Below are 57671 nucleotides of genomic sequence, written 5' to 3'. Positions count from 1 at the left end.
TAAGCCATACCAAAAACTACAAATTAACCAAGCTATCATCAAAGATAAACAAGCTTGAATTAGCTTGATAAATCTGCGTTTTTTAATTAAACTAATTAATGCCCAAATACTAGGAACTAAAATAAAAATAAAACCTGTAGGTTTAGCCAACAAGATTAAACCTATTCCAACGCCCAATAGGATAGTTAACGCCCATGACAAAAACCCAATATAACTATCTTTCCAAATTGTCAGCACTGTAAAAGTTACTGTAACAATTGCTGTCAAACCATAATCTAATAAATAATCTGTCCTAATAATCCCTAAAATAGGAAATAACACACAAAATATACTGGCAGTTATGCCAGTTTTTCGGTTATTAAATAAAAAATGACCTAACTGATATACTGAAACTATAATCATCGCAGTATACAATAAATTAACCAAACTTGCTTGGTCATATCCACGACCAAACAACATCAAAAATGGGACAGTGCAAATGTATACAAAAGGAGCGCGATAACTTGGAGTTAATTGCCACAGAGATAACCACCAATCTCCTGAAAAGATATTGAAGTTTTGAAAAATTTTATAATGATGTAATGCTGTAGCTAAATGTGCGCTTTGATCGAAGGCTGGAATCGATTCATCTAAGAAAAACCAAGCTCTATCTATAGCTGATGCTATCACCCAAATTACTAATAAAATGAGATAATCTTTTCGATGCTGAGAATGATCCAAATTACTCATATTTATTTACTTAATAACTAAAGTTTAACCAATTATATATCTGTCATGTATCGACGTTCTACTAATACCAAAATATATAGTGAAGAATTTAATAGCCCTGGTTTTGAGGTTTGTAGTTGCGTAAATGTCCGCTCATTTCAGTTCATCCTTTGCGTCACTTGGCTCAAATATTAGAATATAATTTGCATCACGAAGATTCGCCATGACCGCATCATAGTAAATATTAAAATGTCCTATAAAAGTTCTCTGGCGGCTATCATCCGCAGGGATCTGAAATGATTCATAGCTACTTTTCAAAACTTAATCACCAGAACACCTTCAATATTTAATAATTTAAAGATAAAAACCGTTAAATTTTCTTTGTCAAGTTTTTGGTAAAAAAAGACGGTAGGATTCGCTGTCTAACAGAATTCTGAAACCCAGCCACATCAGCACGAAGGGGAAAATCTTACTAGCATAACGGCTGAGTACCAAAGCAATACCAGGTAGACGAGTCAGATGATAAGACATAAATAGCCAGCAACAAAGAATGAAATAGCAAACTGGTACGATTACAGTGAGATTTTGGATTGAGCTAGTGGCAAACAGGGGGATATAGATCCCAAGATTGTTGCCACCGTTAGAAATTGTTACTGAGGAGACGCGATAGGTTTGGGGATCGCGGATTAAGTCCCAAAGCGATCGCTTTCTGGAATCAAATCCTTTAAATTTAGAGTTTCTTTTTAGATTAGCTGACTTATCTTCGTCTGAATCATCCTTATTCAAGTTGAACAAATTGTTCAAGCCAATGAGTATCGGCAGTATTCCCAGTAAACCAGTCCAAGTTGACGGAATTGCTAGACCGAGTAAGAAACCAAGTAAACTTACAATTACTAATGCCGTGAATCCTATAATTTCACCAACCACAACGTGCTGAGGACGAAAAGTCCGATTAACCTCACTGAAGAAAGCAGTCAGATAAATATTGTCGTCAAACGTTGTCGCCACAGCAGTAGCTAGCCCGATCTTAATTGTTGCAATTAACCAATCCATCACCATTCCTCACTCAACACCTATCTGATGAACGACACTAGCGATCGCCCAACCTTTGTAATCAGCCCTACAATATCGAGAAATATTGACGCGAGTTTCGCGAATCGGGTATGACTCGACTTCTTATTTCTTCAACTTAGTTATTTATCTTACAAAAATTACACAGTAAAACTACCCGTAGTGGGAATAATGCGTTACGCTGCACTTTTCTTAAATGCTTTAGGCCATACACGCCCTATAAATAAAAGATTTGCATAAGTCCTAATAATATATAAATAGCCCCAAAAAGTCTAACATTCTGGCTGTATTCTCGTATATAACCCGCCATTCATTGCAAGCATCAACAAAGGAGTCATTATGATTAGCCGTTTGATTGATTTTGTGCGTAGATGCACAGGTCAAAATATCTTACGGTCGCTCAGATCAGCCACTCGGAGATCGGCTACCTACAGGTTTGCAGTTCGATTTTGCCTGGGACTTGTCTCGATTTTGGTTTTGACTCTAATTTTTGACAGTTATGCTGTTGCCACTTCTGAATCTGGCAATCAGCTTTCCACTCTTGTGAATCAGTTTAAACTACCCAAAAGCTCCATAATTCAGTTACTGGAAGCTGTGGGACTGTTTATGGGGGGGATAATTTTCTGTGTAGTTTTGGATCGCTGGTTTTCTAACCGTCCCGATCGCTCTAGCAATACGCCCTTAGCAGAGCAAGCACGGCGGCTCAAGCAACTCAAAATAGGATATCCAGAGGGAATGACAAATCTGGAAGTTCTCCGCGCTCAAGGCTTGCTCGAAACGCGTTTGCAACCTTATGGGCTGAGTGTCACCTGGACAAGTTTTTTATCAGCCTCTTCTCTGATAGAAGCACTCAGCAACGGGACGATTGACTTCTGTGGTGGCGGTGGTACGGCCAGCATCTTTTCTCAAGCGGCGGATCACGTATTTGTGCGGGTGGCTAAGGAAAAATATACCGCTCCCAAAGGTCAAGCGATTCTAGTACCAGAAGATTCGCCGATTCAGACGTTGGCTGACCTCAAGGGTAAAAAGATCGCTTTTGACAAAGGCTCAAGCGCCCATTATGTGCTTGTGCGATCGCTGGCAAAAGTCGGCCTCGATTTTAGTGACATTGAACCAGTTTATTTGACACAACCGGAGGCGCTGCCCCGATTCCGCCGAGGTGAAATCGATGCTTGGGTGATTTGGGTTCCCTATACAGCTACTCTTGCCCGAAGCGCTTACCCAGGGCGATCGATTGCAGATTTAGAGAGCATATTTGGTGACAAAGCCTCTGTGGAAGTTCCGACTTATTACTACGCGATTCCAGAGCTAGTACGCGACTATCCCGACCTACTCAAGGTGATTTTAGAAGAGGTAAACGAAGCTGGAGCTTGGGCTAAGAGACAGGAATTAGAAGCGGTTCAACGAATGGCAGAACACCATGAAATCGATCCATCTATTGTCGGAACTTTACAGCAACGTAGTGCCGAACGCGCCATCATCCCGATTGACGACCAATCGCTCACTGCTCTACAGCATCAGGCAAATATATTTAGAGATTTAAATCTGATTCCTGAGCGGGTAAATGTGAAAGATGGAACCTATAGCTTACAGACTAAGCAAAACTGGACTTATTAATCTAACACTGACGATTTAGTAGAGTTTTGCTGACAAATCGTTACGTTTTAAACGCAGAGGGACACAGAGTTTTTTTTAAGCGAAATTCTCTACTCGCGTGTTCAAGATATTGTCTGGCTATCTGAGCCGAATGCTTGCTCTGTAAGCCGAAATTTAAAGTTCTTGACGTGTCGGACGGATGATGATTTCATTCACATCGACATCACTGGGTTGCTCAATGGCGTATGCGATCGCACGGGCAATGGCATCTGCATCAATGGCGATCTCATAAAGTTGATTAATTCCCGCTGCTGCGTCTTTATCGGTAATCGTGGTAGTTAGTTCAGTGGCAACGGCTCCTGGTGAGATATTAGTCGAACGGATTTCACCATTTGACTCTAACCGCAGCCCTTCAGAAATTGCTCGCACTGCGTACTTAGTGGCACAGTAGACGGCCGCTCCCGGAAACACCTTATGTCCGGCCACTGATGATAAGTTAATGACGTGACCAGACTTTTGCTGACGCATAATTGGCAACACGGCAGCAATCCCATAGAGAACGCCCTTAATGTTGATATCGATCATCCGATCCCACTCGTCTACCTTTACTTGGTCGAGGGCAGAAAGCGGCATCAATCCGGCATTATTGATTAGCACGTCAATCCGGCTGTATGTACTCAAAGTTTCCTTGGCTAAAGCTTCCACTTGGGCGCTATCTGCTACATCCGTTACTTGATAGGTTGCAGTTCCTCCTGATTTAGCGATCGCTGCAACCAATTCTTTCAGCCGATCTTCGCGTCTGGCAGCCAGCATCAGTTTAGCTCCACTAGCAGCAAGTCGCTTCGCAGTTGCCTCACCTAACCCACTGCTGGCTCCGGTGATGATTACCACTTTGTTTTGAATAAGAGACATATTTATTGCTGGGGATTATTGAGTATGACTCGTGAAACATCGGGTGCTGTTTCAGATGAACTCAGCATTATTTAACCATATCAATTAGTTTGTATACGCGATCAACGTTTTTGTATCGGCAACATAACTAATCCGAACCGCTATCATCACGCCGTTTGAGTTCTGTCCTGTTAAAATTTCAGTTTATGAGATGGTTTCAGCTCATAAACTTAATCTTTATCTACATACCAAGAGGTATTGCTTCACCGTTCTTTGCCGCTTTTGCGAGTAAGTCACGGACTTCTTCATCGGTAGTTTGAGGAAAGCTTTCGTACCAAAGACCAACGCTCTGAAAAGGGCTAGGTCTGGAGATGCAAACGATTTCGTCTACCTCAGTTTCTAGCTCTTGGCAAGTTTCAGGTGCAGCCACAGGCACAGCAATCACAATCTGAGCAGGTTGCTGTTTTCGCACAGTTACAACAGCAGCCCACATCGTTGCACCAGTGGCTAAACCATCATCTACTAAGATGACTGTACGTCCTTGTAAATCTCTTAAGGGGCGATTTTGGCGATAAAGCCGTTCCCGCCGCTCTAACTCCCGTTCTTCTTGTAGCGCCACTCTGGCAATTACTTCATCGGATATCTTCACCAGGCTGATAATATATTTATTGACTATCCGCACACCACCAGAAGCGATCGCTCCCATCGCTAGTTCTTCTTGATCGGGTACACCCAATTTACGTACCACTAAAACATCTAAGGGGGCATTTAACGTTTTGGCAACTTCAAAGGCGACGGGTACACCACCCCTTGGTAGCCCTAACACCAGAACATCTGGGTCGTTAGCATAAGCGATTAACTCCTTAGCCAAAACTTGACCCGCAAACCTGCGATCTTTAAATAGCATGGTGTAATATTCCTAATTAGTTTTCAAAAAAATAAATAAATATTTACATACATTTGTTATTGGCTATCAACCCCGAACAATGGAGCAATGGAGCAAATTCCAAACTTGTTGTTATAGTTCAGATGTTCTGAACTGATCTTAGAAAGCTAAATATTCCCTGTCCTCCACTAAGGGAGCGACATCTTCAATCCACAGTTCTATCAAACGGGTGAGTTAGCTTTAATCCAACAAGATTTCTGCATCTTGTGTTGATACTATTTTACTACTCTACACTCAATATCCTTCCCCAGATGGCTTGTTGAGAAAAGACGGTGATACAGTTAACTCTCACTGTAGGGGGTTTACCGCTGTAGGTAACTGGTGTTAGCGTGAAGCAAAGTTATAGTGCGACCACAGGAGAAAAGTGACATGGAAAACCTAATGTTTAAGTAGGGGCGCATTTGAAAACTGCTATAAGTTTTGCCACTTGCTAACATTTACTGTTAGACTTTTGCTGAGTATTTTTTTTACTGGAAACTAAGAAAAAATTACTTACCTCCTAGCAGATGCAAAAATCTATAAAAATCCGGTGATAATTCAATTGTTAATTCTTCGCTTGTCCCCTATTACTGGCATTGTGTTGATATTATCTTTACATTATCTCTCAATTGTGAATATCAGATAATGCACCATCTGCTTGTTCGTTATATAATGCTTAATATTACAGAGACAAGTCATCAAAGTTACCCAATTAACACTTTTGAATAAAAATTAATAGGGTAGAATCACTGAATATGCTTGAAAATAAAAAGAAGGGTGTTTTTAATGATCGGCTTAACCAATTCAGAAAACGGCATAGTTAGCAGCACAGCAGCTACCAAGAGGCTGGCAAGGGCGATGATGGTTTCTGGTGGACAGTTTTCACTCTTATTGGCTTGTTGTAACAGTGTTCAAAAGCAGGAGCAAGTGTTGAATTTGCTAACAGAATTTTCATCAGCAGATATCCACGAAATTTTGCTCTCACCTACTGATGATAAATTATACACAGCTATCACAAGTGAAATTGGTACTACTCAACCAGAAGCTCTGATGATACGAGGCTTAGAATCTGTAGTGGCAATTAACCAACTTATTATTAGTACCAATATCATGCGAGATGAGTTTCGGAAACAGTTTCAGTTTCCTTTAGTCTTGTGGGTCAATGATGAAATTCTGCGTAAGCTAGTCTGGCTAGCACCCGATTTCAAAGACTGGGCAGCTAGTACTATTAGATTTGATGTACCTAATAATCAGTTAATTGAATCTGAACAACAACCCATCAGCGCTTAATATTGCCCGAAATTACTTTCAAAATCTTATATATGCTAGGTTGAGCCGAGCAAAATCGAAGCTCAGGTTCTGTCATATTCTTTTCTAAAATTACTTTTATTTAACCCTCTCTTATCAAAGTGAGCTAAAAGCTTCTGGAAGCTATTTTCAAAATTAGAAGATGGTATATGTGTCGAGTGTGTTAGTTGAAACATATTTGCTTTTTTCTTATCCCTTGTCTCATCAATAATTAGTATTATTGGACGACATTGAAGTATATATAATATTAAATCTAATCTTTGCCTCCTTAATTCTTTTACATCCAGGGTGATTCTGGTAAAAAATGGTGTAATGGTTGATGATTATCTAGCCCTACAATTTTTGCGATTTCCGTTAGAGTTTTACGTTCCCGACTCAATAGCAGGGCTGTTTCATTGTCACAAAGAGCTTTAAAAATCAAGGGTTCTAGCAACTAAAAATTAGACCTCTTGCATAAATCAAAAATAAAGACCTTCACCCCGCATTTGCTAACGCCAACGCTTCCCTCCCCAAAGCATCGGGGAGAGGTTGGGGGTGGGGTGTTAGGGACTTTTGCAAGAGGTCTTATTGATTGTTTTGTTATCAGGGTGCCGATAAAATGAACTATTTTACTGATATTTAAGTGCTTAAATGTTCATCTCATCGTTACTCTGACTTACAATTTCCTCGCTAACGATCTTGACAAATCCTGTTTGAAATAGGATGAATCAGCCCTCTCACTCAATAGGGATTTGAATCAATCCGTCCCCTTTTGACGCTCCTGAGATAGTACCCAGAAGTTGGTCTGTTTCTTAAGTTGAAGGTGTCGCCACTGCGAACTTTCCAAATTTTGTAATTGGAAAAGGTCAAAGGCTTTCGAGGTTCGCATACTTCTGGCAGATGATTGCCAAGTACAAAGTATGCTGCACCTCTACCCATAACTTTCACCAAACCATTTTTATCCACAAGAACCGAGGTACTTTCACTAACCGCTATACCTAAAACACTGCTAGATACACCATCCTTAATTTGACGGGCAATGAAAGTCATAATTCGACCCATTCTTTCCCGTCTGTCAAAGTGTGTATCTACGATAGTTCCCTTCAAATTACTCCAATTGAAAAAATTGTAAGTAAAAGTAATGTCTCGGTAGGGATCTTCGAGTGCGTCTCTAGTTTCAATGCCTTTTTCGGAAGAAGCGCAAGCATCATAGACACAATCACTTTGGATCATTGCACCTGCACTAGTGCCACCAATACCACCTCCCTTCAGGTAAACTGACTTCACGGCAGCCTCAAGTTTGGTATCTTTCCAGTTGCGGATGTATTGACATTGATCCCCGCCAGCAAAGAAAACTACATCAGCATTTCGGATTTTTTCATAAATCTCAGCTTTGTTTGCCTCTTGTCTATCCCTAACCAGAAGAGTTTCCACAAAATTTACGCCCTTCATGGCATAAATTAGCCGATTGTAATCGTGATTACCATTAGTGCGGAGAACTACAACATTAACTTTAGTGCTGGAGTTACTACCTCCCCTAACTTGGTTAATCATCCACTGAATAGCATCATCGACATCGGGGCCTCCCCCACCCAAACTCAGAACTGGGCCCGCTAAGGAGGGACGGACATCAAAGGAGGGAGTGGAGGGGTAAACATCAACAGTATCACCCAGGAAGAAGCGTTTCCAGCTTGCAATAAAACGGGTTATTAGGAAGGTTCCCATCTTCAACAACTTGATTCCTGTACTTTTCAAGCGCCTTGCTATGCTTGGGAATGCCTTTGTCATACTAAACTTCTAGAGCAAACTGCAATTATTGCTAGGCTGTGACGCATTTTAATTGCTTATTTATTCGTGAAATTTGTCCTTTGTCATTAGTCATTTATCAGTTGTTGTGAATAACCAATTGGCTTAAGACAGTTTTAACGAAAAATGTGCAATCTAGATGCGCACTAGCTTAACTGTGGCACTAGATCGGGTGGAATTTCCAGCGTACAGGTCTTGTACTGTTTGTTAACGCAAAATAACACAGAGTAATCATTAATTCTCTGCGTTACTGTGCAAAAATCTCTACATTGCTTGTAGCGTTTAATTCTGGCCAGATGAAATTTAAAATAGATTAGGTATTGGTTGTCACTGTCCAGATGCTTCCGTAGTTGCTGGGAATAGTTACCCAATATTCTGAACAACTGGCAACGCCGATTAAATTGTTTTCACCATTTAGTTGCAGCAGTACCAGTTGTAAACTTATCAAAGGTTGATTAAGGATTTATGCAAGTTCAAATAAAACTTTAGCTCCCCAACTTCTTGAAGAAATCGGGGAGCTATATTACCAGGGTATTTGCGATCGCTCTTGTACAACTTGCTGATATACTTGCTCGGTTTGCTTGGCTAATTTCGGCCAGCTAAATCGTCGCTCTAAATCCTCATAAGCGTTATCCACCAGCCATTGACGATAACCTGGATTTTTCAAAACCTCCAAAATTCCCCAAGCTAAAGAATCGGGATTGTTCACCCAAGTGACAATGCCTGTTTTGGTATGTTGCACTACTTCTGGAAAACCACCTGTATCAGAAACTACTACAGGAACACGAGAAGCAAAGCTTTCTAAAGCCACAATTCCAAAGGGTTCGTAAAGACTCGGAAAAACGGCACAGTCAGCGACAGTTTGAAATTTATCTAAGTATTCATCGGAGAGAAAACCGGTAAAATAACAATGATGCCAAATTCCCAAATCCCAGGCTTGGCGCTTGAGATGATCAGTATTGCCACCACCAACGATTACAAATTTCACGTTACCTCCCATTTCTGAAAGGATTTTGGGTGCGGCATTAAGTAATATAGGTACACCTTTCTCGTAGGTCATACGACCGAGGTAATAAACTATTTTCTCTTCGTCTGCGGCAAATTGGCGGCGAAAATCCAGAGCATGAAAATCTGTATGATGCTGTTTCTTTTCGGCTCGGATACCGTTATAAATGACATCAATTTTGTCCCAAGGACTGTAGAGCGCTCGTTCTACTTCTTGGCGCATATAGTCACTACAAACAATAATTCGCCACGCATTGTAAGCTAGCAAGATTTCTTTACCATTTATATAACCTTGGATATCTGTGTGAATACCGTTGTAGCGTCCGTATTCAGTAGCATGAATTGTGGCAATTAGTGGTATTTTAAAATTATGCTTGAGAGCGATCGCAGCATCTCCGACTAACCAATCATGGGCATGAATTAAATCAAAGGGCCCTTCTTCTAAAATCAACTTACCACCGTGATCTCCCATACTCAAGTTGAGATTCACTACCCAGTGGAAAAAGTCGTTACTATATGCTACTGGCACTCGATGTATCTTTACTCCTTCAACGACCTCATACATCGATGCGTGACCAAACTCCGCTGTAATCAGGTGGATTTCATGTCCTAGCTTTACCAGTTCCGGGTACAACTCCGCCACATGTCGCGCAATTCCTCCAATAATCCTTGGTGGAAACTCCCAACTCAGTACCAATATCTTCATCTACTAGACTCCCCAACACTTTATATTTATAAATATCTAACAAACTACATTTACCTAAAAATACAAGTCTGGCCAATGTAGTGAGTACTTTTACTAAAATTTTTAGATTTTTTAACAGTGATTTTGTTAAAGGTTATCAACTGTAGGCTAATGATAAAAAGCAAGGTATAGTAATAATTCGTAATTAAAACAATTCAGCCTCCCTTTCACAACTCAGGTGTCAAGAAGGGACAACGACGGAAACGGCATGAACTCGATCGCGTCCTTGCTGTTTGGCTACATAAAGTGCTTTGTCTGCTGCATTAATCAAGTCTGACGGCGAAATTCCGGAATTCGGCACAATGCTAACAACGCCTAGACTAACGGTAACACGATCGCACACGCGAGACTGAGCATGGGGAATGGCTAAGTCGCGCACTGCTTGTCGAATAGTTTGCGCTACATAGATTGCTCCTTGAATCTCTGTATTAGGCAGAATGATAGCAAATTCTTCTCCACCGTAACGAGCGACTAAATCGGCTGGACGCTTAACAATATTTTTGAGGGCACTTGCTAATTGCCGCAAACAATCATCCCCTCCTAAATGACCATAAGTATCATTGTAGAGTTTAAAAAAATCGACATCGAACAAAATTAAAGACAGTGAAAGTTGCTCGCGTTTGAGTCGCTGCCACTCAGTTTCAAGATACTCATCAAATCGGCGGCGATTGGCTATTTGAGTCAAGCCATCTAGAGTAGCTAATCTTTGTAATTCTTCATTAGCAACTTGCACTTGCTGGTAAAGTACTGATTGATGAATAGCGATCGCTACCTGACTTGCCAATTGCTGCAATAAATTCACTTCAAACGCTTGCCAATAACGAGGTGCAGCACACTGGTGAGCAATGAGTAAACCCCACAGATGCTCCCCATTTAAAATCGGCACTATTATAGCCGCTTTCACTTGATAGAGTTGTAATAACTCAAAAACATCGGCTGAAAAATCAGATTCCTGAATATTATGGAAGACTTTAGGTAATCCCTGATAATAGTCGCTAAAATCTTGTTTGAGGGAAAATGGGTGCATTGTCAGTTCTAATCTCTGAGGATAGTCATCACCCACCGATTCCGCCGCAAAATTCCCACTTCCGTCAGATTTTAACTGATAGATAGCTACGGAATCTGAACCTAAACACTGTCGAATACTATTTACTGTTGTATTCAGAACCTCCTCGAAATTTAGTGATTGTCGAATCTGTTGAGTTACTTCAGTAATTAGCCGTTCTCCCTCTGCTTGCTGTCGCAACATCACTTCAGCTTCTTTACGAGTGCTAATGTCTTCTACCGAGCCAAGAATCTGCGTTGGAGTGCCGTTAACATCTCTGGCAAATACGACTTCTCGTGTATGTAGCCAACGCCACTCTCCATTTTTGTGTCGGAATCGGTATTCAGTGGAAAGTACTTCATTGTCGTTCAGGTTGACGAAGCGATTCGCTATGTCATTGCAGAGGTATTGGTCGTCTGGATGAAAGCAATTTATTAGCCACTGCGGATCTGCGTTACAAAATTCCTCTGGAGAGTAGCCTAAAATAGTCACACTTTTCTCATTAAGATAAATGCTTGTTCCTTTTAAGAGGTCAAATAGATATAAAATATGTGGTACGGTATTAGCAACCTTTTGTAAAAAGTCTTGACTAGAGCGCAATGCCTCTTCAGCTTTGCGGCGTTCCTGAAGCGCGACTTTATATGCAGTAATATCTCGTCCCTCTGAGATAAGTAGGGTAATATGCCCGGTTTCATCGAGTATAGGACGCAGTGAGAAATCAATCGCGATCGCTTGACCATCTCGACCTAAAATCTCAACTTCATAACGAATAAATTCACCATTAGCAGCAGCGGCGATCGCAGTTTTTAATTGCTCTTGAGTATTTAGAGAAATTGTCCACCACTTTGCTTCCCACAAAGGCTTGCCAACTACTTCTTCTCGATTAATCCCAGCAAACTCTAGTGCTGTTTGGTTGGCTTCTAATACAATTCCATTCGGCTGAAGCAATCCCATAAACTGAATGGTTTGATTGAAGATCGCCCGGAATTTTTGCTCATTTTCACTTAAAGCTTGTTCCACCAGTTTGCGATCGGTAATATCTCGTCCAACAGATTGAAGTTCTACAATCGCACCTTGGTCATCAAATATCCCTCGAACAATCCACTGCGTCCACCGCACTCCTTGGCAAGCTACAACGCGATTTTCAATTGTGATAACGGGATTTTCTAAGCTAATGGAATTTACCAGACTAAAAACACGTTCTTGGTCTTCCTCAAACACAACAGGTTTGTAGTGCTGACCGATAATTTTGTCTCGCTCCAGTCCAAAAAATCGACGGTAAGCTTCATTGATAAAGGTAAAAGTGCCATCTGGTAAGCCTCTAGCAATCAATTCTGTTTGGTCTTCGAGGATGGTACGATAAAGTTCTTCGCTCTCTTGTGCTTGTTTGCGTAAACAAAGCTCGTCATAAACATCGCTAATATCAAATACTAAACCATGAAGTAGCTGAGTTTGTCCATCGGCACAAAAAACGAGATTGGCTTGGTTTCGTACCCAAATTGTTTTGCCATCGCGCCTAATCATCCGATACTCAATTCTCAAAGGCTCTCCGGTAGCGATTGTAGTATTTACAGCTTGCCAAAGGCGATCGCGATCGTTTGGATGAGTGTAATCTAACCAACTATTAAAGAAACCAAAATTCCAATCTTCGGGAGCAATGCCTAATAATTGTTGCAGTTGTGGACTAATATAAGCAACTTTTGTAGTGTTATTAATCGGTGAGACATAAATAACGCCCGGAATTTGTTCTACCAGAGTGCGATACTTTTGCTCTACCTCAGAAAGTTGTTCTTCTGCCTGCTTGCGACTCATGATGTTTTGAATTTCTACAATAAATTATCATTTTTTCTGTTAGAAATCCCGCATTAGAGACACACTTAAGGATGGTTGAGCCAACAGCGAGTCCGTGTGGCTTTTTGGAAGCTAAACCTGCCAGCAGCATACTGAAACTTGTACACTAAAGGCTGCTGTTTACAGCCTTTGTAATTAAAATTAACGGATGTTGAAAAAGAATTCAGAATCCAGAATTCAGAATTCACAAGTAGTGGGGGACTAAAAGGATCGCATTCAACTAAGAGGCAGGGAGAAGAGGACAAGGAGAATTGGGTACAAGATGCAGAAGTGCAGAGGAGAAAGACTTACTGCAAATTCTCCCCTGCTCTCCTGCCCTCTCGCCTCCAATACGGTTCGGTTAAAGGGGAAAGGGGAAAGGGGAAAGGTTTTGAATACATCCTTTACCCCTTACCCTTTCCCCAGACCACAAGAAAAGTGAAAAATGCTTATCCGAACCGTATTGCTCTCGCCTTTTCCTCAGATGCGGACTTACTACCCCTGCGCTATCCGCTACTCTGACTCCTGAATTCTATTAGTTTTGATCCAAACGCAGTACTGCCATAAAGGCTTCCTGGGGTACATCTACAGTACCTACAGATTTCATCCGCTTTTTACCTTTTGCTTGCTTCTGCAAAAGTTTTTTCTTGCGACTGATGTCACCACCGTAGCATTTGGCTAGCACATCTTTCCGCAAAGCGGGGATGTGTTCGCTGGCAATAACTTTACTACCAATAGATGCCTGAATTGGCACTTTGAATTGATGGCGAGGAATTAGTTCCTTGAGTTTTTCTGCCATTGCCCGCCCGACGTTGTAAGCTTTATCTCGATGCACAATCATCGCTAAGGAATCGACGGGATCGCCGTTAATCATGATATCCAGCTTCACCAAAGGATTTTCACGGTAGCCAATGATGTGATATTCCATACTGGCGTAACCGCGCGATCGCGATTTCATCTGGTCAAAAAAGTCAGTTACAACTTCCGCCAAAGGTAGCTCATAAGTAAGGGTGGTTCGTCCTTGGGCGAGATATTTCATATCTTTGAAGATGCCCCGACGATTTTGTGACAACTCCATCAAGGTGCCAACATAAGTTTCCGGGGTAATCATCTCTACTTGGACGTAGGGTTCTTCAATTCTTTCGCGATCATTAGGAGAAGGTAAACGGCTAGGATTATCGATGTACAGTTCCTCACCTTTGACGGTAATCACCTTATAAACCACCGAGGGCGCTGTAATGATCAAATCTAAGTTATATTCTCGCTCTAGGCGTTCCTGAACAATTTCCATGTGCAGCAAACCCAAGAACCCGCAACGGAAGCCAAACCCCATCGCGCTGGAAGTTTCGGGTTCGTAGTGTAGCGCTGCATCGTTGAGTTCCAGCTTTTCCAAGGCTTCCCGCAAATCTTCAAATTGATCGGCATCAATGGGGAACATCCCACAAAAAACCATTGGGTTCGCTTCTGCGTAACCTGGTAAGGGTGACTCTGCTTTCGCCTTACTGAGGGTAATTGTGTCTCCTACCCGTGCATCAGCGACAGCTTTAATTGCCGCTCCCAAATAGCCTACTTCCCCAGCGTGCAGTTCATCAACTTGCTTTTGAGTGGGAGAAAGAACGCCTAACTCATCAATTTCAAATTCTTTACCCGATGCCATTAAATGGATGCGATCGCCTTTTTTCACGGTGCCATCCATCACCCGGAAATACACAATTACTCCCCGGTAACTATCGTAGTAGCTATCAAAAATTAACGCTCGTAAGCGTTCATTTATCGTATTCGGCGGTGGCGGTATCCGCTCCACAACTGCTTCTAAAATTTCATCAATCCCAATTCCTTCTTTAGCAGAAGCTAGAATTGCCCCACTGCAATCTAGACCGATAATTTCTTCAATTTCGCCAATTACCCGTTCTGGTTCAGCCCCTGGCAAATCAATTTTATTCAAAACCGGAATAATTTCCAGGTTATTCTCTAACGCTAAATATACATTAGCCAAAGTTTGCGCTTCCACACCTTGGGACGCATCTACTACCAATAGCGCTCCTTCGCAAGCAACAAGAGAGCGGGAGACTTCATAAGAGAAATCCACGTGTCCCGGAGTGTCAATTAAGTTCAGCACATACTGCTGACCATCTTTAGCTGTGTAGTTCATTCGGGCAGCTTGCAGCTTAATCGTAATGCCGCGCTCCCGTTCCAAATCCATATTGTCGAGAAACTGTTCTTTCATCTGTCGGTCTTCAACAGTGCCAGTAGCTTGTAGCAAGCGATCGGCAAGGGTTGATTTCCCGTGGTCGATGTGAGCAATAATACAAAAATTGCGAATGCGAACTGCGGGAACGTCAGTCATATACTATCTTTGCCTTAGCAGCAACCAAAGTTAAAAGGGCAATTTACTTAATGTATTTTAATGCTTTCTTAGCCAAGACGCTCTGCTTTTAGTGCTGAGTGCTGAGTGCTGAGTTAGGAGTGAGGAGTGAGGAGTTAAGAGTTATTATTCCCCTGCCTCCTGCCCATCTTCACTACATCTTCAACTTTCGATCTAAATAGGTGGACATTTAAGAATATTATGAAAGTCTATTTGTCGCTGCTAGTATTCAACAGCTAGGAGCGTACAATAAATGTAAATAAGTACATGTAGGGATCGTGTGGGGATCGTGGGCAATTGCAACTAGTAATTGCTCATAATCGCTGGTTTATCGGCAAAACTTCTAGAGCCATTGTCTAGTCAGTTATATGAAAAATGCGATTTAAAACTTAAAGCTGTTACTTTGGTGCTATTTCAGGGAAGTATTTAACTGTGCCCTTGAAAATTTTTCAGCGAATTAGCCCAAATAATGAATATAACTACTTTACAAAGCTTTAGACAAAACCAATTCAAAGCATTCAGAGTATATAAACCTATGAATATGAGAGAGAAAACTACCGAAGCGGAAAATACACAAGCCGATAAGGTAGAAATTGCTGTCCGCCTAGACTCCGAGTTACTAGAGCAAATTCAGCATCTCACCAATGACCCAAGTAAAGTAATTGAAGTAGCGATTCGCCAGTGGTTACGGGGTGAACTCCTTAGAGATGACGAACTAACGCGCACGCCTGTGCGTACTCCTGTTCCTCCTCGCGGTGAATGGAACGATTAACGCCATTGCCATTATTTAACTGTCAATGCAAGTTAAAAAAAGTAAAGTTTGCCAATCTGGTTTTCAGAACACCAAAAAATACCCCATCAAACGCAAAAAAGCTGTAAAAATTTATGTATAAATTTCAGCGGCTTTAGTAAAATTACGGTCGGATACCCTTTGTCTATCCAACTCAATTAATGACTATTACTGCCAATTCCCAATTGTCAAATGTATTTTCCCAAAATCTGGAATCTATTACCAGTAAGACTGATGGCTCATTACCAACTCTAGGAGCCGAGTTAGTTTATACGCAAGATGGGGCAGGGCGCTATCTGACCTTTTGTTGGCAGTACAGCGAACTCCTGGGGTTAAATACTGAAAAAATAGTTGACGAGCTGAACCAGACTCAAACCTTTGCCCCAGTGGATAAGGTTAGTTATTTGGAACGATTGCACCGAATTTTGACAAGTTTGGTGCCAGAAAGGTTTCAATGTTGGTTTAGCTATCAGAAAGAGTTATTTGAGTTGGACTTAGTGATTAGTCCGATTATGCCGAGTTTGGGAACCACTGCCACTAACGTTTTAGTGATGGGACGCTTAGTACAAGCGACACTCAACAAAAAACAAGCGCGCATGGCATCAAAAACGCCCACACAAATAGAGTTGGCTTTGCGATCGCAACAACACCAAAAATTGGTAAATCGCATTACCCGAAATATTCGCCGGACATTAGATTTAGATATTATTTGGCAGCAAACAGTTGACAGTTTGGGGAAAGCACTGCGGCTAGAACGCTGCATTATTTGTCCTTATCAGCCCTCAAGCTCAAAAGTACAGGTGAAGGCTGAGTATCGCCAGCCAGAACTCAAATCAATGCTTGGCTCAGACATAGATATAGCTTCTGAGCCTGCCTTTGCTCAAGCCTTGGCAACCCTAGAACCAGTTACGATGGAAGTACCTGGATACAAAGAGTCTGGGCGGCAAAAAACTTTAGTAGTTGCGACTTGCTATCAAGACCAAGCTAATGGCTTGGTTGCCTTGAATTGGCAAGATGAATGCTATACATTAACAGAATCGGAATTAGAACTGGCAAAAGAAGCAGCAGATCAATTGGGAACTGCGATCGCACATGCTACTTTATATGAAGAATTAGAAATAGCGCGTCAAAAAGCCGAAGAAGCTTCCCGCCTCAAAAGTGAGTTTCTGGCTAATGTATCCCATGAAATTCGTACCCCCCTCAATGGTATGATTGGCTTTTTGAAGCTGATTTTAGAAGGGATGGCAGATGATCCAGAAGAACAAAATCAGTTTTTGACAGAAGCTCACCACTTATCGATACATCTGCTGAATATCATCAACGATATTTTGGACATTGCCAAAATCGAAGCTGGTAAAATGGAGCTAGCTTATGCTCCAGTCAAGCTAGATGAGCTATTTAGTCATGTAGAAGGTTTTATGCGTCCCCAAGCAGAAATGAGAAACCTCAGCTTTCGGATGCAAATGCCTGCTACCTCCGATGAAATCATTGTCCAAAGCAACTACCAACGGTTACTACAAGTGATGCTCAATTTGGTAGGTAATGCGATCAAATTTACCCATGAAGGTGGCGTTACTGTCAGCGCCGATTTAGTACTCAAAAAAGCGAACTTTCAAGAGCAGCAATTTCCTGGCATGGTGAGAGTACGTGTAGCAGACACTGGTATTGGTGTTTCTTTAGATAAACAAGATAAACTGTTTCAATTATTCTCTCAGGTGGATGGCTCCCGGACTCGCCAGTACGGCGGCACAGGTTTGGGACTGGCAATATCCCAAAAGCTAGTGGAGGCTATGGGCGGCGAGGTACATTTTTATAGTTTGGGCGAAGGACTTGGCTCAACAGTCACATTCACTGTGCCACTATATCAACAACCAGTCATGGTTTCGTCTAATGATAGCGACTCAACAAGTAGTGCTGAGTGCTGAGTGCTGAGTGCTGAGTTTAGATACTTGGCAATACTGGGTTTTGAGTTTTAAAGTTTAAAGTTTTTTAGTAATTATTATTTAATAACCATATTAGGTGTGGGACAAAACAATTTCGAGTTATGAGTAAGGAATCTTACTCAGCACTCATTACTCAGCACTCAGCACTCATTACTCAGCACTCTTGAGGGGTATTGGGAAAAAACCTTCCTTGTCCTCACCTCCTTACGTTCTCTTCAGTACTTTAAAGGCTAAAGTAGAGTAGGAGGGCTTGCATGAGAAATTGTTCAGCTAATCTAATATCAAGTTGCTAAAACCAGCAGGGGTTTAGTTAAAAGTCATAAAAAACTGACACCTGACAATCTAGCGGCAATTAGATTTAGGATCGATTTAACAAAGCTGGAAAATAAAACTTTGGATAATGGTTAATGAGTAAGGGTGCATTGGTTACAGTGATCGTTATTATTCAATGCCCCATGCCCCATTCCCCATTCCCCATTCCCATCCCTAACTTAGCAGGTCTAAACTATGGAACTCACAACTGACAACGTTGAAACAGTCTTAGATGAAATGCGCCCTTATCTCATGTCTGATGGCGGCAACGTGGAACTCGTAGAACTCGATGGGCCTGTTGTCAAACTGCGGCTGCAAGGTGCTTGTGGTTCTTGTCCCAGTTCTGCAATGACCCTGAGAATGGGTATTGAGCGCCGCCTTAAGGAAATGATTCCCGAAATTGCAGAAATTGAACAAGTGGTGTAAAAGTTAGGAGTTAGAAGTTAGGAGTTATGAGTTTTCAATTAACTCCTAACTCCTCATTCTTAACTCCTAACTATTTCTATGTCCCATCCTCTCTACATTGCTTTTATCTGGCATCAACATCAGCCGCTGTACAAGTCCCCTGGCAGCGGCGTTTCGCTATCTTCGAGTCAGCAGTACCGTCTTCCCTGGGTACGTTTGCATGGAACTAAAGATTATCTGGATTTAGTATTGCTCTTAGAGCGATATCCTAAGTTACACCAAACAGTAAATTTAGTTCCATCGCTGATATTGCAACTCGAAGATTATATTGCTGGCACTGCTTTTGACCCTTACCTCACAGCCAGCTTGACACCGGATGAGCAACTTACCCAGCAACAGCGGGAATTTATTATCCAACACTTTTTCGATGCTAACCACCATACCCTGATTGATCCTCATCCCCGCTATGCCGAGTTGTACCAGCAAAGACAGGAAAAGGGGCAAGCTTGGTGTTTAGCAAATTGGGAATTGCCAGATTATGGCGATTTGCTAGCTTGGCACAATTTGGCTTGGATCGATCCGCTGTTTTGGGATGACCCGGAAATTGCTGCTTGGTTAAAAAAGGGTCGGAATTTTACTTTAAGCGATCGCCAGCGCATTTATTCCAAACAGCGAGAAATTCTCAGCCGGATTATCCCCCAACATCGGAAAATGCAGGAGGCGGGGCAGCTAGAAGTTACTACCACGCCTTACACCCACCCGATTTTACCCTTATTAGCTGATACTAATTCTGGTCGGGTAGCTGTGCCCAATATGACACTACCAAAGCAACGCTTTCAGTGGGAAGAAGATATTCCCCGCCACTTGCGAAAAGCTTGGGACTTTTATAAAGACCGCTTTGGACAGATACCTCGTGGTTTGTGGCCTTCGGAACAATCAGTTAGTCCGGCGGTACTTCCGCATATTATTAACCAAGGGTTTAAGTGGATATGCTCAGATGAAGCCGTCTTAGGGTGGACGCTGAAACACTTTTTTCATCGGGATGGGGCGGGGAATGTAGAGCAACCAGAATTGTTGTATCGACCCTATCGCCTGCAAACCGCCGAGGGTGACTTGTCAATTGTATTTCGCGACCACAGATTATCAGACTTGATTGGTTTTACTTATGGTGCAATGCCTGCAAAAAAGGCAGCAGCAGATTTAGTGGGACATTTGCAAGCGATCGCTAAAATGCAAAGAGATAGTCATAGCGAACAACCTTGGCTAGTTACCATCGCCTTAGATGGGGAGAATTGCTGGGAATTTTATCCCCAAGATGGCAAACCTTTCTTAGAAGCTTTATATCAAAGCTTAAGCGATGAACCCCACCTCAAACTCGTCACTGTCTCCGAATTTCTAGAAGAATTTCCAGCCACAGCCACCATCCCCGGAGGGCAATTACATAGTGGTTCTTGGGTAGATGGCAGCTTCACAACTTGGATCGGCGATCCCGCCAAAAATCGTGCTTGGGATTACTTGACAGAAGCAAGGAAAATGCTTGCAAGTCATCCCGAAGCAACGGAAGAAAATAACCCCGAAGCATGGGAAGCATTGTATGCCGCAGAGGGTTCCGACTGGTTTTGGTGGTTTGGTGCAGGACACTCCTCAAATCAGGATGCCATTTTTGATCGGTTGTTTCGAGAACATCTGTTTGGCATTTACAAGGCATTAAATGAACCTGTACCGCCCTATCTCAAGCAACCAGTGGAAATCCACGAAGCCCAGGCAAACCATACCCCACAAGGGTTTATTCATCCCGTCATCGATGGTAAGGGTGACGAACAAGATTGGAACAAAGCTGGACGCATAGAAATCGGTGGGGCGCGGGGGACGATGCATAACAGCAGTGTTATCCAGCGACTTTGGTATGGGGTAGATCACTTAAATTTCTATTTGCGGTTGGACTTTAAAGGTGGCGTTGCACCAGGGCGGGGTTTTCCAGCAGAGTTGAATTTGCTGTGGTTCTATCCAGAAAAAACAATGGTTAACAGCCCAATTCCCTTGGCAGATGTACCAGATGCAGCCCCACTTAATTACCATTTCCACCATCTTTTAGAAGTTAACTTGCTGACGCAATCGATTCAGTTTCGGGAAGCGGGAGACAATCATCAATGGCATCCCCGTTTCAGTCGCGCTCAAGTAGCAATAAATAGTTGTTTAGAGTTGGCAGTACCGTGGGCAGACTTGCAAGTTCCGCCAGATTATCCTCTGCGTCTGATTTTGGTGCTTGCAGATGAAGGGCGTTTTTCCAACTATTTGCCAGAAAATGCTTTGATTCCCATTGAGGTGCCTTAACATTTAATATTTTTGGTGTTATACCATTTCACGAAATACCTATTAGGGGCGTACATCTGTATGCCTCTACAGATAATTCATTGATGTTGCAAAGATTTTTGCAAATCATATTTAATTTTTTTAGTTTTAAATATATTTGGCTATATTCAAACTATATATTTAGACTTAGCTTTAAGAACGGAGAGGGGGGGATTCGAACCCCCGTTAAGTTTCCCTAAACAGACTTTCCAGTGCTGTGTACAAAGTGCCTACACCGTATATAGGATAAGAGTTTTAGGGTATCTTGTGTAAGAATATTCCAGAAATTCAACCACTGACTAAACCAATCAAGAAAACTTTGCCTGAAATTTCAACCATTCATGTGGACAATTTATTGAGCGAATTTACATCACAGAGCAGTTGAACATGGGTATGCAGTTCTTAGCATAAAGCTACTGCCATAAACGAGGCATAAGTAAAAATGACACCTTACCGTAAAAAGTAGGGTGTTTTTTTATGGTTGTCTGAATACCGTTAACCACAACACACAATTTACGACACAAGAAAAATGGCAAACTTAACTTTTGACCAATCACTAGCACTTTCTCTTTATCAGTCAGATGAGCAATTCCCGATAGACCTTGATAACGCTTGGCAGTGGCTAGGGTATTCAAGAAAAGACAAGTGCTTAGAAGCGATTAATTCTCGCCTTGACAAGGAGATAGACTTTTCCACCATAAGAGGGAAAAGTACCGGAGGACGACCAAAGCAAGATATCAGGCTAAGTATTGAAGGGTTTAAGCTGCTTGGCATGATGGCAGGCACGGAACAAGGTAAAGCTATCCGCAAATATTTCCTTGAGTGCGAACGTATTGCCAAGACATTAGCTATACAAAAATCTCAATCATTGCTGCCCAGTGAAGCACACAAGGCAAGGCTTGCAGAATTGCACTCAAGGGTAGAGTCAATACGCCAAAAAATCTCTACTACTGAGAAAGTGTTAGCAGAACTCAGGACAGAATTACTGGTTGCGATACGTGACGAGGCGAACGAGGCGAAAGCCTTTACTAGTGCCTATGCTGAGGTGGGTGAGGAGTATATCCGTTGTACAGAGGTACTTTCAAGGGCAAAAGCACTTAACCCATATTTGAATGTTGGGAACACAAAGTGTAGGAAGTAGGGGTATGAAAAACGGGTGTCATCTACGGTAGCATCCAAGATGTTATCCGGGGTGGCATCCGAAAAGTAGGGGTATCAACAAGGAGAATATCAGTGTCTGGTGCTTGAGAGTGCAAGAAAAACAGAGAAATAGTACAAACAAAACCAATAACTCTTATAATCCAGTCACAGCATACGTTGTGGCTTGTCTTTTATTTATAACAGATAAATAGTTGACGTTTTTTATTTGTCTGTTATAAATGATATATATCAAGCACAGCAAGGGATTTAGAGATTCATCACTTCCATAGCGCTGTTACTGTTGGGTATAAACCACTGTCACTTGAAACTACTGTCACCGAGAGAAAGTTATGAACTCACCAGGGTACAAATTTAAAACTATTCAGTCTCAAGCACTCCAATTGAGTATTGAGTCCACAAGGCTTGTCGCTCTCGTTATGGGCTTAACGGATGAAGAGGTAACACCTCAAACAATAATTGAAAACTTTACCGAACTTGATGAGCGCTATAAAGCACTGAAAAATCGGATTGAAGCAGTACAAACAAGCATTGATAACGGACACGACCCAGACCGACATTTATTCGCATACGAGAAGGAAGAAAACAATGCCTAGAGGTGTTCCGAAAACAGGCACAAGAAAGCCAGGTTCAGGTAGAAAGAAGAAGTATGCAGGAGAGGTAATGCAAAAATACGTCCCAATCTCTATTGCTGACAAATTAGATGACATCTACCTACTTTTAATTGACTTAGAGAAAGAGGTTGATATATGGGAAAGAACTTGTGAAGAGAAGATTACATCACCACGCTATGAGCAAGCCCGTAAACTTGTTTCAGTGCTTAGATTCCTTCTAAATAGGTTAGGGATTGATACAGCCAACATTTACGCAGACAAACAAGAAAACACTCAGGATGATGAATCGCGCTTACCAGTTCCATGAAAAACAGTTCGTTATGAATCGATTGATGTATGTAAGTTTGCATCCATTAAAAGAAAGACCTACTGAGGAATCGTAATCCTAGTAAGTCTCGTAAATGATTGTTTTTGTCTAGTCCATTAACTTGAATTTCCCTTTGGTAGTTACCAGCTATCAAGGGGAAAACAAAATAAAAATGTCTAATAATCAATACCATGATAGCATCACCATTCAGAAGCACTAGCAACTTTCTAAACTCTAGTATCACAAGTGGATTACCTGCCGCTTGCGACTACGCGTCGATGTATTGCAACAATACTGCCTATGATGTGGCATCAAGTCAGGAATGTGATGAGAAGCAGACGGTAAATGATTTTACCTATGTTGCACCAACCACTGAAAAAACTGTTTGTAGTAAAAATCTCGCACTGAGAGAGCAAGCATTGCAAGTATTCAGATTAGCGTTTTTACCCTGCCACACTATTGAAGAAGTGGAGAGAAACTTTAAGCCATCTGATATAAGAGATAGGATTTCAGAACATAACGCATTTAATCTTCAATGTGATAGAGACTTAAGCGTTCGTGGTGGAAGTAAAGCATTCTGGGAAGCTGTGATTAAGTGGTGTGCCAATAGATGAACCTCTTCTGTTGACCACACAGATGTGACTTAGTGGCATCGAAAATAACAAGACTCTCTCAATAGCTGCAAACTAACGAGAGAGTCCTATGCACTAAAAACCAGTGCTAATAATATTCATTCTGACAACAACAATAATACTAACAATGAAAAACAATATCGTACAGTTTTACAGACCTATTACTTTCATTTTTTGCTTAGGTTCATTGAACTGCTGGATAAGAGAAATATGTGATGAATACAGCTTACTGTCTTTAACTTGGGATGGACAAAAGCTTGTGTGTTGCAAAATAGATCCTATGTGGGCTGAAGACTATGCACAGTCATTAATAAGTGCAGTATTAAGACAAGTTCCTATGAGTTTACCAGATGAGGAACCCTTGAATATAGAGTACGCTAACGACCCCTGCAAAATGGGTGTTACCTTCGATGCTACCCGCGATAACACCGCCGATAACACCCAAGATGACACCCTTTCTATGGCATACCCAAGACCACATATCCAAGATGACAATGACCACGTGATAGAGCTTGAGTTAAGAGCGAAAGAGTGGGCGCTACGTTATCCACACGTAACAGTGGAACAGTGGAAAGCAATCTTTCTTGGCAACTTACCCGATTGAGGGTCAAGGGTTAATCGGTTTGTCGTGAGTTAGCCACTCGCTAGCAGAAAATGTTTTTCTAATACCTTAAGGTTCTAGAATAATTTTTTCTGCTGGAGGCTGTATGGCTCTACGTTTTTGGGGTTTTTAACTCGCGGCTGAAAAGCAACTCTTAAGTTTATCATTACCCGGCTTTTGATCTAGCGCGAGTAAATCCCTGTCTGTGGATGCCGTGATTGACCATGAACACACTTAAGCATCAAAACATATGCCGTTGACTTGGTGCAAGTACCCTAAAGGTGATTTTGGCGCTAGGTGTTAAAGTTTGCTCACTTACGCAAGGTTTGGATTGTTGTTTTCTTGCTCATAGAGAATAGATATTTGGTTAATGTCAGACGCGTGTATACCCCTTAAAAAAAAGATAACACCATAGGATGTCATCTTGGATAGTATCGCGGGTGTCATCTAAGATGGCATCCGTTTTTTATGGGCATATCCTACTGCTTCAAGATACTTGGTAACGATATTCATAAGTGAATAATAAGTGCAAATTATTGCAATCGTGGCGATCGCTGGGAATTATCTTATCAATTATCAGTTATAAGTAAAAGTTAAAGTATTTTCCAAAACAGATGATAGTTACTTATGATTCACAGTAGTACAAGCAATAGTACTTAGTGCTATGGACTCAACCAATTTACTAAACCAACTAAACCATTTCACTAAACCATTTTTACCTGCATAAAACGGTAAATTAGTAAAGGGTAAAGCCCGAAAGCCTTACCATGATTACTTATCAACGGAGAGGGGGGGATTCGAACCCCCGAATAAGTCACCCCATTACAGACTTTCCAGGTCTGCGCCTTAAACCACTCGGCCACCTCTCCAGGTGTCACAAGTTACGATCATACTATAGAATCCCAGAAAATGCAAAGATAAAGAAAGATATTCTAGATTGAATCTGATAGTCCTAATCCCATAAAGCAAATCCAGATGTCCCGTACATACACAATTAAAGTTCGCGATCGCGCCACTGGCAAAACATACACCCTACAAGTGCCAGAAGACCGCTACATCCTACACACTGGCGAAAAACAAGGGGTGGAACTACCGTTTTCCTGCCGCAACGGGGCTTGCACCGCTTGTGCTGTGAGAGTTTTATCAGGAGAAATTTACCAACCAGAGGCGATCGGCTTGTCGCCAGATTTACGTCGGCAAGGTTATGCCTTGTTGTGTGTGAGTTACCCCCGTTCTGACTTGGAAGTGGAGACGCAAGACGAAGATGAAGTCTACGAACTCCAGTTTGGACGCTATTTTGCTAAGGGGAGAGTTAAAGCAGGTTTACCCTTAGATGAAGAATAAACAATTCAAAATCACCCAATTTCTGATGCCTGTGCGCCTTGGTGAGTGGGTGCGAAAAATAGCAATTTTGGCTTTTTTATTGCTCTTGGTGAGTTGCCAAGGCAAAAACCAGCTGCCGAACAATGAAGCCCAGGTGAAAGTAGCACGGGTAGTTAGTGGGCAAAGTTTGGAAGTTTTGGGCATGGCTGAACAACCAAATTTGATTTCCCAAGTGCGGTTAGTGGGTGTTGATGCACCAGATTTGCGACAGCGCCCTTGGGGGGAAGCAGCAAAAGAACAGTTAGAGAATCTAATTGGTGGTGTAGAACAATCGGTAACGCTGGAGTTTGATTTAGAAGCGAAAGACAAAATTGGGCGAACTCTAGCTTATGTGTGGAAAAATAAGGTGTTATTGAATGAAGAGTTAGTTAAACAAGGGAATGCAATGTTTGTAGGGCGATCGCCTAACCATAAGTATGACCTGCGTTTAGAACGTGCCCAACAATGGGCTAGACTCATGGGGCAAGGAATCTGGAACCCAGAAAAACCCATGCGCCTCACTCCCGCCGAGTTTCGCCGCCAAAATCTTTAATTAGTGCTGAGTGCTGAGTGCTGAGTGCTGAGTGAGGAAGTGAAGTAGAAGAATTAATAACCAATGCCCAATGACAAATGACAAATGACAAATCTACAAATTTTTCTAGATATTGCTACAGAAGCCGCCTTAGCTGCTGGCGCTATTTTGCAAGGTTACTTGGGTAAGTTAGAAGACGCAATTATTGAAAAAGGACGCCCTGGTGATTTAGTTACGGCTGCTGATAAAGCTTCAGAAGAGTTGATTTTAGAAATTTTGCGTTGCCACTTTCCCCAGCACTCCATCCTCGCTGAAGAATCAGGGAAATTAGGTAATCAACAGAATGAGTACCTCTGGGCAATAGATCCTCTCGATGGCACAACCAATTACGCTCATCAATACCCTTTTTTCGCCGTTTCCATCGGGCTGTTAATTAATGGCGTTCCCCAAGTTGGTGTAATTTATGACCCATTTCACAATGAGCTATTCCGGGCTGCTGCTGGCTTAGGGGCAACGCGTAACCGTCAGCCTATCAAGGTTTCAGTAACATCTGAACTAAATAAAAGCCTACTAGTAACAGGATTTGCCTACGATCGCCGCGAAACTTCTGATAATAACTATGCTGAATTTAGTCATCTCACCCATCTTACCCAAGGAGTTAGACGTAGCGGTTCGGCATCGCTAGATTTGGCTTATGTTGCCTGTGGACGTGTCGATGGTTACTGGGAACGGGGACTTTCTCCTTGGGATATTGCTGCTGGGATAATTTTGGTACAAGAAGCCGGGGGCAAAATCACCGCCTACGATGGCACTACTGTCAAAATTGAGTCTGGTAGAATTCTTGCTACAAATAGTTATATTCACGACTCCCTCAGTCACGAACTTTTACGGGTTCCACCACTGTCAGCTTGGGTGTAGCAAATGGGGGCTTTCTCTACGACTTTGGGTACACTAAAAGCAATCTAACTGCTCCTTTGGTGCAAAAACTCTATATGTCTTTCAAAATAGATCGTGGACTATTTAAATATGATTTCATAGATCATCACGCAGTGCTGTGCGTTCCAGTTGATGCCGATGTCAAAGAGATTCGCAAACGCTATCTCCAAGTTGCTCGTCGTTTGCACCCAGACAGTAGTCTTACTGAAACTGCTGCTCAAAAACATCTCGGTAACGAATTGTTATCAAAGCTAGTTAACCCAGCTTACGAAAAACTTGCTAGCGATCGCACTCGCACTGAATATATTCTAATTTTGTCGCAAATTGGCAAGCGTCTGGTACAAGAGTCTACTTCGGTAACTCTAAACACCGACTTGGCTAAACAGTTAGTTGAGGCAGCTAATGTCGATCATTTTTATAAAACTGCGATCGCAAAACTAGCCCAAACTCAATATGATTCTTTAGAACAAGCACTGCAAGTCATTGCCCAAGCCAGTGAGTTGAATTTAGTGTATTTAATGCGGAGCGCAGGTAAAGCATCCGCAGCGCCACCACCTGCTCAACCCAAAGTCCAATCAGGTACGCCTCAGCCAAATGCACTAAAAAATACACCAGCAGCACCACCGCCACCAAAAGAAGACTTGATTGTAGAACAGTATATTCGTCGCGCTCAATCTTTGATTGACAAAAACCAATTTGCCCCAGCCAAAGTAGAGTTGCAAGAGGCCCTGAAGCTAGAACCAAAGAATAGTCGCTGTCATAGCTTAATTGCAATGGTGTATTTGAAGCAAAATCAGCTAAAAATGGCCAAAATCCACTTTGACAACGCTCTCAAATTAGATCCCAGTGACGAAACGGCTCTGCAATGGAAACCTAAAATAGATAAGGCTTTAGGACAACAACCTAGCGATCAGAAGGTGACTTCATCCCCCAATAATGGAGATAAGCAACCAGATAAATCTGGTAGTGGTTTGTTCGGTGGTTTGTTTGGTGGGAAGAAAAAATAATGGTGTATCAACCAGCAGCGGGAGCCAGGGATTTATTGCCCTTGGATGTGGAGAAAAAACGCTGGATTGAAGATCGGTTACAGCAGGTGTTTCATCGTTGGGGATATCACAGGATTATCACCTCGACTTTAGAGCGGATGGATACCCTGATGGCAGGGGAAGCAATCCAGCGTCAGATGGTGATTCAACTACAACAAAATGGCGAAGATGATGAATTGGGGCTACGTCCAGAATTAACAGCATCTATTGCTCGTACTGTTGTGACTCGGATGGCTGGTGTCACTTATCCACAACGGTTGTATTACAACGCCAATGTGTTTCGTCGCACTTGGGAAAGTAGGCATAATCGCCAGCAAGAGTTTTATCAAGCTGGGGTGGAGTTGTTAGGTACTGGCGGATTGTTGGCGAATGCGGAAGTCCTGCTGTTAGTGGCAGATTGTTTGGCAGCATTGGGTTTGCAGGGATGGCATTTAATTTTGGGTGAAGCGGGAATTACCCGATCGCTCCTGAGTGCCTTTCCTGCTAATTTACAGGATCGAGTTCGCAGTGCGATCGCTCATCTTGACCGCATTACCATAGATAATTTACCCCTAAGTGACAAACTGCGCGATCGCGCCCAAATCATCATGGATTTGCGTGGATCAAGTGCAGACGTGTTGCAAAAAGTTAGTAATTTGGATTTAGATGAAGAACAGCGAGAGGCAGTGAATAACCTCAAATCCCTAGTAGAATTACTAGAATCAGAGAAAAAATTTCCGTTAATCCTCGACCTCAGCCTGATCCAAACTATAGACTACTACACTGGTATTGTATTTGAGGTTGTCAACGATACCGAATCCCAAGCCAGAGTTTTAGGGCGCGGTGGTCGCTATGACCAGCTTTTGGGGCTATATCATCCTCAAGGAGAAAACATTCCCGGAATTGGTTTTGGACTAAGTATCGAAGATTTATACCAAGTTCTGTTGTCTACTCAGCAATTACCACAAGAAACTCCAGCAACTAACTGGTTGGTAGTACCAGAGACAGCTAGTGCTAACGCCGCCGCCTTTGTCTACGCACAAAAACTCAGAGATTCTACTGATTTGGTGCGAGTAGAAATTGACTTGGGGGGAAGAGATGCAGAGGCGATTCGCCAATATGCAAGCGATCGCGGCATTGCCCAAATTGCCTGGATCAAAGCTGATAGTTCACCAAAAATAGAACGATTGCGTTAAGTAAGTTGGGCATTGGGCAAAAGGGGCAGAGGGGTAGCTCACAGGTGTAGGTATTTAACAAATGTGGCTGAAATAGGGTTTTTCCGTTGGTTGAGAACTCAAATGTTAATTTCTGATTTCCCACCCAAGAACGAAATTTCGTTATTTGAACCACGTTTAGAACTCTGTTTGAGAGTACCCACTCATGCACAAATAAAAAACCTACACCTGTCAGCAGAGGGGTAGAGGGGAAAGAACTTATAGAAGAACTTTCCCCTGCTCCCCTGCTCCCCTGCTCCCCTGCTCCCCTGCTCCCCTGCTAGGCTAGAAATAGCCGATACAGAAAAGAGGGAATCGAGAACATGCCGCATACAATTGTTACAGAAGTCTGTGAAGGCGTTGCAGACTGCGTAGATGCCTGTCCAGTAGCTTGTATTCATGATGGCCCAGGCAAAAACACCAAGGGAACTGATTGGTACTGGATTGATTTTGCCACTTGCATCGACTGTGGCATCTGTCTCCAAGTTTGCCCTGTAGAAGGGGCAATTCTTCCAGAAGAACGACCAGAGTTGCAAAAAACCCCACAATAGTCCATAGTCAACAGTCAATAGTTATGCTTGACTTGACTGTTGACCAATGACCAATGACAAATACTTTTCTACGAGAGGCTGCGCCAACGCCTTCTCTACGAGACGCTACGCGAACGCTCAGTACAAGTGACCAATGACAAATGACTATTTACTAGATGTTCAAAATGTTCACGCCGGATACATCAAAGATGTAGATATCCTGCAAGGTGTGAACTTTCAGGTTGCACCAGGGGAATTGGTGACAGTGATTGGTCCCAACGGTGCAGGTAAATCTACTTTGGCAAAAGCAATTTTTGGGCTTTTGATCCCCCACACAGGCACAATTACCTTCAAAGGTGAAAATATCGTGGGGCTAAAGTCCAATCAAATTGTCCAACGAGGAATGTGCTACGTACCGCAAATCGCCAATGTTTTCCCCTCTCTCAGTGTTGAAGAGAATTTGGAGATGGGTGCTTTTGTGCTTAACGTTCCCCTGAAACCAATTAAAGATAAAATATTTACTATGTTTCCTAGACTAAGCGATCGCCGTCGTCAACGCGCTGGTACTCTCTCTGGAGGAGAACGCCAGATGCTAGCGATGGGCAAAGCTTTGATGTTGGAACCTGGTTTGCTGATTTTAGATGAGCCATCTGCTGCTTTGTCGCCGATTTTGGTGACACAAGTGTTCGAGCAGATTAAACAAATTAATCAGACAGGTACTGCGATCGTATTAGTAGAACAAAATGCCCGTAAAGCTTTAGAGATGGCTAATCGTGGATATGTATTAGAATCGGGACGTGATGCGATCTCCGGTCCTGGTGAAGAATTGTTGAATGACCCGAAAGTGGGTGAGCTATATCTGGGAGCAGGTAAGAGACATTAACCCTTTTAAATCACTCTTGCCCCATTCAACATAATACCAGCTTAATATCGGAGCTTCACCAGTCTATAGCGATGACTAGGTTGGGCTGCGCCGACGCTATCTATAACTAATACAAAAACCATAACACTACCTGCCACTGCCGCGACCGTCGTTTTCGATGCTCAAAGAATTCTCCCTAATAATCCGTTTCTAATCACATCTACAGCTAGTCGAGAGGCAAAACAGGACATTCATTCAGGAAAAACTGACTAAAACGTAAATTACCCGGATTTACCAAAATCCCCATTCGCAATTCGCAATGACGCTCTCTACGAGACGCTAAAAGCGTAGCTTGCTTCTCTGAAAGAGTACGCAGACTCGCTAACGCTGCGCTAACGCAATTCTGAATTACGTCATGGATGGGTATTTAGATCCCAACCATAAATCAATGTACGTGTATAGAAAAATACATTAGTAGAATTAAAGAATCTGGACGGACTATTTGCCGTCATAGCAGTTTTTATATTGGATTATATGGATGTGGAAGATTCCTACGAGTTAGTTGCCGAATTATTGCTACTAAGTCCTAACAAGCACCAGTACTACCAACAAGAACAAAGGGCGATGAGGCTAATTTTATCTGCATCCTAGTCCTTTTTGTAGCCCCGTAAGCTTGTACAGAGACGTAAAGGACAGAGAAAGAAACTCTCTGGATTCTCCGCGTCTCTGGGATTATTTTTATCTTGGGCGTCCCAATGTAGTGATATATAAAACAGCTTCATCAGCAGGAATACCCAAAACTTCATTTACTTGATCGTCAAAGAATCCACCGATACCACTGACACCTACATTCAGGTGCATTGCCGCTAAATTCAGGCGTTGTCCCAAATGACCGGCATCCATGTGCAAGTAACGGTAAACGCGATCGCCATATTGTGCGATCGCAGCTTTCAAATCGGCTGTATGAAATAACACTGCTGCCGCATCCCGCCCTAATTCTTGTCCTAAACAGAGAAAATGTAACTCTCGCCGAAAGTTTTTAAATCGGATTTGGCGTAATTCTTGGGCTTTGGGTGCGTAATAGTAACAACCCGCCTCCAGTCCTTTGACTCCGCAAACAGCAATGAATGTTTCGATTAAATTTAGATCGAAGTAGTCTGGAGAAATGTCTAAGCTTTGGTCGATGTAATTTTGCGGTTGGTAAGTAAAATCAAGTAAACTTTTCAATTCATCGAAGCTTAAATCATCACCATTGTAAGCGCGGGTAGAGCGTCGCTTATACATAGTGGTTTCCAGTTCTGATAGTTTTTGTCCCCAGTTTATAGGTACGGTGGTGGTGGGAATTTTTAAACAGAAAGGAAAATTGTATTTATCCTCTAAAGATTTTTCTTGTTTAATAGTTGGTAGATTAAGATTACCAGTTACACCTGGTTGGATCTGGGTGTGTCGATGGAAATATGTTAATAATTCGCCATCAGGGATTTGAGGATAACTGGTTTCAGTAGCGGAAGGTAAAGCAGTACATCCCAATGGTAAATTTTGATTAACATCTAACAAGTCTGCCAGAGGTAAGACAGCGATCGCACCTTCTTGTTGCGGATCGACATAAAGCAGATCGTTAACTGATTCATCTACAAAACCGCCGATTAAATGAGGGCGATAATCAGTAACCGCACCAGCTAACTCGATATTGCCCAACAGATGTCCCGTATCCAGAAAAATCCGACGGTAAGCCCGATCTTCATAGCGCCACGCAGAACGGTAGAAAACCGCAGTCACAATAATTGCTAATTGGGTATTTTCTAAAGAAGGATGCCAAAAACAAGCTGCTTGGAGAGTTTGCCAAACATCACTTTCCCAATAATGCATGAGAGAATGAGTTCGACACTGGTAGTTATATAGACCAGGCGGCAATAACAACGTACCACGGGAAACCACATACACCTCGGCAGGGTATAGTCCGCCTGCACTCGGAGCAGCGCGTAAATACACTGCACTACCCATAGAAGGCATTTTCGCCGTCAATCCATAACTGCGAAACAATAGCCGTGATAGTCTTTGCCACCATTGAGCATCTGGATTATTAGCATAAGCCTCTGCTTTTTCTTGGATATAGGGTTTGAGATCAAAAGTAGAGCCAATTTTGTACTCTTTAAAGGGCACTGGCTGTTTAGTCCAGTCTAATCGCTGACTTTTGGAAGCGAGAGTCTCAGGGTTGTATTTAGTCCGTTCGTGATAATGCTGGGCAATTGATTGGTGTAATTCTGGCATAGTACTTTTAATATCCTTGGGGCATCCTTTTCTTGATCTTGGCATTCATTAGCCTCATTATTTCGTGTCAATTGGTACAATCCTCAGAGTCATAAAGTGGTAAACGGTAACAATTGAATTAGTTATTTGTCATTTGTCATTTGTCATTGGTTATTAATTCTTCTCCCTCACTCCCTACTCCCCCGCTCCCCATCTTCTTTCGCAGTACCATATAAACGCAAAACTATCTAAGCCTGGATGTGCAATGATGCCTGTACGTCAAACTTTATCAAAGCCTGATATCCAAGTTTCTTATTTAGAATGGAATCAAGGTCAGGAGCCTTTACTGCTGTTACATGGCTTAGGCGATCATGCTCTGGTATGGTCTAGTTTAGGAGATTACTTGGCGGCGGATTACCACATAGTTGCGCCAGATATGCGCGGACATGGCCAAAGTAGTAAACCAGAGATAGATTATAGCTTTGAGAGTGCGATCGCAGACCTTGAAGCACTCATGGATAATCTTGGATGGACTTTTGCCCATATTGTAAGTCACTCATGGACAGGAAAATTAGCCGCCATCTGGGCAAGACAAAACCCAAAGCGTTTACGGAGTATAATTCTCGTCGATCCGATTTTTATCTGGAAAATGCCCAGTCTTTTCAGGGTAACTTTCCCAATGTTATATCGTTTCTTGCCTTTTCTTAAAAGCATGGGCCCTTTTGTCAGCCACGAAGAAGCGGAACAACAAGCACGGCAATTAAAGCAATATCAAGGATGGAGTTCCTTACAGCAGCAAGTCTTTCAAGCAGGAATAGAACAAAAACCCAATGGAAGTTGGGGCAGCAAATTTACCATAGCCGCCCGCAACGGAATTTTTGAAGCAGTAATGCAAGTGCCGGGTTTTACAATTCCCCTTGACACCCCTGCTCTATTCGTCCAGCCAAAACAAGGACTGAACCGTCAAAATTGGCAAATTCAACCCTACAAAACTTATCTTCAAAACTTACGTATCTGCCAAGTTCCCGGCAATCATTGGCCGTTTTTGACACAACCAGAGGCATTTAACCAAACTGTGGCAGCTTTCTTGGCAGAACATAGATCAAAAATCTCATGATTATTTAGACGGGATTAGTCATACAGCAACAGAAGAATTAATAGGAGCGATGTCTAGGGGAATTGTGCATTAGGAATTGGGCACTTGTACTGAGTTTCGACTGCGCTCAACTGCCGCGAACGCGAACAGCGTCTCGTAGAGAAGCCGTTGGCGCAGCCTCTCGTAGAGAAGTATTGGGCATAAGAGGCAGAGGTGCAGAGGGGAAAACTTACTGCAATTTCTCCCCTGCTCCCCTGCTCCCCTGCTCCCCTGCTCCCCCGCTCCCCTGCTCCCCTGCTCCCCTGCTCCCCTGCTTCTCCACTCCACACTCCCCTGTCATGAGCCTTTGTATCAACCCTGTTTGCCCTAAACCAAATCACCCGAATAATCATCAAAACCGCTTTTGTCAAAGTTGTGGTTCCCATCTAGAATTGCTAGGGCGTTATCGAGTGACGTGCCTATTGAGTGACAAAACAGGTTTTAGTAAAATTTATGAGGCATACGAGCAAGATACCCCCCAAATTCTCAAGATACTCAAAGAGGATTTATCAGGCGACGCCAAAGCAGTAGAACTATTTCAGCAAGAAGTAACAGTGTTGGGACAATTCAAGCATCCCGGAATTCCCAAAGAAGATAGTTACTTCCAGTATCAAACCCGAAATGGTTTAGTGTTGCATTGCATTGCAATGGAAAAAATCGATGGCTACAACTTAGAACAGTGGCTACAGCAGCAAAATAGCCCCATATCCCAAGAACAAGCCATAGACTGGTTAAGACAATTGATAGAAATTTTAGATGTAGTACATAGCAAACAGTACCTACATCGAGATATTAAGCCATCTAACATCATGATTAGATCCCCCCTTGAGCAGGGTTGGGGGAATCTAGTACTGATTGATTTTGGCACCGCCAGTGAAATTAATAAAACCTACCAAGACCAACTAAGCAACGGCGACAAGATGACAGCACTGATGTCATCTGGCTACAGCGCCCCAGAACAAATGAATGGTCAAGCAGTAGCGCAGTCAGATTTCTTTGCTTTGGGACGCACTTTTGTATTTTTGCTGACAGGACACCATCCTTTGGAGATGTATGATGTCCAGCAAAATTTATTGCACTGGCAAAATCATGCTACCCATATTTCACCCTTACTATTGAATTTAATTGATTGGCTAACAGCGTCAGATATAGAAAAACGTCCTGCCAATACTCAAGAAATTTTGCATTCTCTAGAAGAAATCGAAACTCAATTAACAGATACGACTTCGATAAATAGTAATATCTTAGAAGCTTCTAACCTGGAACATTTACCTGTAGATATTAATAATAACTCCTTTCCTCCAAATAAGCAGTCAGAAAAAGTGCCACCGTTGGCATTTTTTGCAGTTCTACTAGTAGTATTAGCATTACTTAGTATAGTGGCTTTAGCAACGCGAAAATCAGATTTATTTGAAACCTCTTATTACAGACAATATTCAGAGAGAAAAGGTAATATTGATTACTTTTCTTATCAAGAAGGTAGGGATAGTCAGGGAAGGATTGCTGAGTTTAATATAGCAGTTTTATCACTAAAATATAAATGGCTTTTAGATAGCAATTTTCAAATTAAATACAATGATGAAATTATTAGTGTTGACCTTTTGAAGTTGAACTTAGAACAAGAAGGTATAGAGAAGATAATGGAATCTCCCAGTGAGATTATCTCTGTCGGTACAGCTTCTTGTAAAGGCGATAGATCAGTTCAAGAACGTGTAGCTTTAGAACGTTCTAAACAAATACAACTTTTGGTTAAAAAATTATTTATTAATACACCAAGTGTCAAAAGTTATCGCTTATTGAATTTGGGCCAATTTCAACGCAGTGATTGTCAGGCAAATCAGGATTTAACGACATATCAGACAAGTGTGATAATTATTGGTGTTAAAAGAGAATCATCAGGTGTCATTCTTGACGAGGCATTACGGAATAGGTTAGAAAAGAAGCCTTTTGCTGATTTTAAATTAGAAGATTATTCTTTGGGATCTGCACAGGAGTTTAAGACTATACCGAGCAATTTATAAAATCTCTAGCAAAGTACAATCAGTACAGAGGCATATCTCTTATGGCTAGGACAGGAGATATCAGCACCAAGTGATCAATCAGCCCTATAAACAAACAACTTTCGCCTGTTTGGGATGAACCCGCTACCTACTGATTTGTCTTTGTTGAGAAATTACTAGTAGCGTCTTCCAGACTAACTAGGACGGTTATTCGCACCGTGAGTTTTTAGGATAATTTGTCAAAATAAAAGATAACTGGAGGTTCAAAATATGAAATTTTCAATCCAATCACTTTACGCCTGGTATCGCAGTGTGCTTCGTAACCCCAAATACCGTTGGTGGGTAATTTTAGGAACGTTGGTTTATTTAGTCAGCCCATTTGATATTCTCCCAGATTTTATACCCGTTGCGGGACAGATTGATGATGTTTTCCTTTTGACTCTGCTAGTTAGTGAAGTGTCTGGGCTAGTAATTGAAGGCTGGAAAGCTCGTAAGGGTGAGGTGGGTGCTGAAGCACCTAATACTACTGAGGGTTCTACCTCTAGTGGAAGCACCATTGATGTTGATGCTGTTTCTGTTAAGTAGCTTTAATAAAACCCCTGCTTTTGGAGTCTTAGGTGGGGGATATTTTTTTTCAACGCAAAGGGGCGCAAAGGGAAGCGCGGAGGTTCGCGGAGGATGAGAGTGAGTGAGAGGAGGAGTTAGAGGTTGTTGGCTACGCGTTTGATGCCTTCTCTGAGGTGGAGGACGTTAAAGTTGAGGAGAAGACCTAGTTTGCAGTTTGCTAGTTTGAGATAGGTTAGGAGTTGAACGGAGTGAATTGAGTGGAAGGATTCTACAGATTTAATCTCTACAATTACTTGGTTTTCGACAATCAAATCTAATCGATAGACGCATTCTAATTTCACTTCTTGATAAACTAAGGGCAGTGGAATTTGTTTACCAACATTCAACCCGGCCTTCTTCAACTCATAATCCCAGCACTCCTCATAAGCCGACTCCAACAAACCAGGCCCCAAAGCAGTATGCACTTTCATCGCACAACCAATAATCAACCCACTCAACTCATTCTCTCTCATCCTCTGCGCTTCCCTTTGCGCCCCTCTGCGTTTAAAAATCCTTCACAAATTCCGTCAAGAACCTGAATGCCTTCAAAATGTAACTAGCGCAATCTCTAGGTGAAGTATTGTAAAACGATCGCCAAGCACTCGCTTTATCCTCATCATAGCGATCGCTGCGATGAGCATGATTTTCCAGCCACGCCAATCGCACTGCATGGCCGATTAACACATCCAACACTATATATTCTTCAATTTGCAGCTTAGGATTATTGGCAGCGATCGCAGCTAATTCGATTAATGCTTCAATATTTACTTGACGATATTCTGGAGCTTCAATTTTATTCAGCAAATGCTCAACTAACAGAGCAAAATTCCTTTCCCCCGCTGTCATTTCCGACAGCATTATCTCGCTATCTAAACGATTGCGGCGCTCTAGTTTATCGCCAATTACTAGACCCTTGCAATGTTGCATTAATAGCCAAACTTGCTTAAAAAATTCTTTTGGTACGCGTCCCGTCGCACCCTCGGCTTGGCGAAACCGTCGCCAACCGCCCGGCGGAACTTCTATCCCTTCGGCGATTCCTGGTAATACTACCCAAGCAATATCACTTTCTTTTTGTTTGACATGCAGTGATTCTTGCTGGCGCAACAGGTTACTCATGCCAGTATATCCAGTTAATACCTGACGCAACCGCACTTTGACTTCAAAGGGTGAAAGTTGCATTAAGTGATCGTAAGCTTCATCTTGAGTGACATGCAATTCCCGCGCTAGTTCGCTGGTTATCAACAGGATGAGATAGCCGACTCTCAGCGTTAAAAGTCCCTGAAATAGTTCGGGTTCTGAGCGAATTAAGATGCCAACATAGATTAAAATCTCTTGAGTAAGGACGCGATCGCGGATATCTTCACGACAAAAATGGTTAATTTTATCGGCAATTTCATCGTGGGACATGGGTACGCTAATTAAAGACGCTTCGCTGTAAGCTTTACCCACAGCAATTTGCTTGCCCCGTACCAAAATACTCGTTACTGCATCTGATAGGCTGATATCAACCATTTGGCGTAACCCCGCAGCCCGACGCACTACTGCCCAAATACCTAAATCTCCAGCTTTTGTATAAACTTCATCGAGCAAATCGCCTACTGTGACAGGATATCCTGGGCCGCCATATCCTGTATCAAATTTCATTCCCTGCAAGCGAGTTAAAGTTTGCAGTAACTCAATTTGCTCATAGATATTCTCAGATGAGCGCAAATGAGAAAGTAATAGCCCAAAGTTGGTTTCACACTCCATTTGAAATTCTTGGGTATGCCCTAAGCGCCAGTTTTTCTCAGGATGATAAGCTAAATAATAGCAACGTGGGCTAGCATTTTTCACTGGCGATCGCGAAAATTCTGCATTGGGTAGAAAATCAATTCTTTGGATTCCGGCTGTCAGCATTAACTGATTTAGTCGCCCTAATTTCACTCGCACACCGTTACAAACACCATCTTTCAGTTCTTGCATTAGTTCTAGTAATGCTTCCGAACCGGCTTCTAACATGGTGTGCGTCAACATTAAAGTCAAGGTAGGACGCCCTAAGTCGCTCCAATATTTTTGGATGTAAGCTAGTTCGCTTCTAATTTGATCCAGCAGAAAATGGTAATCAAGGGTTAAGTAAAACTGTTGAGAGTCTGAGAATGAAGGCAAAAATACAATTGTTTCACCGCTAATCCGAAAGATTCTAGACGTTGTTAAACTTCGCAGCCGCCGCACTGGCCGTCCAGTTAAACCAAGTTTATCGTTACGTCCGATTTGAGTATAAATAGCTGAAAATTCTCCAGCTTTTCTCACTTGAATCGGTTCTACTTGAGTAGGCGTTTGTGCTTCAATTCCGTGAACTTCTAGTTTCGTCTGTAAATCTTCATCTTCTGCCAATAAAGCAATTTGTACCAAAGATTCGCGCTGTTTGCCCACACATAAATGTCTTCCCAAAGGGTCGATATCACCAACCGCCAGTAAACCTTCACTCAACATTTCACCGAGAAAATATAAACTCTGCGCCCACACCAAAGGAATATTTTCATTGGGCAAACGTGCTTGCGTTTGAGGTGCTAACTTTTCTGCTTCTATATTTTCTGCGGGAACATAATAAAGTTCTGGCAATAAACGCAAATCATCTTGTTCTATGAGTAATGATTCTAAAAGTTTTTGGTATTTTATAACTTGTTCTTGTTCACCGCGAAATAATCCATCTAGAACTAAATAAGTGAAAAATAGCGGCCATTCGCATTCAATATGCTCAAATTGTTTGAGTTCCCACGGTTCGTAGTGCAAGCGCTGATTATCTTCTAAAACGGTTTGGTGTCCATCACGCAGAAAGCGTTTGCAGCCATATTTACCTGCGAGTTTATTGATAACATCGTTTAGAGTGCGATCGCGTAACTCCAAATCTTCCACTGCAAAGGCAGGATAACTAATAATACTTAACAGCGCCGCATCAATTTCTTTAGAACCAGATTCCCTCGGTAATAAGGATTCTAAAGTAATCCGGGCGCGGGCGATTTCATCTGGTAGCACATGAATTACCGATGCTTGACTACCATGCACACCAAACAAATCCAGTCCGTTGATAGCTTCTAAAGCAGCTTTTGCCATGCCTACAGAACTGGCATTTAATTCAGCACTACCACGGTTAATTTTATTCCCACGTTCCCAAATGCCGTAATCTGGTGTGCGGTAAGCTCGTCCAATGTAGTAAACTAAATTTTGGACGAAATTCACTTCATCAATGCTATAAATTATTGGCAATCCGGCTGCCGTCATTTGCGCCAACATCAGCAAAAATATAGATGTGGCATCAAGTTGCAAATGTCCCCATTCATCATCACCAACAACAATGTCACCGGTTGCGGTATTATATTTGGCGTGTAGTCCATCCAGTAGCGACTGAGTATGTTTAAATGTCTCTACTTTATGAGCCTGTCGCATCATTGCAAAGAGCAACCCGCGCATCAGTTTGATCACACTGTGTTCTAGTTCATAGGTACGTCCTTTGTCGTCGTCAATCTTGCGGTATGCAAGTCCTAAACCCCAAACTGCTAAAATGCTATAAACGTTGTCTCGCACCCAGGCATCTGTATAATCGCCGTGGGCTGTAATCGCCGTGCTTGCAGGTAGTAAACCCGTAATTGGATTTTGACGAGTCAGGATGATTGTTTTGATTTGCTGGTAGTAATAGTCCAGGCGAGTTAGCAATTTGGTAGATGTTTTCATGGTTTGGTTTAGAACTACTTGCAGAATTTCACCCCTTAAAGGAGTGGATTTCTTGCATTTGGGGAATGGGACATGGAGATGGGATTCCGTACCGTAGGGCATACAGAAACGTTAATCTTCTCTAGAAATACGATCTCTGCGTGAGTGGAATAATATCGTGTCCGGTTAAAGACTTATCATTAAGACCGCAGAGGTGAGGGCTTTTTGGGCTTTGTGCATAGATTCGGGAATTATAACTAATTAGCCGGACATAATCTCAGTGGTGGGATGATGTCAAAAAATCAAGAGTGTCTAACTCCGAAGGATGAGCTTATGCTAGTCTAAACTAAATCACTACTCCGAGGTTATGCTTATGCTGGTATAAACTAAATCATTTTTTTTAAAAAAATATTTATTTAATAAATATAATTTTAATGTAGATATGTTTTAAAATTGATGTGCTTGTGTTAAACATTCATTCAGCAGCTAATTGCACTTAAGAAAGGGAGGCTATCCTCAACCCAATCAAGTTTGCTAAAAACTAGGGTTTATGCACTTTACAAATAAATCATCTTGTGCATTCACATCAAGACCTCGGTTCAGCCTTTTACAAAGCATATTTTGTTAGTTGCGTAGGCGAGCATTTACCGCAGGCATCGCAAAAATCTACCTAGAAGCCTTGAAAAGCATAGTTGCTATTTTGGCTTATCTGTCAATGCTTAAGTCATAAAAAATTAATCGATTTATTTACATAATAAATATCCTAGTTTGCTTTATTACACCCTAAGGTATTTACTAAATAATAGTTTCAGGAAAAATTGTTATTTCACTTACTAACATAAATAATTGCAGCACTGATTTAAACTAGTATTAGCTTGAAAAAACTAAATTGTTGTTGCTGTTCTGAATGAATCAGGTAATTACGATTTTATCCAAAATGGCAGCAGATAGAACCAAGGGCATGAATATATAAAGAAATTAAAAGTTTTTTACCCAATATCTTGTTCAGTTTCTGGAAAGAGAAATATTAATCTTAAATAGGAGTAACACAATGAAAACAGTTGGGATGTATCGTCGAGCTTATCCGAGAGTATCAGAAACTTTTATCGGAGAACAAGCCCATAACTTACAAACATACAAACCGTTATTTCTTACTTGTAAGCTATTAGAAGAAATTCCTTTTGACAATATTGCTATTAGTAATAATGATCAATGGAAAATTAAGCAACTATTTCATATAATTTCTGCTTCACCAAATATGTTTGGCAACGAGGCTGAACTAAAAAATCTAAAATTAATTCACGGGCATTTTGGGCCAGATGGTATTTACGCAATGCGATTGGCAGAAAAACTAAATATTCCTTTCATCGTTACATTTTACGGGTTTGATATTACAGTTTCACGTCGCTCTATGTGGCTGTCAGGTAATCCAGCATTCTATCAATTTCTTTTGCATGAAGAAGAATTAAAACAAAAAGCGTCTAAATTTATTGCTTTTTCTAGTTTCTTGTATAAAAAGATGATTGAATATGGTTATCCTGAAGATAAAATTGTTAAACTAAATAGTGGTATAGATTTAAAAAAATTTGCTCCAGCCAGTGAATCAAAAGGTGAAAGATATATTTTATGTGTAGGCAGACATACTGAAAAAAAAGGAATTGATACCCTATTAAAAGCCTTTGCCCGGATTGCCAGTAAGCATCCAGATGTGTCAATTATCCAAATTGGAAATGGCACAATGACTGAAAAATTCAAAACTCTAGCAGATGAGCTTGGTATTAGTAATAGAGTCAATTTTATGGGGGCAAAACCTTATGAAGTGATTCAAAAAACTATGAGAAATGCAGAAATATTTTCTCTACCCAGTCAAACAGCAAAAAACGGTGATAGTGAAGGTTTACCGCTTTCAATATTGGAAGCCGCCGCTTCTGGTTTACCAATAGCTTCTACCTGGCATAGCGCTATCCCTGATGCTATTTTAGATGGAGAAACTGGCTTTTTAGTTGATGAAAAAGACGATCAAGCTCTCGCGGAAAAATTAGATATTCTTTTGTCTGACCGGGCTTTAGCTAAAAGTATGGGTAAAAAAGGACGAGAGTTTATTTGCGAAAATTTTGATATTCACAAGCAAACTGCCAAGCTAGAAGCTATTTATGATTTAGTAGTCAGTTAACGACACTCAAGTAAGAGTATCTTAATTTAGATTACTGAACCTGAAGCATTTGTAAATACGCAGAAGTTTTCTAATCCCTTGTTTGGAGACCACTCTCCTTTTTTTAGCCATCCATATAGTTATTTATTCGCGATCGCTAGTTCTCACAGATTATTATTGACTACGATCGCAGAATAATTCCGCCAAAAAAAATCAAGGTAGCAAGCTAAAAATTTATATAAAGCTACTAAAGATATAAAATTTTCTCAGCATCTACCGGACAGCGCTGTTCCAGGTTAGGATGATGACTAGCAATGCTTTGATTTAGCTATCGATATTGAATTGTTGAAATTTTATGGGCAATAGTCCACAAGATGGCAGTATCAACCTCCTCTGAGCTGTGGTGAGGAAGTCTCCCAGCGCGGGGGAGACTTTGGAGATATATATGATGCTCACACAAGATATTCGTGATTTTTTGGCTGATACTACCGATTTAAACCAGTTGAAATGGGATTTAAATCGCTTGCAACCTGTGGATGTGGGAGAATACATTACACAATTGCCCGAACAACAACGGGCGATCGCATTTCGTTTACTTAATAAAGCTCAGGCAATTGATGTATTTGAATATCTGCCGACAGAAGTGCAAGAAGAACTAATTAATTCTCTGCATGATGTCCAGGTAGTGCAACTTGTAGAAGCCATGAGTCCCGACGAACGGGCAGAATTATTTGATGAACTACCTGCTGGGGTAATCAAACGGCTATTGCAAGAACTGAGTCCAGAACAAAGACAAGCAACAGCAACAATTCTCGGCTATCCAGAAGGTACTGCTGGGCGAGTGATGACAACTGAATATGTCCGATTACGGCAGGGATTGACCGTAGGCGAAGCCTTGAGCAAAATCCGCCGTCAGGACGAAGACAAGGAGTCGATTTACTATGCTTACGTCACAGATGATAATCGGACGCTGGTAAGAGTAGTTTCACTACGTCAATTGCTGTTTACCTTTCCCGATGTTTTCATCAAGGATATTGCTAGCGATCGTGTCATCAAAGTGAAAACTGAAACTCCCCAAGAAGAAGTGGCGCGAATCATGCAGCGCTACGACTTAATCGCTATTCCTGTAGTTGACCGAGAAGACCGATTGGTGGGCATTGTCACCATTGATGATGTCATGGATATTTTGGAAGAGGAAGCCACAGAAGATATCCAAAAACTGGGGGGTGTCAGTGGTGATGAAGCAGCTTTATCCTCTCCCTTACTCACCATTCGCAATCGCTTACCTTGGCTATTAGGGATCATGGCCATGTATATTGGTGCAGCCAGTGCGATCGCGCCTTTTCAATCTGTAATTGCCGCAGTGCCAGTTCTAGCAGTAATCATGCCAATTTTTTCTAACACTGGTGGTACTGTTGGTATTCAATCATTAACAGTAACAATTCGCGGCTTGGGAGTGGGAGAGGTAACACCCAAAGATACCTTAAAAATTCTTCGCAAGGAACTTCTAGCTGGTTTAGGTACAGCTCTGGCTTTAGCCACAACGATGATCCTGCTTTCCTTAATTTGGGCGCGACCTCAAGAGCGATGGGTGGCTTTAATTGCCGGAATGGTCATGGCAACTAATACAATTGTGGCTGTTACGCTCGGCACTTTACTACCAATGGCTTTGAAACGACTCAAGCTTGACCCTGCCTTGGTTAGTGGCCCGTTAGTGACTACAATGCTAGATACAATCGGGTTTTTAACGTTCCTCAGCCTAATTTCTCTAGCTTTAAACGTTTTCCATTTACCAACATGAAGGGATTGGGTATTGGGAATTGAGTACAAGAGGCAGAGGGGCAGAGGGGCAAAAAGGCAGAGGGGAAAGACTTACTGCTACTTCTCCCCTGCTCCCCCGCTCCCCTGCTCCCCCGCTCCCCCGCTCCCCTTGTCCCAACTTTCCAAATTCTATGCCTACTACTACCTGGAATCGTCATCACATTCTTTCTCTAGCTGACTTCACTACTACTGAATACGATACAGTTTTGCAAACTGCTGCCAGTTTTCAAGAGGTGCTATCACGGCGGACAAAGAAAGTACCAACCTTGCAGGGACAGGTGGTGGCGAATTTATTCTTTGAATCGTCTACCCGCACCCGCAGCAGTTTTGAACTTGCTGCCAAACGCTTAAGTGCAGATACACTGAACTTCGCCGCCGCCACATCTTCTATGACCAAGGGAGAAACAATTCTCGACACGGCGAAAACCTATTTGGCGATGGGAACTGATATTATGGTAGTTCGCCATCGAGAGGCTGGAGTACCGAATGCGATCGCGGCTGAAATGGATCGTCTAGGTGTACGAGTTAGCGTCCTCAATGCTGGTGATGGTCAACATGAGCATCCTTCCCAAGCACTGCTAGATTTATTCACCATAACTACTCTAATTGACCCAGATCATCCCCGACTAGAACTTTTAAAGGGGAAAAAAATTGCCATTGTTGGGGATATTCTCCATTCTCGTGTGGCGCGATCGAATATTTGGAGTTTAATTGCCAGTGGTGCCGAAGTACATTTGGCAGCACCACCAACCCTCTTACCTAAATTATTTGCCGAGTTTATCTCGGAGGAAGTAGAAGGCAGGAGTCAGGAAGTCACTGAGCGACTTGCCTTGAGCGAAGTCGAAAGGAGTCGAAGTGAGTCAGAAGTCAGAAGTAATTCCCCCAATCCCCAACTTTTTCTACATTGGCAGCTAGAACCAGCTTTGCAAAATGCAGATTTTGTCATGACTTTACGTCTGCAAAAGGAACGGATGACGGCTCATTTATTACCAAGTTTGCGAGAATATCATCAACTATTTGGTATTACACGCACAAAACTGCAACTTTGTAAACCTAACGTCAAAGTTTTGCATCCAGGCCCAGTTAATCGTGGTGTTGAAATTAGTTCTGAATTGATGGATGACCCAGAATTTAGTCTCATTCAATCACAAGTTACCAGCGGTGTCGCGGTTCGGATGGCGCTTTTGTACCTATTAGGTAGCGGCAAGGCTTAATATAATCTCAGTTTGAAATTTACTCCCATCGGACTATCTAACGGAAGAATACCTAGTCTCATCGAACTTATATATTCCTCCGATCGCATGAGGACAGAATCCTATAATCTTGACACACTGGTATCGTAGAAGATCAGAATTTCATGACTTCTAGAAGTGTCGGAGGTAAAATATGAAACGAATTTTTTTGACGGCAGCAGCCTTACTCAGCACGCTATCTTTAGCTGCTCCCATTCCCGTCAAAGCAGAAAATTCCGCCCCTGTCCGCCGCTTGTTGGAAACTAGAGAATGTTCCGGATGCAATCTAGTAGGAGCTAACCTCAAAGGCGCTCATCTAATCGGTGTTGACTTGAGAAATGCAAATTTAAAAGGAGCCAACCTCGAAGGTGCTAACTTAGAAGGTGCAGATTTAACTGGTGCCAATTTGAAGTCTGCTAATCTTACAGATGCCTTTGTCAATGGTACTAGCCTAAATAATGCTAATCTTACCAACGTTGATTTGAGTAATGCTCATTTATATAATACTGACGTAAATGGCGCCGTTTTGGCTAATATTGATTTAACTGGTGCTGATGTCTTTAACACTGACATTAGCGTAGGTGGTGAATATTAATGATCGCTCATTATACAAAAGTAATGAGTTAAGAGTTTAACTTAACTCCTAACTCTCTACTTTTTAACTTTTACTCACCAGTAATGGACAGTTCATTAACCCAGATTTTCGGGCAAACTCCCCCTGGCGTTAACTCTGGCTCTTTTTCTACATAAATAATCGACTTTAAAAGTTCCAAGAAATCGCCAGCAACAGTTGCTGACTCAATACTCGTCTTTACACCCTTATTAACTAGCCAACCATCAAACGGCAAAGAAAAGGAACCTTGCAAAGATTTAACTCCAGCATGGAGCGCCTGTAAATCATCGATAAAAATCACATTTTCAGCAGTTTCTAAGCTCAACTCTTGCTCAGGAGTTGCTGTTGAAAATACGTGATAAAAATTGGGGCTGACGCTGACTTTTGCACCAATACTAGCATTACCAGTTGGCTGGGCATTTAACCTTTTAGCAGTGCCAGCACTATGGAGAAATCCTGTTAAAACGCCATTTTCAATCAGCGAAATTTGACGAGTGGGAGTTCCTTCACCATCAAAAGTTTCTGCACCTACGTTAGCTGGGTGCAATGCATCATCGTAGACTGAAAGTAGAGGAGAAGCAATTTCCTTACCTAAATCATTAGGAGTAGATAGACTTTGATTGTCTAAAATACTTTGGGCATTGAATAAGTTAGAAAAAGCACCCAACAGACTTAAGAAAGCTTCCGGTGAGAAAACAACTCGATATTTACCAGTTTTGATTTTTTCATAATTCAAGTGACTGATAGTTTTATCGGCGGTTTCTTTGATGCAACCATGAATATCTAGATTATCTAAACTTTGGTTGATTCTATAAGCGCCTGCACTGCGCGGTTTTTTCCCTTCTTCCTCAGTTTTACTGTAAAGATAAACTGATGACAAAGAGTGAGATTCAGTTCTTACTGCACCATCGCTATTGAGATAAAATCTGTCAATATCTCTTTGAGACAAACCATTATAAGGTACACCTTTAATTGCTGGGTGAGCTGCCAGTAATTCTTTTTCAGCTACCAACAATTTTTCTATGAGTTCAGCAACAGGTGCTTGAGGTGCCTTATGCAGAGGTTTACTTGGAATAGGAACAGTAGCCTCTGGACTAAAATCAGGAACATTTTCTTTAACACCAAAGAAACTGGCTTCGTAGGCAGTTTTCAAAGCTAATTCTAGTCCCTTAGGGTCTACATCTGTGGTGCTGGTGACACCCATTGTATTATCTTCATTCCAGACACGAACAGTAACACCAGAGCGATTTGAAGCTTTAACTTGTTTTGGCTCACCTTGGTCTACTTGCACACTAGTATCATCTACTGTTGAGCCATAAATGTCGAATTTCTTAATACCAAGCTTATCAGCATTATCCTTGGCAGAATTTGCAATTTCATTGATATTCGGCATAGTCAATTTTGGATTTGGGATTTTCTCGCTCCCTACTTCAGTCTGGGAGTGTAATAATAGAAGGCTTCTGCCTTTTTTTGGATAAAATAAGTGGCAGAGCCACGAAGAAAGCATTTCCAGGTAGAACCTGGAAGTTGATAAAGTTATCTTCCACCTACAGTAATAGAATCAACCTTGATATGGGGTTGTCCTACAGTGGTGTAAATACTGCCACTAACGGAGCCACAAAAACCTGGTGCAATTTCCAAATCTTGAGAACACATGGAAATTTTATTCATAATTTCCTTAGCTTCACCGATGAGAATTGCTCCCTTTAGCGGTTTGGTGATTTTGCCATTTTCAATCAAATAAGCTTCATCAACACTAAAGTTAAATTGACCTGTAGCACCAACGCTACCACCACCCATCTTTTTACAGTAAATACCTTTATCAACAGAGGCAAATAATTCATCAATACTATATTCGCCAGAATCAATATAAGTATTACGCATCCGGCTAGCAGCGGCATAGGTATAATTTTGGCGGCGTCCACTTCCAGTTCTGGGGTGTCCGGTGCGTGAGGAACCTGTTCTATCTGCTAAGAAGTTTTTCAGAACGCCTTTTTCAATTAAGAGGGTTCTTTGAGCCGGCATACCTTCGTCATCCATGTCAATTGTCCCGAAGGCATTTTCAGAGCGCCCTTCATCCCAGGCTGTCAAACTTTCGTGGGCAATTTTTTCGCCTTTTTTATCAGCAAAGGGAGAGGTATTGCGTTCTATTTGAGTGGTTTCTAATAGGTGTCCGCAAGCTTCGTGGAAGATTACGCCGCCAAAGTGATTGGCCATAATAATGGGATAAGTACCTGAATCCACATAATCTGCGTAGAGCATTTTTCCAGCCGATTCTGCTATTTTTTCAGCGGCTTGTTGAGAATCCCAAGTTCGCAAAAAGTTGGCATCGCTAGTATTACCCGCGCGATCGCCAATTGAGGTACGATTAGCACCATCAGCACACAACAGGTTAAATCCGACTGATTGTGTGAGGCGAATATCACGGGCAAAAGTCCCGTCACTGGCAGCGATTAAAACTTCTTGCCAATCCCGAAAATAGGTAGCACGGCGCGATTGGACGTGGCTAGCTTTTTGCTTCAGGTGGGCAGTACCATCAAGAAGGATTTCTCCCATTTCTCGGATGGAGCTACACACTGGTAGCCATGCATCTTTACCTCTTTTGCTGGCGTAATCTCTGAGTAATTCTAGGTTGATTTCTGGGATAAAAGCCTTAGCAGTGGGTAGTTGCAATCCCAAGATAGAAAGACCTTTTTCTAAGGCTGCTTTCAAACCGGAAAACGAAAGGTCATTGGTGCTAACGTAACAGTCAGCTTTACCACGAAATACTCTGACTCCCGCGCCTGTAGACAGACTGGGTGAAATACTCGTGATAGCGTCATCTTCTGCAAGAGAACTAATGTAGTTGCGACGCTCTAAAAATAATTCGATGAAGTCAGCACCAGCGGCGCGTCCTAGTCCCAGAAGGGTAGCCAGTGGGGCTTCCCAGGTTTCATCGAAACGCTCTGGTGTGGAGGAATATTGGAGAGTGAGAAGTTGATTCGAGAGAAGTAGCGTACTTGTAAGCATGGGGTAGCCTCGTCTGCTGGCGTAGTTCAGAGATTTGACTGAAAAATCCTGGTTTGTTCAGTCTAACAAATGAGCAAAAGCCACAGTTGCTAGAAAAACGTGTGGATTTCCCTCCCGTTTAACAACACCTTGGCAAATCCGCCCACAGACTATAAATTTGGAGCTATTTGACAAAGAATTCAGAAGTCAGAATACAAAAGCGGAGCTTTCCTTGCTCCGCTTTTGTATAAATGTAGAAAAATACACCTGTCTATATGTATTTACTGGCACTCTTCTCAACCAAAAAATCCAGACTTTTCTTCTCAGATTTATTTACGGTTTGCCATTTTTATTGGAATTCTGACTGTTTCTTGCTGTTTGAAAGTCTGACCTAAATTAGAAGTTGGCTCTGTTGATAGTAGATTCTTAAACAAGAGCTTTAGCGTTCGAGTAATAGTTTTCACAATTTTCATTTTGCTAGCACTCGGCTTTTGATCGTATCTCAAAACCATTGGAATTTCTACGATTTTTGGTTTGAGGGCTTTGGCTTTCAGCAGTAAATCTATCATGCAAGCAAATCCACTTTCAGTGAATAGATTGTCTCCATAATACATATCTAGTTTACTGAGGAAAGTGCGGTTATACAGTCTGTAACCACAAGTGTAGTCTTTTACGCCTGGTACACGGGCTGCAATTCTGAAAAGCCAGCTGGCTCCGTAACTCATCAGCTCTCTAAATTTTGATAAGCCTATGACTTTAGAACCTTTTCGATATCTAGATGCGATCGCAATATCATAGCTACCAGCTATCATAGTGTCATACATTTTTATTAGCAGTTCTGGTGGTTGAGTATTATCACAATCCATCGCCGCTAAAAAATCACCTTCTTTGGAAATTTCTAAGAAAGTCGTGAAACCTGTTTTAATTGCTTGACCTAAACCAGCATTTTTGGGATGTTGGACTAATTTCAGTAATATACCTAGTGATTGAGATTCATCTATTGCAGTCTGAGCAGTTTTATCGCTACTGCCATCATCGACAAGAATCAATTCTATCTCTATGTTAAAGATTTGCTGCAATGTTTGAAACTTTTTGAACAAGGGTCGAATTGATTCTTGCTCGTTATATGCGGGTAGAAGAACAAAAAGACTCATAAAGACCTCGTGTGATTTTTTAAAATAAAGTGGGATTACTCAAATTTCAAGAATTCAGTAATGCTGATTTTTTGAGAAATTCATCGACTTGTCGAACTACTGCGTTGTTGTTGACGCTATCGTTGACCAACTGTGAGGTATTGACGACGAAAAAATCATCGTTTTCAGTACTCACTTTTGGAACAAGGCTGGAATAATTTAAAACTTGTAGTGGCTGCACTTTAATCGCTCGATTAATATGTGCTGCTACAATGTCATCTGCTTTAAGTTCGGGAAACATTAAACGTATACCTTGGAAAAATATTGGGCGTAATTCGTCATCTGGTTGTTTTAACAACGGGTCAGTGGAAAGTATATATTTTGGTAGAAATGTAATGTGATACCCTGCTGTTTCTTGTAAAGAAACTAAGTTACTCATACCGATAACTCCGGTAAAAGGAATATTCTTATCGGCAATATTTACTACGTAATAAGGAACCAGAGGCTTACGAGTAATCAATACCATGCAGATTACACCCAGGTATTCTACTGTTTTACCAGTGTCTGAAACTTTTACCAGATCCTTCGCAGCAACCTGTTGCAAAATATTAACTGGGCCAGTAAAGATGACTTTATCAAAATGCTCTTTTTTACCCTGAGATTCTACCCACATTCCACCACCTGGATGAGGTGCAATATATTCAACTGAAACACCTTTGTGGATATGACCTCCAGCCGCGTAAACTAATTTTTCTATATGGTCAAAAACAGTTTTGTAACCGCCTGAAACATAACCAAGTTGTTCTTTATTTAATGAAGAATCGCGCGCTGAAAATAGTCGTTTTATATAAGCCCAAATAAAAACTGCCGATATTCGCTTATAGTTTTCTCCTAATTTGGATAAAAGCAAAGGTTTCCACAGCTTTTCGTATGTGTTTTTACCACCAAGTTTCAATAGCCAATCTTCAACTAAAATCTTCTCTAAGCGCCGCCAGTTATTAAGGCGTGAACCATATAGAAGAGTAAAAGCTAATCTGATTTTACCTATAAGTCCAAATAGAGGAAAACGTAGAAATTCTATACTGTTACTAATAGAATAAAACTTTTTATTGTCATAAAAGCCTGTTAAACTTCGATGCCAACGCAGTTTATCTCCAAGACCAATATCTCTGAGAAAATTTATTAAGTGAGTATCAGAAGGTAGGATAACATGATAAAAGCGATCCCAGGTAAATAGTCCGTAATCATGATAGGTAGTAAGTCCACCAAGCTGCTTATTACTATCAAAGACAGTGACTTCATGTCCTTGATGTGAAAGACGTTGAGCTAATACTAGCCCAGTTATACCTCCGCCAACAATGCCTATGTTCATAAATTAGATTTAGATTTGGTGAAAATTTTTTCGAGGATTATTTCAGAAACTGTATAATATTAAATTAAAAAATTAATAATTTGCCTATTAAGCTGTTAATGTCCAACTAGAATTACGCCAGTTATAATAACGGAGATTCCTAACCACTGACTAAGAACAACTTCTTCTTTTAAAAGATAGTGAGAAGCAATTGGTACAAATGCATACATTAATCCTAAAACTGGGAACGCTTGACTTAAAGGAATTGTCCGCAATACATAAAGCCACAATATAGTCATAAATGTATAGCAGATAAACCAAATCAAAAAATAACGAGATAATAAGAGGTTTTTGAGAGAGCCGCTTTCTCCTTTATTAGAGTTAGAGATGTAAATTCCATACTTGAGTGAGAGTTGAGCTGTTGTTCCAAACAAAACAACAAGTATTAAATTTAGCCAAGTAAAAATGCTCATTTTGAAATTTTCAAGTAATAGTAATTATTTATCTAAATTTGAGATTTTTTATAGGGATAACTACTAAAAGAACACCCAAGAAGATAGTTACGACTCCTACTACTCTAGTTAGTGTAATCACCTCATTAAAAAAGTAGTATGAACCGAAAAGTATCCCAACATAATTTAAACTTGTCAGTGGATAAGCGATACTCAATTTTACAGATCGCAGAGCCAATATCCAATTTACTATTCCTAAACAATAGACAGTAATAGCTAATGATAACTTTTGAATAAAATCCCAAGTAAATACTCCCTCACCTGTATAAAGCATGGCATTTTTCATAAGCAATTGTCCACAGATACTAAGTAAAATACTTACAAACAAAATAATATAAGGGATTATTTTAAAGTTTGGACTTTGCGACATAGATTTCATAATACTTTGCCTTAATCAAGATAGCCGGTATGAACCGAACAGCAAAAAATCAGTTGTTTTGAACGTTTTATATCTCGGTAACACCTTCTCTAAAATTCGAACTCCAGTTCAGTAAATAGACAACACAATTTGGAAGGCTATGCTGAAGTAAGTGAATATCAAAACGATTCTCGAAGCTCATGCCCTAGAGTTTAAAACTAAATACTATGTAATATTCCAGGCTGCTCTATCATGGCAGCATCCGATATGATTCGGAGTAAAGCACGGTTAATTTTTTACTGGGTTATACTCTTAAGCAAACCAGTTTATTGCTTGGCAATTCGCACAATCAATTTAGAGTTTGCCCAACTGTGAATTACAGATATTTTCTGTACTACCCAGCTTTGCTCTAACGCTATTTTTAGCGCGATCGCGATAATCTAATAGTGGATGCAGACATAGGAAAATTTGAGAACTTTGTCACAAATTCTCTCTACATATACAAAGTTTGCAGTGTGTGTAGTTGTAGTCTGTCGTAGACATCGCTGATGCTGAACCCTGATTACACTCACATATTCAACAGATGCACCTAAATCAAAATGGATTGCTAGAATTTTTGATTAATCCATTAATTAACTTTCATCAGTTGTATACTGCTGTAAAAATCTTTTGAAGATACTATTGATCTTCTTAATATAAAACCTAGCTGCATTGAGAAATATTCTCTATTTGCTCCAGGAAAGTTGATTAATGTACTGACATATCATAAAATTTCTCCCGGCTCACAGACATATCTGCAATCTTGGCTGGCAATTAAGCCGATTTATAAAAGTAAAGGTTTTTACTCAAATTGAGTAATGTATACGTGCTCTTTTTGGGCATGGGAACACAAGAAGTAATACAAGTCTGACTGGTTGCGTAAATCATAGAGAGATAAATCAATCTAAAAGAATACGCTTTACAGGTTTATGGGGAATTTTGCTGAATGTCCAAATAGAGCCTATTGTACAAAACAAGTAATGCAAACTATCGTTGGCTAACCAACTTAAAGTTGATATTGCTTGCATTGAATTTGAGATATTTCTACACTACACTGCTTAGTATTAGTTTGCTTGGTTTTTCATCATAATTTTAAATAGGCTGTTTTCTCCAAACTTATTGCTACATGTAATTACTTACTAGAATACCATGAGAAAGACATGTTGCAAATTTATCGTCGTACTTTATCAAAAATTTATCTACTGACAAATATACTTAAACAAAAACTTCATAAAACAAAAATCCTCTTCGATTATGAATTTTTGTTTTAAAAATTTATACGTACATTGATGAAGCAATTTCTGGGTATTAAACTTGTAAAAATAAGTAGAGTAATTTCATACGAAAAAAGAAAAATATATAAGTTTTGATTTCTCGTTTTGTGGCAGAATTATTTACCATTATCCAAACCTCTCTCCGCTTCAGGGAGAGGCTTTAAAATCCAGTTTTAGTTTTTCTGTGGTTGTATGAAACTACCCTGTTAAACTTGTAGAAGTAAAGAATTAGGATCAGACTTGATAAATGCAAAGCTAAGAGTTGATTAAAGGAAAATTAAAACTTGAATAACACTACTTGTAATAAGAATATAATACAAGGCTACACAAATTACAGACAGAATTTTAGATGATAATCGCAAGCTTAAATTTTGTTATTCTATCTATCCACAGAAATCTTTATCTAAATTCATATATGTCAGACACAGATGGTCGTCTGCAAATTTTCCCTGGCTGGGTAAAAGCTTCTCTATGTTTAGACTCATTTTCCTCACAAAAATTTGTTAGTAATGATGAAAATAATCATTAATAATCCAAACTGAATCTGTCAAGGTGCTAATACTAGACTTAAAATCCGGCTAACCGCTGCTAATCGCTGTAAAATATGCAATTTTATTAGTACTCTTTTTGAACCAGTAGGCAGTAGCTAAAACAGTACGTAGTGGTATAAAGAAAAACAACGCTGAGTTTCCTTGGCTGGATAGAGGTTTCTCTAGGTTGTTTTCCTATTGCTTGGACTCATTATCCTGCAAAAGTTTATTGGTAATGACGAAGACGATGATTAATAATCCAAACTGAATCTGCCAAGGTGCTAATACTAAACTTAAGATAAAGCTAATCGCTGCAAATACACCTGCAAGATATGCAATTTCATCACTACTCTTTTTGAACAAGTAACCTGTAGCTAAAGCAGTACATAGTGGTATCAAGAAAAACAAAAGCATTTTACTAACCTCTGAACTAAAGGTTGTAGTGTTTTTAGAACAAATTTTTTGGAAGTGTGGTTAATCTTACATCCAATAAGGTTTTGGCTACAACAGTCTAGCGAAATAAATATTATAGAAAATCAAGATTACGCAAGGTTGTATTTTACGCCAATTGGAATAATTATTGCAATAGATGAAGCGCTAAAAAGCTTGACAACTCTTTGTTCTGTAGTGCATAGCAAGCTTTAAAAGTGGGTACGAGACGCTACGCAAAATAATTGCCTAGTGTTTAGGAACAGACAATTCCTGCGGGTGATGCTACTTTTGCCGTTCTCCCCAATCAGTCAAACTGCCCTGTGCTAGACAAATTCTCATTCATCTACGCAGATTGAAAGGGTTATAAAAGTTGCGTAGGTGGGTTTTGTCTATTTCGCCAATTGCACTCTTGTGAACAATCATCTGGTAAATTAGCTTAAAACTTTGGACTTGCGTCAGGATAAGGATCTAGCATATTACCTTTAGAAGTAGCATTTTCATTTTAGACACCTAATGCTGAACATTCCTCAAATACTGGCAACTGAAATAAACCTCAAATCCCATCAGGTGCAAAACGCGCTGGAACTTTTGGCTGAGGGTGCAACAATTCCCTTTATTGCACGTTACCGCAAAGAGCGCACCGATGAAATGAATGAAGTGCAACTACGCGAACTGGCCGATCGATATACTTATTTAACAGAACTGGAAGAACGAAAATCGGTAATTTTAAGTGCGATCGCAGAACTTGGTAAACTCACAGATGAACTCAAAGCCAAAATCTCATCCTGCTTACAAAAAACCGAACTTGAGGATTTATATCTACCCTATCGCCCAAAACGACGCACCCGCGCCACTATCGCCAGAGAAAAAGGACTCGAACCATTAGCGAAATTTATCAAGTCGCTAAATGTCAAAAATGCTGCAACGGCTTCTCTGGAAGAAGAAGCAGCTAAGTATATTTCGGAAACGCAGGGAGTAAAAACAGCAGAAGAAGCGCTCAAAGGTGCTGCTGATATTTTAGCCGAAGAAGTAGCTGAAAAAGCTGAGTTACGTGCGTATATCCGCGACTATCTTTTAGAAGAAGGGGTATTTGTCTCCCGTATCAAAGATGATTATCCTGAAGGTACAACCAAATTTGAGATGTACCGTAACTATCAAATTAGGGTAAAAAATATTGCACCCCACAATATGCTGGCGTTGTGTCGGGGTGAAACTGAAAAAATATTAAGCTTTGAAATTGCTTTTGATGAGGATACGGTACTTTACTATCTGGAGTCGAAAGAAATTAAAACCAAAGTTCGGACAATTCGGGATTTTTATCAGACGATGTTGAAGGACGCATTCAATCGTTTAATGAAAGTCTCTCTAATGGGAGAGGTAATTTCCGAGAAAAAAGTTTACGCAGACATAGAATCAATCAAGACATTTGAAACTAATCTGCGGGAGTTGCTGCTGTCTGCACCAGCAGGGATGAAACCAACTTTGGCGATAGACCCTGGATTTAGAACTGGGTGTAAAGTTGCTGTCCTCGACCAAACGGGGAAATTTATGGAATACCAAGCGGTTTTTCCTCACCAAGCGGCTGAACAACGCGCTAAAGCGGCACAAACTGTCAAAAATCTGATTGAAAAGTACAAAATTGAGTTAATCGCCATTGGTAACGGTACAGCGTCCCGTGAGACAGAGGAATTTGTCACGCAAGTATTGCAAACCATAGAACGCAAACCAGTTAAGGTGATGGTAAATGAATCTGGCGCATCTATATATTCTGCGAGTAAAGTGGCGTTGGAAGAGTTTCCCGATTTAGATATTACCGTGCGCGGTGCCATTAGCATCGGCCGCCGTTTGCAAGATCCTCTGGCGGAACTTGTGAAAATCGATCCCAAATCCATTGGTGTGGGACAATATCAGCACGATGTCGATCAGAAGTTGTTGAAAAAGAAATTGGATGAGACTGTAGAAAGCTGCGTTAACTACGTCGGCGTAGACTTGAACATGGCCTCCAAAGAACTTTTGACTTCTGTCTCTGGGATTACGGCAACAGTTGCCAATAACATTGTCGCCTATCGTAACCAGAATGGAGCCTTTAAAAATCGCCGACAACTTTTGAAAGTTCCGAAGTTAGGGCCAAAAGCCTTTGAACAAGCGGCGGGTTTTCTGCGGATTCGCGGCGGTGATAACCCATTGGATAATACAGCAGTGCATCCAGAAAGTTATTCTGTAGTAGAAGCGATCGCATCCGATCTAAATGTGCCATTAAATCAGGTGACACAAATTGCCGAAAAACTTAAAAAGACCAACCTGAAGAAATATGTTACTGATAGCGTTGGCGAACCCACACTGCGCGACATCCTCAGCGAACTAGAAAAACCTGGTAGAGATCCCCGTGCTGAGTTTAAGTATGCCACCTTCAGAGAAGGAATTAAGGAAATTAGGGATTTAAATGTGGGAATGGAACTAGAGGGAATTGTAACGAACGTCGCTAACTTCGGTGCTTTTGTTGATATCGGCGTACATCAAGATGGCTTGGTGCATATATCCCAACTTGCTGATAGATTTGTAGACGATCCCAACAAAGTTGTCAAAGTTGGACAAGTAGTCAAAGTACAGGTGCTAGAAATCAACGAGAAACTCAAGCGAATTAGTTTATCGATGAAAGCAGTTAAACAATAATTAGAAACAGCAGATGGCAGTTTATCAAGTTCG

General features: G+C 41.2%; 46 protein-coding genes, 1 tRNA gene and 2 pseudogenes (2 of these 49 only partly in view). 28 read left to right on the top strand and 21 right to left on the bottom strand.

From position 1 onward, the window contains the following. Window positions 1-729 carry the start of a hypothetical protein gene (locus RMY27_RS03440; protein WP_322660430.1) on the bottom strand. The gene continues 1722 nt to the left of window position 1, outside the view, so 729 of the gene's 2451 nt are visible here — the first part of the coding sequence; it begins with the start codon at window positions 727-729; the stop codon falls past the left edge of the window. Between the two features lie 363 nt (window positions 730-1092). Next, entirely contained in the window at window positions 1093-1761 is a 669-nt protein-coding gene (locus tag RMY27_RS03435; RefSeq protein ID WP_322660428.1) for a cadmium resistance transporter, read from the bottom strand. Between the two features lie 357 nt (window positions 1762-2118). On the opposite strand from RMY27_RS03435, the gene RMY27_RS03430 reads away from it, so the two are divergent. Continuing rightward, window positions 2119-3396: a sulfonate ABC transporter substrate-binding protein gene (locus RMY27_RS03430; protein WP_322660426.1), complete on the top strand. Its 1278-nt coding sequence runs from the start codon at window positions 2119-2121 to the stop codon at window positions 3394-3396. Window positions 3397-3549: 153 nt separating this feature from the next. On the opposite strand, the gene RMY27_RS03425 is transcribed toward RMY27_RS03430, so the two are convergent. Then, window positions 3550-4287 (bottom strand): SDR family oxidoreductase, encoded by a 738-nt coding sequence (locus RMY27_RS03425; RefSeq protein ID WP_322660424.1) that lies wholly within the window; start codon window positions 4285-4287, stop codon window positions 3550-3552. A 220-nt stretch (window positions 4288-4507) separates the two neighbouring features. Continuing rightward, window positions 4508-5173, bottom strand: a complete 666-nt coding sequence (locus RMY27_RS03420) for a phosphoribosyltransferase (RefSeq protein WP_322660422.1) — start codon at window positions 5171-5173, stop codon at window positions 4508-4510. Between the two features lie 804 nt (window positions 5174-5977). Here RMY27_RS03420 and RMY27_RS03415 point away from each other — a divergent pair. Then, window positions 5978-6481 carry a hypothetical protein gene (locus RMY27_RS03415; protein WP_322660420.1) on the top strand — a complete coding sequence of 168 codons (504 nt, stop codon included), beginning with the start codon at window positions 5978-5980 and terminating at the stop codon, window positions 6479-6481. Between the two features lie 194 nt (window positions 6482-6675). Here the strand turns inward: RMY27_RS03415 and RMY27_RS03410 are convergent. The 5 genes and pseudogenes from RMY27_RS03410 to lepA all read right to left on the bottom strand — a co-directional run. Next, window positions 6676-6869: pseudogene (locus RMY27_RS03410) on the bottom strand (transposase); the annotation flags it as partial. Window positions 6870-7219: 350 nt separating this feature from the next. Further along, the gene (locus tag RMY27_RS03405; RefSeq protein ID WP_322660419.1) at window positions 7220-8266 is read right to left on the bottom strand and encodes a cyanophycinase; all 1047 of its coding nucleotides are present in this window, start codon (window positions 8264-8266) and stop codon (window positions 7220-7222) included. 541 nt (window positions 8267-8807) lie between these two features. Continuing rightward, the gene (locus RMY27_RS03400; RefSeq protein WP_322660417.1) at window positions 8808-9995 is read right to left on the bottom strand and encodes a glycosyltransferase family 4 protein; all 1188 of its coding nucleotides are present in this window, start codon (window positions 9993-9995) and stop codon (window positions 8808-8810) included. A 220-nt stretch (window positions 9996-10215) separates the two neighbouring features. Further along, window positions 10216-12891 (bottom strand): PAS domain S-box protein, encoded by a 2676-nt coding sequence (locus tag RMY27_RS03395; RefSeq protein ID WP_322660415.1) that lies wholly within the window; start codon window positions 12889-12891, stop codon window positions 10216-10218. A gap of 553 nt (window positions 12892-13444) precedes the next feature. After that, the gene (lepA, locus tag RMY27_RS03390; protein ID WP_322660413.1) at window positions 13445-15256 is read right to left on the bottom strand and encodes a translation elongation factor 4; all 1812 of its coding nucleotides are present in this window, start codon (window positions 15254-15256) and stop codon (window positions 13445-13447) included. Window positions 15257-15809: 553 nt separating this feature from the next. Here lepA and RMY27_RS03385 point away from each other — a divergent pair. From RMY27_RS03385 to RMY27_RS03345, 9 genes are all read left to right on the top strand, one after another. Further along, window positions 15810-16046 (top strand): hypothetical protein, encoded by a 237-nt coding sequence (locus RMY27_RS03385; protein ID WP_322660411.1) that lies wholly within the window; start codon window positions 15810-15812, stop codon window positions 16044-16046. Window positions 16047-16225: 179 nt separating this feature from the next. Further along, a complete protein-coding gene (locus RMY27_RS03380) occupies window positions 16226-17989 on the top strand; it encodes a sensor histidine kinase (protein ID WP_322660409.1) in 1764 nt (587 codons plus the stop codon). A 525-nt stretch (window positions 17990-18514) separates the two neighbouring features. After that, window positions 18515-18745 (top strand): NifU family protein, encoded by a 231-nt coding sequence (locus tag RMY27_RS03375; protein ID WP_322660407.1) that lies wholly within the window; start codon window positions 18515-18517, stop codon window positions 18743-18745. A gap of 78 nt (window positions 18746-18823) precedes the next feature. Next, window positions 18824-21058: a glycoside hydrolase gene (locus tag RMY27_RS03370; protein ID WP_322660405.1), complete on the top strand. Its 2235-nt coding sequence runs from the start codon at window positions 18824-18826 to the stop codon at window positions 21056-21058. 547 nt (window positions 21059-21605) lie between these two features. Beyond that, complete coding sequence (locus tag RMY27_RS03365; protein WP_322660403.1) at window positions 21606-22217, top strand: hypothetical protein; 612 nt, start codon at window positions 21606-21608, stop codon at window positions 22215-22217. Between the two features lie 349 nt (window positions 22218-22566). Next, window positions 22567-22830, top strand: coding sequence for a hypothetical protein (locus RMY27_RS03360; RefSeq protein WP_322660401.1), 264 nt, complete (start codon window positions 22567-22569; stop codon window positions 22828-22830). Continuing rightward, a complete protein-coding gene (locus tag RMY27_RS03355) occupies window positions 22823-23155 on the top strand; it encodes a hypothetical protein (protein WP_322639045.1) in 333 nt (110 codons plus the stop codon). Before RMY27_RS03360 ends, RMY27_RS03355 begins: the two co-directional genes overlap by 8 nt. Before the next feature lie 278 nt (window positions 23156-23433). Then, the gene (locus tag RMY27_RS03350) at window positions 23434-23769 is read left to right on the top strand and encodes a hypothetical protein (RefSeq protein WP_322660399.1); all 336 of its coding nucleotides are present in this window, start codon (window positions 23434-23436) and stop codon (window positions 23767-23769) included. Window positions 23770-24067: 298 nt separating this feature from the next. Beyond that, complete coding sequence (locus RMY27_RS03345; RefSeq protein ID WP_322660397.1) at window positions 24068-24391, top strand: hypothetical protein; 324 nt, start codon at window positions 24068-24070, stop codon at window positions 24389-24391. 779 nt (window positions 24392-25170) lie between these two features. Here RMY27_RS03345 and RMY27_RS03340 read toward each other — a convergent pair. Continuing rightward, window positions 25171-25257 (bottom strand) — tRNA-Ser (locus tag RMY27_RS03340). Window positions 25258-25363: 106 nt separating this feature from the next. Between RMY27_RS03340 and RMY27_RS03335 the strand changes: the two genes are divergently transcribed. The 8 genes and pseudogenes from RMY27_RS03335 to RMY27_RS03300 form a co-directional block, all read left to right on the top strand. Beyond that, entirely contained in the window at window positions 25364-25732 is a 369-nt protein-coding gene (locus tag RMY27_RS03335; protein WP_322660395.1) for a 2Fe-2S iron-sulfur cluster-binding protein, read from the top strand. Next, window positions 25722-26303, top strand: a complete 582-nt coding sequence (locus tag RMY27_RS03330) for a thermonuclease family protein (RefSeq protein ID WP_322660393.1) — start codon at window positions 25722-25724, stop codon at window positions 26301-26303. The genes RMY27_RS03335 and RMY27_RS03330 overlap by 11 nt, the downstream gene beginning before the upstream one ends. Window positions 26304-26387: 84 nt before the next feature. Further along, the gene (locus tag RMY27_RS03325; RefSeq protein WP_322660391.1) at window positions 26388-27200 is read left to right on the top strand and encodes an inositol monophosphatase family protein; all 813 of its coding nucleotides are present in this window, start codon (window positions 26388-26390) and stop codon (window positions 27198-27200) included. A gap of 74 nt (window positions 27201-27274) precedes the next feature. After that, window positions 27275-28225, top strand: a complete 951-nt coding sequence (locus RMY27_RS03320; RefSeq protein ID WP_322660390.1) for a J domain-containing protein — start codon at window positions 27275-27277, stop codon at window positions 28223-28225. Further along, on the top strand, window positions 28225-29439 hold the full coding sequence (locus tag RMY27_RS03315) for an ATP phosphoribosyltransferase regulatory subunit (protein WP_322660388.1): 1215 nt from the start codon (window positions 28225-28227) through the stop codon (window positions 29437-29439). The genes RMY27_RS03320 and RMY27_RS03315 overlap by 1 nt, the downstream gene beginning before the upstream one ends. A 341-nt stretch (window positions 29440-29780) precedes the next feature. Beyond that, window positions 29781-30008 (top strand): ferredoxin family protein, encoded by a 228-nt coding sequence (locus RMY27_RS03310; RefSeq protein WP_322660386.1) that lies wholly within the window; start codon window positions 29781-29783, stop codon window positions 30006-30008. A 133-nt stretch (window positions 30009-30141) separates the two neighbouring features. Then, the gene (locus RMY27_RS03305) at window positions 30142-30870 is read left to right on the top strand and encodes an ABC transporter ATP-binding protein (protein ID WP_322660384.1); all 729 of its coding nucleotides are present in this window, start codon (window positions 30142-30144) and stop codon (window positions 30868-30870) included. Between the two features lie 437 nt (window positions 30871-31307). Beyond that, a pseudogene (locus RMY27_RS03300) lies at window positions 31308-31500 on the top strand (IS4 family transposase); the annotation flags it as partial. Between the two features lie 87 nt (window positions 31501-31587). Here the strand turns inward: RMY27_RS03300 and RMY27_RS03295 are convergent. Further along, on the bottom strand, window positions 31588-33120 hold the full coding sequence (locus RMY27_RS03295) for a SagB/ThcOx family dehydrogenase (protein WP_322660382.1): 1533 nt from the start codon (window positions 33118-33120) through the stop codon (window positions 31588-31590). 247 nt (window positions 33121-33367) lie between these two features. Here RMY27_RS03295 and RMY27_RS03290 point away from each other — a divergent pair, with 247 nt between their 5' ends. After that, window positions 33368-34216, top strand: coding sequence for an alpha/beta hydrolase (locus RMY27_RS03290; RefSeq protein WP_322660453.1), 849 nt, complete (start codon window positions 33368-33370; stop codon window positions 34214-34216). 53 nt (window positions 34217-34269) lie between these two features. On the opposite strand, the gene RMY27_RS03285 is transcribed toward RMY27_RS03290, so the two are convergent. Further along, window positions 34270-34620, bottom strand: a complete 351-nt coding sequence (locus RMY27_RS03285) for a collagen-like protein (protein WP_322660459.1) — start codon at window positions 34618-34620, stop codon at window positions 34270-34272. On the opposite strand from RMY27_RS03285, the gene RMY27_RS03280 reads away from it, so the two are divergent. Together RMY27_RS03280 and RMY27_RS03275 are read left to right on the top strand one after the other, a co-directional pair. Beyond that, window positions 34534-36255, top strand: a complete 1722-nt coding sequence (locus RMY27_RS03280; RefSeq protein WP_322660381.1) for a serine/threonine-protein kinase — start codon at window positions 34534-34536, stop codon at window positions 36253-36255. The genes RMY27_RS03285 and RMY27_RS03280 overlap by 87 nt on opposite strands. A 249-nt stretch (window positions 36256-36504) precedes the next feature. Next, window positions 36505-36819, top strand: a complete 315-nt coding sequence (locus tag RMY27_RS03275) for a YkvA family protein (RefSeq protein WP_322660380.1) — start codon at window positions 36505-36507, stop codon at window positions 36817-36819. A 116-nt stretch (window positions 36820-36935) separates the two neighbouring features. Here RMY27_RS03275 and RMY27_RS03270 read toward each other — a convergent pair whose 3' ends face one another. Together RMY27_RS03270 and RMY27_RS03265 are read right to left on the bottom strand one after the other, a co-directional pair. Continuing rightward, window positions 36936-37313, bottom strand: coding sequence for a GxxExxY protein (locus tag RMY27_RS03270; protein WP_322660378.1), 378 nt, complete (start codon window positions 37311-37313; stop codon window positions 36936-36938). Window positions 37314-37344: 31 nt separating this feature from the next. Further along, window positions 37345-40551, bottom strand: coding sequence for a glycoside hydrolase family 15 protein (locus RMY27_RS03265; RefSeq protein WP_322660376.1), 3207 nt, complete (start codon window positions 40549-40551; stop codon window positions 37345-37347). Window positions 40552-41581: 1030 nt separating this feature from the next. Between RMY27_RS03265 and RMY27_RS03260 the strand changes: the two genes are divergently transcribed. The 4 genes from RMY27_RS03260 to RMY27_RS03245 all read left to right on the top strand — a co-directional run bounded on the left by RMY27_RS03260 (window position 41582) and on the right by RMY27_RS03245 (window position 46330). Next, window positions 41582-42703, top strand: coding sequence for a glycosyltransferase (locus tag RMY27_RS03260; RefSeq protein ID WP_322660374.1), 1122 nt, complete (start codon window positions 41582-41584; stop codon window positions 42701-42703). Between the two features lie 427 nt (window positions 42704-43130). Continuing rightward, window positions 43131-44483 carry a magnesium transporter gene (gene mgtE / locus RMY27_RS03255; protein ID WP_322660451.1) on the top strand — a complete coding sequence of 451 codons (1353 nt, stop codon included), beginning with the start codon at window positions 43131-43133 and terminating at the stop codon, window positions 44481-44483. Between the two features lie 151 nt (window positions 44484-44634). Next, window positions 44635-45717, top strand: coding sequence for an aspartate carbamoyltransferase catalytic subunit (locus RMY27_RS03250; RefSeq protein WP_322660372.1), 1083 nt, complete (start codon window positions 44635-44637; stop codon window positions 45715-45717). A 172-nt stretch (window positions 45718-45889) separates the two neighbouring features. Further along, window positions 45890-46330, top strand: a complete 441-nt coding sequence (locus RMY27_RS03245; RefSeq protein WP_322660370.1) for a pentapeptide repeat-containing protein — start codon at window positions 45890-45892, stop codon at window positions 46328-46330. A 70-nt stretch (window positions 46331-46400) separates the two neighbouring features. On the opposite strand, the gene RMY27_RS03240 is transcribed toward RMY27_RS03245, so the two are convergent. The 7 genes from RMY27_RS03240 to RMY27_RS03210 all read right to left on the bottom strand — a co-directional run bounded on the left by RMY27_RS03240 (window position 46401) and on the right by RMY27_RS03210 (window position 54947). Next, complete coding sequence (locus tag RMY27_RS03240; RefSeq protein WP_322660368.1) at window positions 46401-47741, bottom strand: TldD/PmbA family protein; 1341 nt, start codon at window positions 47739-47741, stop codon at window positions 46401-46403. A 143-nt stretch (window positions 47742-47884) separates the two neighbouring features. Further along, window positions 47885-49357 (bottom strand): TldD/PmbA family protein, encoded by a 1473-nt coding sequence (locus tag RMY27_RS03235; protein WP_322660366.1) that lies wholly within the window; start codon window positions 49355-49357, stop codon window positions 47885-47887. 308 nt (window positions 49358-49665) lie between these two features. Next, on the bottom strand, window positions 49666-50490 hold the full coding sequence (locus tag RMY27_RS03230; RefSeq protein ID WP_322660364.1) for a glycosyltransferase family 2 protein: 825 nt from the start codon (window positions 50488-50490) through the stop codon (window positions 49666-49668). Window positions 50491-50536: 46 nt separating this feature from the next. Beyond that, a complete protein-coding gene (locus RMY27_RS03225) occupies window positions 50537-51841 on the bottom strand; it encodes an NAD(P)/FAD-dependent oxidoreductase (RefSeq protein ID WP_322660362.1) in 1305 nt (434 codons plus the stop codon). A gap of 95 nt (window positions 51842-51936) precedes the next feature. After that, window positions 51937-52293, bottom strand: coding sequence for an EamA family transporter (locus RMY27_RS03220; RefSeq protein WP_322660360.1), 357 nt, complete (start codon window positions 52291-52293; stop codon window positions 51937-51939). Window positions 52294-52321: 28 nt separating this feature from the next. Continuing rightward, entirely contained in the window at window positions 52322-52711 is a 390-nt protein-coding gene (locus tag RMY27_RS03215) for an EamA family transporter (RefSeq protein WP_322660358.1), read from the bottom strand. Window positions 52712-54728: 2017 nt separating this feature from the next. Beyond that, complete coding sequence (locus RMY27_RS03210) at window positions 54729-54947, bottom strand: hypothetical protein (protein ID WP_322660356.1); 219 nt, start codon at window positions 54945-54947, stop codon at window positions 54729-54731. Window positions 54948-55478: 531 nt separating this feature from the next. Here RMY27_RS03210 and RMY27_RS03205 point away from each other — a divergent pair. Then, window positions 55479-57638, top strand: a complete 2160-nt coding sequence (locus RMY27_RS03205; protein WP_322660354.1) for a Tex family protein — start codon at window positions 55479-55481, stop codon at window positions 57636-57638. Window positions 57639-57651: 13 nt separating this feature from the next. Next, window positions 57652-57671: the 5' end (the start) of a 2Fe-2S iron-sulfur cluster-binding protein gene (locus tag RMY27_RS03200; RefSeq protein WP_322660352.1), read on the top strand. 334 nt of this gene lie beyond the right edge of the window; the window shows 20 of its 354 coding nt (coding positions 1-20); the start codon lies at window positions 57652-57654; its stop codon lies off the right edge, out of view.

It is taken from the genome of Nostoc sp. DedQUE09, from assembly GCF_034530915.1.
In the GTDB taxonomy this organism is placed as follows: domain Bacteria; phylum Cyanobacteriota; class Cyanobacteriia; order Cyanobacteriales; family Nostocaceae; genus Nostoc.
Note: the sequence above shows the minus strand (reverse complement) of the source record. Positions and strands in the feature narration are given on the sequence as shown.

Bases quoted from the DNA above. Each gene is read 5' to 3' on its own strand.
- RMY27_RS03230 (WP_322660364.1), bottom strand. From the start codon at position 50,490: ATGAGTCTTTTTGTTCTTCTACCCGCATATAACGAGCAAGAATCAATT.
- RMY27_RS03385 (WP_322660411.1), top strand. From the start codon at position 15,810: ATGAATATGAGAGAGAAAACTACCGAAGCGGAAAATACACAAGCCGAT.
- RMY27_RS03270 (WP_322660378.1), bottom strand. From the start codon at position 37,313: ATGAGAGAGAATGAGTTGAGTGGGTTGATTATTGGTTGTGCGATGAAA.
- RMY27_RS03345 (WP_322660397.1), top strand. From the start codon at position 24,068: ATGTGGGCTGAAGACTATGCACAGTCATTAATAAGTGCAGTATTAAGA.
- RMY27_RS03220 (WP_322660360.1), bottom strand. From the start codon at position 52,293: ATGAGCATTTTTACTTGGCTAAATTTAATACTTGTTGTTTTGTTTGGA.
- RMY27_RS03315 (WP_322660388.1), top strand. From the start codon at position 28,225: ATGGTGTATCAACCAGCAGCGGGAGCCAGGGATTTATTGCCCTTGGAT.
- RMY27_RS03295 (WP_322660382.1), bottom strand. From the start codon at position 33,120: ATGCCAGAATTACACCAATCAATTGCCCAGCATTATCACGAACGGACT.
- RMY27_RS03240 (WP_322660368.1), bottom strand. From the start codon at position 47,741: ATGCCGAATATCAATGAAATTGCAAATTCTGCCAAGGATAATGCTGAT.
- RMY27_RS03280 (WP_322660381.1), top strand. From the start codon at position 34,534: ATGAGCCTTTGTATCAACCCTGTTTGCCCTAAACCAAATCACCCGAAT.
- RMY27_RS03375 (WP_322660407.1), top strand. From the start codon at position 18,515: ATGGAACTCACAACTGACAACGTTGAAACAGTCTTAGATGAAATGCGC.
- RMY27_RS03360 (WP_322660401.1), top strand. From the start codon at position 22,567: ATGAACTCACCAGGGTACAAATTTAAAACTATTCAGTCTCAAGCACTC.
- RMY27_RS03265 (WP_322660376.1), bottom strand. From the start codon at position 40,551: ATGAAAACATCTACCAAATTGCTAACTCGCCTGGACTATTACTACCAG.
- RMY27_RS03370 (WP_322660405.1), top strand. From the start codon at position 18,824: ATGTCCCATCCTCTCTACATTGCTTTTATCTGGCATCAACATCAGCCG.
- RMY27_RS03210 (WP_322660356.1), bottom strand. From the start codon at position 54,947: ATGCTTTTGTTTTTCTTGATACCACTATGTACTGCTTTAGCTACAGGT.
- RMY27_RS03355 (WP_322639045.1), top strand. From the start codon at position 22,823: ATGCCTAGAGGTGTTCCGAAAACAGGCACAAGAAAGCCAGGTTCAGGT.
- RMY27_RS03430 (WP_322660426.1), top strand. From the start codon at position 2,119: ATGATTAGCCGTTTGATTGATTTTGTGCGTAGATGCACAGGTCAAAAT.
- RMY27_RS03285 (WP_322660459.1), bottom strand. From the start codon at position 34,620: ATGGGAACCACAACTTTGACAAAAGCGGTTTTGATGATTATTCGGGTG.
- RMY27_RS03365 (WP_322660403.1), top strand. From the start codon at position 21,606: ATGGCAAACTTAACTTTTGACCAATCACTAGCACTTTCTCTTTATCAG.
- RMY27_RS03325 (WP_322660391.1), top strand. From the start codon at position 26,388: ATGACAAATCTACAAATTTTTCTAGATATTGCTACAGAAGCCGCCTTA.
- RMY27_RS03330 (WP_322660393.1), top strand. From the start codon at position 25,722: ATGAAGAATAAACAATTCAAAATCACCCAATTTCTGATGCCTGTGCGC.
- lepA (WP_322660413.1), bottom strand. From the start codon at position 15,256: ATGACTGACGTTCCCGCAGTTCGCATTCGCAATTTTTGTATTATTGCT.
- RMY27_RS03435 (WP_322660428.1), bottom strand. From the start codon at position 1,761: ATGGATTGGTTAATTGCAACAATTAAGATCGGGCTAGCTACTGCTGTG.
- RMY27_RS03275 (WP_322660380.1), top strand. From the start codon at position 36,505: ATGAAATTTTCAATCCAATCACTTTACGCCTGGTATCGCAGTGTGCTT.
- RMY27_RS03250 (WP_322660372.1), top strand. From the start codon at position 44,635: ATGCCTACTACTACCTGGAATCGTCATCACATTCTTTCTCTAGCTGAC.
- RMY27_RS03380 (WP_322660409.1), top strand. From the start codon at position 16,226: ATGACTATTACTGCCAATTCCCAATTGTCAAATGTATTTTCCCAAAAT.
- RMY27_RS03260 (WP_322660374.1), top strand. From the start codon at position 41,582: ATGAAAACAGTTGGGATGTATCGTCGAGCTTATCCGAGAGTATCAGAA.
- RMY27_RS03305 (WP_322660384.1), top strand. From the start codon at position 30,142: ATGACAAATGACTATTTACTAGATGTTCAAAATGTTCACGCCGGATAC.
- RMY27_RS03235 (WP_322660366.1), bottom strand. From the start codon at position 49,357: ATGCTTACAAGTACGCTACTTCTCTCGAATCAACTTCTCACTCTCCAA.
- RMY27_RS03290 (WP_322660453.1), top strand. From the start codon at position 33,368: ATGCCTGTACGTCAAACTTTATCAAAGCCTGATATCCAAGTTTCTTAT.
- RMY27_RS03420 (WP_322660422.1), bottom strand. From the start codon at position 5,173: ATGCTATTTAAAGATCGCAGGTTTGCGGGTCAAGTTTTGGCTAAGGAG.
- mgtE (WP_322660451.1), top strand. From the start codon at position 43,131: ATGCTCACACAAGATATTCGTGATTTTTTGGCTGATACTACCGATTTA.
- RMY27_RS03415 (WP_322660420.1), top strand. From the start codon at position 5,978: ATGATCGGCTTAACCAATTCAGAAAACGGCATAGTTAGCAGCACAGCA.
- RMY27_RS03350 (WP_322660399.1), top strand. From the start codon at position 23,434: ATGTATTGCAACAATACTGCCTATGATGTGGCATCAAGTCAGGAATGT.
- RMY27_RS03400 (WP_322660417.1), bottom strand. From the start codon at position 9,995: ATGAAGATATTGGTACTGAGTTGGGAGTTTCCACCAAGGATTATTGGA.
- RMY27_RS03310 (WP_322660386.1), top strand. From the start codon at position 29,781: ATGCCGCATACAATTGTTACAGAAGTCTGTGAAGGCGTTGCAGACTGC.
- RMY27_RS03215 (WP_322660358.1), bottom strand. From the start codon at position 52,711: ATGAAATCTATGTCGCAAAGTCCAAACTTTAAAATAATCCCTTATATT.
- RMY27_RS03425 (WP_322660424.1), bottom strand. From the start codon at position 4,287: ATGTCTCTTATTCAAAACAAAGTGGTAATCATCACCGGAGCCAGCAGT.
- RMY27_RS03405 (WP_322660419.1), bottom strand. From the start codon at position 8,266: ATGACAAAGGCATTCCCAAGCATAGCAAGGCGCTTGAAAAGTACAGGA.
- RMY27_RS03320 (WP_322660390.1), top strand. From the start codon at position 27,275: ATGTCTTTCAAAATAGATCGTGGACTATTTAAATATGATTTCATAGAT.
- RMY27_RS03225 (WP_322660362.1), bottom strand. From the start codon at position 51,841: ATGAACATAGGCATTGTTGGCGGAGGTATAACTGGGCTAGTATTAGCT.
- RMY27_RS03205 (WP_322660354.1), top strand. From the start codon at position 55,479: ATGCTGAACATTCCTCAAATACTGGCAACTGAAATAAACCTCAAATCC.
- RMY27_RS03245 (WP_322660370.1), top strand. From the start codon at position 45,890: ATGAAACGAATTTTTTTGACGGCAGCAGCCTTACTCAGCACGCTATCT.
- RMY27_RS03335 (WP_322660395.1), top strand. From the start codon at position 25,364: ATGTCCCGTACATACACAATTAAAGTTCGCGATCGCGCCACTGGCAAA.
- RMY27_RS03395 (WP_322660415.1), bottom strand. From the start codon at position 12,891: ATGAGTCGCAAGCAGGCAGAAGAACAACTTTCTGAGGTAGAGCAAAAG.